Below are 56009 nucleotides of genomic sequence, written 5' to 3'. Positions count from 1 at the left end.
GATGCCTTCACGCGCCCGTCACGCGGCGGGCACGAGGGGACGTCAGTCCTCGGCGGGCGCGTCCGGGGCCGTGCCGGGCGCGTCGTCGCGCGGCGCGGCCTGCTCCGAGGCGTCCGGCAGGCGAGACGCCTCGGCCGCCGACGCCGCCGCGGCCTCGGCCGACTCGGCGACGTCGCGCCGCACGCGGCGCAGCTTCTTGTCCGACACCGGGCGCTGGCCGAGCTGTTCCTCGTCCCACGCGACGTCCGCCGCGGCGTCGGGCTTGGTGCCCTGCGGCCGGCGCTTGCGCTCGGGCGGCACGACGCCGTCGGCGAGCCGGCGGGAGGTGAGCAGGAACCCGGTGTGCCCCACCATGCGGTGCTGCGGGCGCACCGCCAGGCCCTCGAGGTGCCAGCCGCGCACCATGGACTCCCAGGCCACCGGCTCGGCGAACCGGCCGTGCGCGCGCAGGTCCTCGGCGAGCCGGGACAGCTGCGTGGCGGTGGCGACGTAGGCCAGGAAGACGCCGCCGGGCACCAGCGCCGCCGCGACGGCGTCGAGGTTCTCCCACGGCGCGAGCATGTCGAGCACCACGCGGTCGACGCTGCCCGGCTCGGCCACGGTGGGCAGCACGTCGGACAGGTCGCCGATGCTCAGGCGCCAGGCCGGGTGCGGTCCGCCGAAGAACGTCTCGACGTTGCCGCGCGCGATGTCCGCGAAGTCCTCGCGGCGCTCGATGGAGTGCAGCTCGCCCTGGTCGCCGACGGCGCGCAGCAGGGACATCGTCAGCGCGCCCGAGCCCACGCCGGCCTCGACGACGCGGGCGCCGGGGAAGATGTCGGCCATCTGCACGATCTGGCCGGCGTCCTTGGGGTAGACGACGGCGGCGCCGCGGGGCATCGACAGCACGTAGTCGCTCAGCAGCGGCCGCAGCGCCAGGTACTCGATCCCCGCGGTGTTGGTGACGACCCAGCCCTCGGGCCGGCCGACGAGGTCGTCGTGGCGGAAGTAGCCCTTGTGGGTGTGGAAGGTGGCGCCCGGCTTCAGCACGATCGTGTGCATCCGACCGCGCGGGTCGGTGAGCTGGACCTTGTCGCCGACCCGGAAGGGGCCACGGCGGATGTCGGCGCCCGTCGGGCGGTCAGCGGGGGAAGTCACGAGGGGCGAGTCTAGTGGCGCCCGCGGTCCCCGTGGTCGGTGCCGGGTGTCCGGCGCCCGGCCGGCGCCGGCGGTCAGCGCCTGTTGAGCGCGCGGGCGACGTGGGCGACGTCGAGCACGCCGCCCACCCGGCCGTGCTCGAGGACCGGCACCACGCGGGCGCCGGCGGACGTGGCCGCCACGTGCTGCAGCAGGTCGGCTCCGGCGAGGTCCGCCTCGACGGCCGAGCCCGGCGGGAACGGCACGACGACCGCGTCGACCGGCGTCGTGGCCGTCGCCCCCGGCGGGACGGACGAGGCCGCGGCGGGGTCGACCCACCCGAGCGGCGCGCCCTGGGGCGTCACCACGACCACGGCGGCGTCGGGCACGCCGGCGACGGCGCGGGCGGCGTCCGCCACCGACGCGCCCGTCGCCACCACGACGGCGCGGGTGCCCAGCCCGCGCGCGGTGAGCCCGGCCACCGCCTCGCGGCGGCGGCCCGCGACGATCGCCTGGCCCGCGCCCGACCACAGGAACGCGCCGAGCAGCGCCGCCCACAGGACGGTGATCCAGTCCGGGCGCAGCCCGAGGACCAGCGGCAGCACCAGCGCCCACGCGAGGACCCCGAGCGCCACCAGGCGCCCCACCCAGCCGGCGGCGACGGTGCCCTTGGCCCGGGAACCGGTGGCGCCCCAGACCAGGGACTCGAGGATCTGCCCACCGTCGAGCGGCAGCCCCGGCAGCAGGTTGAACAGGCCGACGAAGAAGTTCGAGGCGGCCAGCGCGAACAGGAGCCACGCGCCGACGGAGCGCAGCGGCAGCCCCTCGGTCCACACGGCCCACACCGGCGCCCCGTACAGGCCGTGGAAGACGAGCGCCGCGACGGCGGTCAGCAGCAGGTTGGTGACCGGGCCGACGACGGCGACCAGCGCCCCGTCCAGCGGCCGCCGCGTCGCGCCCGTGTACGCGGTGTGCCCGCCCCACAGCGTCACGGCCAGCTCGGTGACGCGGTGCCCGCGCGCCCTCGCGACGAGGGCGTGCGCCACCTCGTGCAGGAAGACCGAGCCGAACAGCAGCAGCACGAAGACGAGGGCGACGAGCAGGACGCCGCCGCCCTGCGCGGCGGGCGCGAGCCGCCGCACGGTCGGCGCGAACACGAGGGTGAGCACGACGGCGGCCAGCGCCCACGACGGGGTCACCACCACGGGAGCGCCGGCCACGCGCCCCACGACCCAGCCGCGCGAGCGCGGCTCGGCGCGCGGCCGGGTCGGCGGGCGGTCCGGACCTCGGGAGGCGCCGGGTGGGGTCTGCGGCGCGGGCGTCGTCACCCGGCCAATCTATCCGTGCGGCCTGGGGACCACCTGGACGACGGTGTGGGTGGCGGCGCCTAGGGTGGCTGGCATGACGACGACGGCAGCGACCGACCTGCTCCCGGAGGCCCTGGGCGACGGGCCCGTGCCCGCCACGGCCCCGGCCGAGCCGCGTCGCCCGGCGCTGTCGCCGTCGCGCGCCAACGACTTCATGCAGTGCCCGCTGCTGTTCCGCTACCGCGTGGTGGACCGCCTGCCCGAGCCGCCCAGCGCCGCGGCCGCGCGCGGCACGCTCGTGCACGCCGTCCTCGAGCGGCTCTACGACGCGCCGCTGGGCGAGCGCACCCGGGAGGCGGCCCTGGAGCTGCTGCCCGGCGAGTGGGACCGGCTGCTGGAGGCCGAGCCCCGCTACGCGCAGCTCTTCCAGCCCGGCGGCGACGCCGCGGGCACGGCGCCCGACGCGTGGCTCGACGGCGCCGGCCGCCTGCTCGGGACGTACTTCACGCTCGAGGACCCGAACCGGCTGCAGCCGGAGGCGCGCGAGCTGCGCGTCGAGACGCAGCTCGACGGCGGGCCGCTGCTGCGCGGCATTGTGGACCGGCTCGACGTCGCCCCCGACGGGGCGATCCGAGTGGTCGACTACAAGACCGGCAGGGCGCCGCGGCCGGGGTTCGAGGCGAGCGCGCTGTTCCAGATGCGGTTCTACGGGCTGGTGCTGTGGCGCGAGCGGGGCGTGCTGCCCAAGATGCTGCAGCTCGTCTACCTCGGCGACGGCCAGATCCTGCGGGCCGAGCCGCGCGAGCGCGAGCTCGAGGTCGCCGAGCAGAAGGTGCGCGCCGTGTGGTCGGCCATCGAGACCGCCGCCCGCACCGGCGACTTCGCGCCGCGGCAGAGCAAGCTGTGCGGCTGGTGCGCCCACCAGGCCGTGTGCCCCGCCTTCGGCGGCACCCCGCCGCAGCTCGACCCGGAGCTGGTCCGCGAGCGCCTGGGCGTGACCGTCGAGGCGTGACCCGCCGCGGGACTGGGCGCGGGACCGGGCGCGGGACCGGGCGCGGGATCAGGTGAGGTCGAGCACCTCGCCGGCGGCGATCCGCGCGACGGTCGCCACGTCCACCTTCGTCAGCGACACGGCCCGGCTCAGCCCCTCCAGGTGCGGCACGGGCACGACCGCCTCGACCCCGAGCGTGCGCACGCCGGCCGCCATGGCCGAGGCGATCCCCGTGGGCGAGTCCTCGACGGCCACGCACGCGGCCGGGTCGACGCCGAGGCGCGCGGCGGCCGTCAGGTAGGGCTCCGGGTGCGGCTTGCCCTCGGTCACCTGGTCGCCCGTGACCAGCGTGCGGAACGCACCCGCGGGTCCCTGCGCGGCGACCTCCTCGGCGAGCGAGGCGTACGACATCGTCACGAGGGCGCAGGGCACGCCGGCCGCGACGAGCGCGTCGAGCAGCTCGAGGGCCCCGGGCTGCCACGGCACCCGGACCCGCACCTGCGCGATGACGCGCTCGAGCAGCCAGTCCACGATCTGCGGCGGCTCGAGGCCCACGCCGGCGTCCCGCAGGATCTGCGCCGAGGTCAGCAGGGGGTTGCCCACCAGCTGCAGCGCCTGCTCGTGGGACCACGAGCCGCCGTGGGCCTCGACCAGCTCGTGCTCGGCGGCGATCCAGTACGGCTCGGTGTCGACGAGGGTGCCGTCCATGTCCCACAGGACGGCGGCGGGCAGGGCGGAGCGGGGGGAGGTCTCGGGCACGGGACCAGCCTACGGGTCGCGCTCCGGCGGGTGAGCGCCCCCTCTCCTGCCTAGGGTCGGCCCATGACCGACGACCGTGCACCCGCCCTGTGCGTCCTCGCCCCGGACCCGCTGCTCGCCGTCGAGATCGAGGAGGGCCGCGCCGGCGGCGCCCCCGAGATCCACGTGCACCCCGGCGGCCAGGGGCTCTGGCTCGCCCGCATGGCCTACTCCCTGGGTGCCCGCGTGGTGGTCTGCGGGCCCTTCGGCGGCGAGGTGGGCGACATCACCGCGCACCTCGCCCGCTCCGCCGACCTCGAGCTGCGGGCCACCGGTACCGCGGGCGCCGGCGCGCTCGTCCAGGACCGCCGCAGCGGCGAGCCGGAGGAGATCGCCACGATGCCGGCGCTGCCGCTGGACCGGCACGCGCTGGACGACCTGTACGGCACCACCCTGGTCAGCGCGCTCGAGTCGGACGTGTGCGTCCTGACCGGCTCGCGGTCGGACATCGGCGTGCCGGGCGACTTCTACGGCCGCCTCGTGGACGACCTGCGCGCCTCCGAGCGTGCCGTCGTGGCCGACCTGTCCGGGGACGCGGCCCGTGCCGTCGTCGAGGCCGGCTGCACGGTGCTGAAGATCAGCCACGAGGAGATGGCCGAGGGCGGGTTCGCCTCCGGCACGGGGCTCGACGACCTGCGCAAGGCGGCCCGCACGATGGTCGGCGAGGGACCGGCCGCCGTCGTCGTGTCGCGGGCCGACGAGCCCACGCTCGTCGTCACCCACGACGGCGACGTCCTCGTGACCGCCCCGCCGATGACCACCGTGGACCACCGCGGCGCCGGCGACTCGATGACGGCGGGCATCGCCGTCGGCGTGGGGCGGGGCGACCCTCTGCCGCAGGCGGTCGCGCTCGGTGCGGCGGCCGGCGCGCTCAACGTGGCCCGCCACGGGCTCGGCACGGGCCGGCGCGAGCAGATCGAGACGTTCGCGCAGCGGGTGACCATCGAGGAGCTGTCGTGAGCCGGCGCCGGGGACCCGCCCGCGGCGGGGCCCACGGCGCCGACGGCGACCACGGACCGAAGGAGACGACGTGCTGGCACTGGTGACCAACGACGACGGGATCCGCTCCCCCGGGCTGGCGGTGCTGGCGCGGGTCGCCCACCGCGCCGGGTACGACGTCGTGGTCGCGGCCCCGGCCCGGGAGTCCTCCGGCGCGTCCGCGGCGCTGCACGGCGCCGAGGACGACGGCCGCCTGGCGATCGAGCCGGTGGCCGCGCCCGGCCTGCCGGACGGCGTGCGGTCGCTCGCCGTGGCCGCCGACCCGGCGCTCATCGCGTTCGTCGCGGCCTACGGCGCCTTCGGCGCCAAGCCCGACGTGCTGCTGTCCGGCGTCAACCGGGGGCCGAACGTCGGCAACGCCGTGCTGCACTCCGGCACGGTGGGCGCGGCCCTGTCCGCCACCTCCCTGGGCATCCGGTCCATGGCCGTCTCGCTGGACGGCGCGGACCCGACGCACTGGGAGACCGCCGAGGAGGTGGCCGCGCACGCCTTCGCCTGGCTGGACGGCACGTCGCTCGGCCGGCGCACCCTCAACGTCAACGTCCCCGACGTCGCCCCGGCAGACCTGCGCGGGCTGCGCCAGGCGCCCCTGGCGTCCTTCGGCGCGGTCCACGCGCGGCTGGCGAGGTCCGACGAGGCCGGCGGCGTGCTGGTGTCCTACGAGGGCACGGAGCGGGCGACCGAGCCGGAGTCCGACGCCGGCCTCCTCGCGCGTGGCTGGCGACGGCGACCCTCCTGGTTGCGCCCTGGGCGGACGCGTCCCTGGAGGTGCCGCCGCTCGCACGCAATATGGTGGGCGGATGAGCACTCCGGACCACGAGCACCCCGTGCCCGAGCCCGTCGGCCGCCACGCGGCCCGCCACCCCGTGATGATCGCCGCCTTCGAGGGCTGGAACGACGCCGGCGGCGCCGCGACCGCCGCGCTGCAGCACCTGGCCGGGGTCTGGGACGCGCGCAAGGTCCGCGAGCTCGACCCGGAGGAGTACCACGACTTCCAGGTCAACCGGCCCGTCGTGGGCCGCGGGCCGGACGGCGAGCGGACCATCACCTGGCCGACGACGACGGTGTGGGTGGCCGAGCTGCCGCAGCGCACCGTCGTGCTCGTGCACGGCATCGAGCCGTCGATGCGCTGGCGCCGGTACTGCGCCGAGCTGCTCGACGTCGCCGAGGAGTGGAACGTGCGCACGGTCGTCACGCTCGGGGCGCTGCTGGCCGACGTGCCGCACACCCGCCCGATCCCGATGACGGCGACGTCCGACGACGAGGGCTTGCGCGCGGTGCTCGACCTCGAGCCCAACACCTACGAGGGCCCGACCGGCATCGTGGGCGTGCTCCAGCACGCGGCGAACGAGCGCGGGCGCCAGTCGGTGTCGCTGTGGGCGGCAGTGCCGCACTACGTCGCCAACCCGCCGTCGCCCAAGGCCACCCTGGCCATCCTGGCGCGGGTCGAGGAGCTGCTCGCCGAGCCGATCGCCCTCGGCGAGCTCCCGGAGGACGCCGAGGCGTGGCAGCACGGGGTCGACGAGCTGGCGAGCGAGGACGCCGAGATCGCTGAGTACGTCCAGCAGCTGGAGGAGGCGAAGGACACCGCCGAGCTGCCCGAGGCCTCGGGCGAGGCGATCGCGCGGGAGTTCGAGCGGTGGCTGCGCCGCCGCGACACCGGCAAGCCGGACGGCGGGGGCGAGCGCCCCTAGCCCCCCACCGCCGGGGTCAGAGGCGGACGCCCAGCAGCGCGTCGACCGTCGCGGCGACCAGCAGCGGGTCGTCCGACGCCGGGTCGGCCGCCCACGCGTCGACGGCGCCGAGCGCGGCCGGGGCGTCGAGGTCGTGGGCCAGCGCTCCGCGCACGGCGGCCAGGACCCCGCCGGTCGGGCCGGAGCCGGCCGCCGGGGCGGCCGCCGCGGCGCGCCAGCGGGCCAGGCGCTGCTGCGCGCCGGCGAGGTCGGCGTCCGTCCACTCCCACTCGGTGCGGTAGTGGTGCGCCAGCAGCGCCAGCCGGATCGCCGCGGGCTCCACGCCCGCCTCGCGCAGCCGCGAGACCAGCACGAGGTTGCCCAGCGACTTGCTCATCTTGGCGCCCTGGTAGGCGATGAGGCCGGCGTGCACGTGCACCCGCGGCGCGCCCTCGGCCCCGCGGCCGGACAGCAGGCGGTCGTGCGACGTCGACATCTCGTGGTGGGGGAACAGCAGGTCCGCTCCCCCGCCCTGCACGTCGAACGGCAGGCCGAGCCCGTCGCGCGCGATGACCGCGCACTCGATGTGCCAGCCGGGCCGGCCGGTGCCGAGCGAGCCGCCGTCCCACGCCGGCTCGCCCGCCCGCTCGCGGCGCCACAGCAGCGGGTCCAGCGGGTTCTTCTTGCCCTCGCGCTGCGGGTCGCCGCCGCGCTCGGCGAACAGCGCGGTCATCGTCCCCGCGTCGAGGCCCGCGACGCGGCCGAAGTCGGGGTCGGCCGTGAGGTCGGCGTAGACGTCGCCGAGCTCGGGGGCGTCGCCGCCGGCGCCGGGCTCGACGGGCACGCGGTAGGCCGCGCCCGCCTCCAGCAGCGCCTGCACCGCCTCGACGACGGCGGGCACCGACTCGACGGCACCGGTCCAGGTCGCCGGCGGCAGCATGCGCAGGGCGGTCATGTCGTCGCGGAAGAGCTGGGTCTGCTCGGCGGCCAGGTCGCGCCAGTCGACGCCGGTGGCGTCGGCGCGCTCCAGCAGCGGGTCGTCGACGTCGGTGACGTTCGAGACGTAGGTCACCGTCTTGCCGGCGTCGAGCCAGGCGCGCTGCAGCAGGTCGAACGCCAGGTAGGTGTTGGCGTGGCCCAGGTGCGTGGCGTCGTACGGCGTGATGCCGCACGCGTACAGCCGGGCCTGCTCGCCCGGGGCGGCCTCGACCAGCCCGCGGGTGGTGGAGTCGTGCACGACGACGGGGTCCCGCCGTCCGTCCTGCGGGCCGGGGAGCTGGGGGATCTCGGGAGCCTGCCAGGTACGCACGCGCCCACGATACCGGCCGCGGGCGCCGGCCCCGACCGGGCTCAGACGACGATGCCGGAGGTGGCGCTCAGCACGCCGGTGACCAGGAGCACGACGACGACCGCCGCCAGCACGATCCGGTAGACCACGAACGGCTTGTAGGAGTAGGTGGAGACGATCTTCAGGAAGCCGATGATCACCACGTAGCCCACGGCGAACGCCACGATCGTGGCCAGCAGGGTGGCCAGCGGCCCGGGCGAGCCTTCGGCGGGCCCCTCGCCGACCGACTTGGCGAGCTGGTAGAGGCCGGAGCCGAGCACCGCCGGGATGGCCAGCAGGAACGAGTAGTCCGCGGCGGCCTTGCGGGTGAAGCCCATCAGCAGGCCGGCGGTGATCGTGCCGCCCGAGCGCGAGACGCCGGGCACGAGGGCGAGCGACTGGGCCAGGCCGAAGGCGAGGGCCCGGCGCGGGGTCAGCGCGTCGAGCGTGCGGCGGCGGGCGCCGACCCTGTCGGCCCAGCCGAGCAGCAGCGCGAACACCACGAGCATGGTCACGGTGATCCAGAGGTTGCGCAGCCCGGTCTCGATCCAGTCCTGGAACAGCAGGCCCAGCACGACGATCGGGATCGAGCCCAGGGCGATGTACCAGGCCATGCGGGCCTGCTCGTCGTGGGCGCCCATCCGGGCGCGCCAGCCGGTGCCGTCGCGCCCGCGCAGGGCGCGCCACCAGGCGACGAGGATGTCGCGGATCGTGCGGCGGTAGTACAGGACGACCGCCGCCTCGGTGCCGATCTGGGTGATGGCCGTGAAGGCCGCGCCCGGGTCGTCCGACCCGATTAGCTCCCCGACGATGCGCAGGTGCGCGCTCGAGGAGATCGGCAGGAACTCCGTCAGCCCCTGGACCAGACCGAGAAAGATCGCTTCCCACGCACTCACGAGCGCCGACCCTACCCGCCGCGGCGGGGCACGCCGTGCGACGGGCCCGGACGGGCGGGCCCGCCGCGCGCCGCCGCCGGTAGCCTGCGGGGCATGGAACGACGGCGGGTGGGCAGGTCAGGGCTGCGCGTGTCGTGCCTCGGGCTCGGCACGATGACCTGGGGCCGGGACACCGACGAGGTCGACGCCGGCGAGCAGCTGCGCGACTTCCTCGACGCCGGCGGCACGTTCATCGACACGGCGGCGGCGTACGGCGCCGGCGAGGCCGAGCGCGTCATCGGCGCGCTGCTCGAGGGCAAGGTCGCGCGCGACGACGTGGTGCTGTGCACCAAGGGCGGCGGCCGCGGCGACGCCTCCCGCGGCAGCCTGCTGGCGGACCTCGACGCCTCGCTCGCGCGCCTGGGCACCGACCACGTCGACCTCTTCGTCGCCGCGGCCCCCGACCCCGGCACGCCGCTGGAGGAGACGGTCAGCGCGCTGCGGCACGCGGTGGCCTCGGGCCGCGCGCGCTACGTAGGCCTGTCCAACCACCCGGGCTGGGCCACCGCGCGCGCGGCGAGCCTGCTGGAGCCGGACGGCGTCGGCCTCACGGCCGTCGAGGTCGAGTACTCGCTGCTGCAGCGCGGCATCGAGCGCGAGGTGGTGCCCGCCGCCGAGGCGCTCGGCGTCGGCGTGCTGGCCTGGTCGCCGCTGGGGCGCGGCGTGCTGACCGGCAAGTACCGCCGTTCGGTGCCGGCGGACTCCCGCGCGGCCTCGCCGCACCTGGCGGGCTTCGTCGAGCCGTACCTCGACGCACCGTCGTCGGCCGTGGTCGCGGCGGTGGCGACCGCCGCCGAGGGGCTGGGCCGCACCCCGACCGAGGTCGCGCTGGCCTGGCTCCTGGCGCAGGGCGTCGTCGCGTCGGCGATCGTCGGCGCGCGCACCCCGCGCCAGCTGGCGACGTCGCTCGCGGCCGCGGACCTCGAGCTGCCGGCCGAGGTGCACGCGGCGCTCGACGACGTCTCCGCCGTGGACGCCGGGTATCCCGAGCGCTGGTAGCCCGAGCGCCGGTAGCCCGGGCGCTGGTGGAGCGGGGCGGGGCCCGGGGCGGGCCCGCCGCTCAGCGCGACCGGTCGAGCTCCGTCGCGAGGTCCTCGTCGAGCTCGTCGACGTCGTCGGAGTCGTCGTCCGCGTCGTCGTCGCTGTCGTCGTCGTCCGCCTCGTCGTCCTCGTCCTCCTCCTCGAGGACGAAGGGCGTGACCTCCCCGTAGACCTGCGCCAGCGCGTCGTCGTACACCTCGAAGGCGTCGGCGAGGACGTCGTAGGCGTCGTCGACCCGGGGGTCGTCGTCGCTGCGGCGGGTCGACACCGCGGTGAAGTGCGCCTCGAGCGCAGCGACGAGACGGTCCAGCGCGGCACGCGGGTCTGCGGTCATGGTCCGACGCTACCGCCGCCGGGGGCAGAATGGGGACCGGAAACCACGAGGAAGGACGGTGACGATGGCGGCGACCGACCATCAGCGGACCTCGGCGTGGCGCGCCCACGGCCAGTACGAGTACCGCGTCCTGACCATCGACCGCACGACGAGCGTCCCGGACGCCCGCCGCCTGCTGACCGACGAGGCGGAGTACGGCCGCTGGGAGCTGGCACGCACGCGCCTGTACATGGGCGGCACCCGCAAGGTGTGGCTCCGGCGCAAGATCATCAAGGTCGCCTCGACCCTGTGAGCGAGCGCCCCGCGCCCGGTGCCCGCGAGGCGCTCGGCGCCGCGCCGGCCGACGTGTTCCGCAAGGCGCGGCGCGGCGCCCCCGCGGGGTTCTTCGCCTGCGAGGCGGCCGGGCTCGCGTGGCTCGCCGAGCCCCCGGGCGGCCCGCGCGTGGCCCGGGTGCTCGGCGTCGGCGACGACCACCTAGACCTCGAGCGCGTCGCGCCCGCCCCGGCCACCGCCGCCGCGGCGCGGGCGTTCGGCGGCGCCCTCGCGGCGCTGCACGACGCCGGCGCGCCGGCGTTCGGCGCGCTGCCACCGGGGTACACCGCCCGGTTCCCGGGCGCGGCGGGGTTCTTCGGGCCGCTCGGCGACCCGCTGCCCATGCCGGGCGGCGCCTGGCCCACCTGGGCGGAGTTCTACGCCGAGGCCCGGCTGCGGCCGGTCCTGGCCCAGGGCCGCGCCCGCGGCGTGCTCGACGGGGACGACGAGCGGCTCGTGGAGCGCGTGTGCGCCCGCCTGCCGCGGCTGGCCGGCGCGGCGGCCGACGACCCGCCCGTCCGGCTGCACGGCGACCTGTGGTCCGGCAACGTGCTGTGGTCCGCCGACGGCGCGGTGCTCGTCGACCCGGCCGCGCACGGCGGCCACCGCGAGGCGGACCTGGCGATGCTGGCGCTGTTCGGCGCCCCGCACCTGGCGGAGATCCTGGCCGGCTACGCCGCGGCCCACCCGCTCGCGCGCGGCTGGCGCCACCGCGTCCGGCTGCACCAGCTGTACCCGCTGGCCGTGCACGCGGTGCTGTTCGGCGGCGGGTACGTCGCCGAGACGCGGGCGCTGCTGCGCGACCTCGCCGGCTGAGCCTCCCGGCGCTACCCCGCGGCCCCCTGCGGCTCCAGCAGCCCGTGCTCGACGACCGCGAGCGCCAGGGTGCGGTACCCGTGGGCCTCGAACAGCACGGTGACGCGGTCGTCGGCCTCGTAGCCCATGACGGTGCCGGGGCCGAACTCGCGGTGCACCACGCCGGTGCCCACGGCGAACGGCCGGTCCGCGGCGTCGACGTCGTGCTCGGCGGCGGTGCCCTCGCGGCAGGTGTCACACCGCCCGCACGGCTCGTCGAGCTCCTCGCCCAGGTACGCCAGCAGGTACTGCAGCCGGCACTGCGAGGTCTCGGCGTAGCCGCGCATCATCTCCACGCGCGAGTCGTCCATCCGTCGCCGCTCCTCGGCCAGCGCCACCGCGGCGTCGGCGACGGCGGCCGGCCGCGCGTCGGCGCCGGCCAGCGCGCGGGCGTCCTCGACCAGGGAGCGCAGCCTGGCCAGGCGCCGCGGCAGGCCCGACGGCGCCCTGCGCCGGCCACGACCCGCGCCGTCGGCCGCCAGCGCCCGGGCCACCTCGAGCAGGTCCTCGCGGCGCGGCGCGCCGCCGGCGAAGAACCGGCGCAGGCCCAGGTCCTCGGGCCGGTAGAACAGCACCGCGGCGGCGTCCTGCCCGTCGCGGCCCGCCCGGCCGACCTCCTGGTAGTAGCTGTCCGGGGAGTCGGGCACGTCCGCGTGCAGCACGAAGCGCACGTCCGGCTTGTCGATGCCCATGCCGAACGCCGACGTCGCGACGACGACGTCGACCTCGCCGGCGGTGAACCGGTGCTGGGTGTCGTCGCGCTCGGCGCGGCGCATGCCGCCGTGGTAGGCGGCGGCGCGCAGGCCGCGGTCGGCCAGCGCCTCGGCCAGCTCCGTGGTGCGCCGCCGGGTGGCGACGTAGACGATGCCGTTGCCCCCGGGGCCCTCGCCGGCCCCCGCCGCCGCGGCCGCCCGCTCGACCTCGGCGGCGGCGCGGTCCACGACGGCGCGGTCCTTGTCGTCCTCGGTCAGGGCCCGCTCCACCTCGAGCACGAGGTTGGAGCGGCCGAAGCCGCGCACGATGACCTCGGCGGCGCGCAGGTGCAGGCGCCGCACGACGTCGTCGCGCACGGGCGGCGACGCCGTGGCGGTGAGCGCGATGACCCGCGGGCGCGGGTCGAGGGTGTCGATGCGCTCGCCGAGGCGCAGGTACTCGGGCCGGAAGTCGTGCCCCCACACCGAGACGCAGTGCGCCTCGTCGACCGCCACCAGGCTCGGGCGCGCGGCGCGCACGACGTCGAGCACCTCGTCGTTGGCGAGCTGCTCCGGGGCGAGGAAGAGGAACTCCAGCTCGCCGGCCGCGGCCGCCTCGAGCGTCGCCCGCCGCTCGGACTCCGGCACCGCCGAGCTCAGGGCCCGCGCCGAGACGTCCTCGTCGCCCACCTCCAGGAGCGAGCGCACCTGGTCGCGCTGGAGCGCGATGAGCGGCGAGACGACGAGCGTGGGCCCGTCGAGCTCGACGCCGGGCAGCTGGTAGACGGCCGACTTGCCGGCCCCGGTGGGCAGCACGAGCAGCACGTCGTGCCCGTCCAGCAGCGCGCGGATGGCCTCCGCCTGGCCCGGGCGCAGCGACTCGTACCCGAAGACCTCCCGGGCGGTGCGCCGCACGTCGCGCAGGGTGGCGGTGCCGACCGGCACGGGCGCGGGCCCGGTCTGCGGCTCGGGCTCGCCCTGCGGCGCGGGCTCGGGACCGGTCGCGGCGTCGTGCGGCATGGGTGCTCCAGACTGACGGGGAGGGGGCCGCCGTCCATGATGGGACCCCGCTCCCCCACCCACCCGTCGGGGGCGCCTCAGCAGGTGGCGAGCAGCCGGTCGAGCACCCGGGTGCCGAACCGCAGCGCGTCGGTGGGCACGCGCTCGTCGACGCCGTGGAACATCGCGACGAAGTCGAGGTCGGCCGGCAGGCGCAGCGGCGCGAACCCGTACCCGGTGATGCCCAGGCGGGAGAGCGACTTGTTGTCGGTGCCGCCGGAGAGCATGTACGGCAGCACCACCGAGCCCGGGTCCTCCGCGACCACGGCGTCGGCCATCGCGTCCACCAGCGACCCCGAGAACGGCACCTCCAGGGCGGTCGCCTCGTGGATCGGCTCGAACCGCACGTCCGGCCCGGCGAGCTCGCGCAGCGTGGCCAGGCCCTCGGCCTCGTGGCCGGGCAGCAGGCGCACGTCCACGGCGGCGCTGGCGGTGCCCGGGATGACGTTGGCCTTGTACCCCGCGTCGAGCTGGGTGGGGTTGGCGGTGTGGCGCAGGGTCGCGCCGACGAACGGGCGCGCCGGCCCCAGGGCGTCCACGAGCGCGTCGAGAGCGCCGTCGTCCTGCGGGTCGAAGGGCAGGCCGGTGAGGTCGGCCACGCCGCGCAGCAGCGCCTCGACGGTGGGCGTCAGCGTGGTCTGCCAGCGGTGCCGGCCGATCCGCGCCACGGCCTCGGCCAGCGCCGTCACGGCGTTGTCGTGGTTGACCGCCGAGCCGTGGCCGGCCCGGCCGGAGGCGAGCAGGCGCAGCCAGGCCAGCCCCTTCTCCGCCGTCTGCAGCAGGTACGCCCGGCGCCCGCCGACCTCGACGGAGAACCCGCCGACCTCGCTGATCGCCTCGGTGGCGCCCTCGAACAGCTCGGGCCGGTGCTCGACCGCCCACTCGGCGCCGAGCACGCCGCCCGCCTCCTCGTCGGCGAACATCGCCACGATGACGTCGCGGGCAGGCTTGCGGCCCTCGCGCACCATCTGGCGCACGACGGCGAGGATCATCGCGTCCATGTCCTTCATGTCGACGGCGCCGCGGCCCCACAGCAGGCCGTCGCGCTCCTCGCCGGCGAACGGGTCCACGCTCCAGTCGGCCGCCATCGCGGGCACGACGTCGGTGTGCCCGTGCAGCACGAGCGCCGGCCGGGACGGGTCGGCGCCCGCGATGCGGGTCACCACGGAGGTGCGCCCGGGCCGGGACTCGAACACCTCGACGTCGAGGCCCACCTCGGTGAGCAGCTCGGCCACGAGCTCGGCGGCCTTGCGCTCGCCCGGCCCGGAGTCGTCGCCGTAGTTCGAGGTGTCGATCCGCAGCAGGTCGCGGCAGATGCCCACGACCTCGTCCTGGGCGCTCGGGTGCGCGGCCGCGGGCGGGGCCGTCGCAGGGGCGGTCACCGGGGTGGTCGCGGGGGTCGTCGTCTCGTCGGTCATCGGTGTCAGGCCTCCAGTCCGCGGCGGGTGAGCAGCGGGGTGATCTCGGGGTCACGTCCGCGCAGCTCGCGGAACGACGTCATGGGGTCCTGGGAGCCGCCGCGGGCCAGCAGCCGACGGCGGAACTCCTCGCCGTTGGCGCGGGCCAGCCCGCCGCGCTCGCGGTACCACTCGCCGGTGTCGGCGTCGAGCACCTCGGACCAGATGTACGAGTAGTAGCCGGCGGCGTACCCGGAGCCCCAGACGTGGTTGTAGTAGGTGGTCCGGTAGCGCGGCGGCACGGGTGCGTAGGCGACGCCGGCGGCCTCGAGCGCGGCCTGCTCGAACGGCAGCACGTCGTCGACCGACGTCGGGACCTCCTCGGGCGCCAGGCGGTGCCACGCCTGGTCGAGCAGCGCGGCGGCCAGGTACTCGGTGGTGGCGAAGCCCTCGCCCCACTGCCGCGAGGCGAGCATGGTCTCCACCCACTGCTCGGGCATCGGCTCGCCGGTGCGGTGGTGCACCGCGAACCCGCGCAGGACCTGCGGCTCCCACGCCCACATCTCGTTGACCTGCGACGGGTACTCGACGAAGTCGCGGGGCACTGCCGTGCCGGACTGCGTCGGGTAGCGCACGTCGGACAGCAGGCCGTGCAGCGCGTGCCCGAACTCGTGGAAGACCGTCGTGACCTCGTCCCAGGTCAGCAGGGTGGGCTCGCCGGCCGGCGGCTTGACGACGTTGAGGTTGTTGACCACCACGGGCCGCTCGCCCAGCAGGTGGCTCTGGTCGACCAGGGCGTTCATCCACGCCCCGCCCCGCTTGGACTCGCGGGTGTACCAGTCGCCCAGGAACAGCCCGATCCCCTGGCTGGGCTCGCCCGGCTCCGGGGAGTCGAACACCTCGAAGACCCGCACGTCCGGGTGGTAGCCCACCAGGTCGGTGCGCTCGGCCAGCGAGATCCCGAAGAGCCGGCGGGCCGCCTCGAACACCCCGTCGCGCAGCACCCGCTCCAGCTCCAGGTAGGGCCGCAGCGCCGCGTCGTCCAGCGCGAACCGCGCCTGGCGCACCTGCTCGGACAGGTAGGCCCAGTCCGAGGCGCGCAGCTCGGCGCCCTCCCCCTCGGTGGCGCGCAGCAGCGCCTGCAGCTCGCTCGCCTCGGCGCGGGCGTTCGCGACCGCCGCGGGCGCGAGCCGCTCGAGCATCTGCGCCACGGCGTCGGCGGTGCGGGCGGTGGCGTCCTCGGCCACGTACGCGGCGTGGTGCGGGTAGCCGAGCAGCCGGGCGCGCTCGGCGCGCAGCCGGGCGATCTCCAGCACGATCCCGCGGGTGTCGTGCTCGCCGCCGACGCCGCGCTGCTCCGACGCCCGCTGCACGCGCTCGCGCAGGTCACGGCTGCGCAGCGACGCGAGCACGCCCTGGCGGGTGGGCAGCTGCAGCTCCAGCAGCCAGGCGCCCTCGTGCCCGCGCGCGGCGGCCGCGGCGGCGGCCCCCGCCACGGCGTCCTCGGGCAGCCCGGCGAGCTCGGCCCGGTCCGTCACGAGCACCGCGGCGGCGTTGGCGCCGGCGAGCAGCCGGCGGCCGAACTGCGCCTCCAGGGTGGTCAGCCGGGCGTTGAGCGCGCGCAGCCGCTCCTGGTCGGCGGCGCCGAGCTCGACGCCGGCGCGCCGCATCCGGGTCAGGAGGCGCTCGAGGAGGTAGGCCGTGTCGGTGTCCAGGGCGAGGTCGCCCGCCGCCGCGGCGTCCGCGAGCGCCCGGGCGCGGGAGTACAGGCGCGCGTCCATCGCCAGGGCGTCGTCGTGCGCGGCCAGCCGGGGCGCCAGGCGCTCCTGGAGGTCCTCCAGGCCGGGCGTCGCGTCGGCCGAGAGCTGGTTGCCGAACGCGCGCAGGGCGCGGTCCAGCAGCCGGCCGGAGCGCTCCAGCGCCTCGAGGGTGTTGGCGACCGTCGGCGGTGCGGGGTCGGTGGCGATCGCCTCGACCTCGGCCCGCTGCTGCGCCATCCCGGCCAGGATCGCCGGCTCGTAGTGCTCCTCGCGGACCGCCGCGTAGTCGGGCAGCCCGTACGGCAGCGGCGACGGCGTCGCGAAGGGGTTGGCGGGGTCGAGCGTGGCGCTGGCGGCGGCGGGCGCGGACGACGTCATGCGCCCATCCAAGCACCCGCGCCCCGCCGCCCCGCTACCGCACCCGGTGCAGCGTGCCGTCGCGCTCCAGCCGCAGCTCGGCGTCCAGGCCCAGCCGCTCGAGGAACGGCCGGTCGTGGCTGACCACCAGCAGGGCGCCGCGGTAGGCCCCGAGCGCCTCGACGAGCCGGTCGGCGCTCGCGAGGTCGAGGTTGTTTGTCGGCTCGTCCAGCACCAGCAGCTGCGCGGGCGGTTCGGCCAGCAGCAGCCGGGCGAGGGTGACCCGGAACCGCTCGCCGCCCGAGAGCGTGGCGACCGGCCGGTCGACTGCCGCCCCGCGCACCAGGAACCGGGCCAGCCGGCCGCGCAGCTCGCCCGGGGGCACGTCCGGGGCGCCCTCGCGCACCGCGTCGAGCACGGTGGCGGCGTCGTCGAGCACGTCGAGCCGCTGCGGCAGGTAGCCGACCCGGTCGGTGAGCAGCGTGCCGCCGGGGCCGTGCTCCGTGCCGTCGCCGGTCCCCCCGCCGCCCGGGTGCACGAGGCGCTCGAGCAGCGTCGTCTTGCCCGCGCCGTTCGGCCCGGTGAGGGCCACCCGCTCCGGGCCCTGGAGCACCACCTCGCGCCCGTCCGTCCCGCGCAGCACCGCCACGCGCCGCCCGGCGGGCACGCCCGGGTCCGGCAGGTCGACGACGATCGCGTCGTCGTCGCGCACCGCCCGCTCGGCCGCCTCGACGCTCGCGCGGGCGGCGGCCTCCTTGTCCGCCGCCTGCCCGCGGCGCGCGCCCTGCGCCTTCTGCGCGGCGTTGCGCCGGTCGTTGACGACCGCCTTGACGTACTTGCCGTTGGCCGCGTCCTTGCGCCCCTGGCGCTGGGAGTGCGCGATGCGCTCCTCGGCCTCGATGCGCTGGCGCCGCTCGCGGCGCAGCACCTGCTCGGCGTCGCGCAGGGCACGCTCGGCCGCGGCCTGCTGCCCGGCCAGGTGCTCCTCGTACGCCGAGTACGGGCCGCCGAACGTGGTCAGGGCGCCGGCGCGCAGCTCCGCCGTGGCGTCGACGAGCTCGAGCAGCGCCCGGTCGTGGGACACCACCACCAGCGCCCCGCGCCACGAGCGGACCAGCTCGTAGAGGCGCTCGCGCCCGTCGCCGTCGAGGTTGTTGGTGGGCTCGTCCAGCAGGGCGACGTCGGCGCCGCGCAGCCGCACGCCGGTGACGGCGGTGAGCATCGCCTCCCCGCCGGACAGCGTCCCGACACGGCGGTCCAGGTCGGCCGGCAGTCCGCTCGCCGCGAGCGCCGCGACAGCGCGCTCCTCGGCGTCCCACGCGTCGCCGACGGCGTCGAACACCTCGGGGCGCACGTCGCCGGACTCGATGGCGCGCACGGCGTCGACGACGGCGCGCACGCCGAGCAGGTCGGCGACGGTGGCGTCGACGTCGAGCGTCAGGCGCTGGGGCAGGTAGTCGGGCACGCCGGCCACCGCGACGGTGCCGGACGTGGGGCGCAGGCGGCCGGCGACGAGCCGCAGCAGCGTGGACTTGCCGGCGCCGTTGGCGCCGACGAGGCCGGTGCGGCCGCGGCCGAACGCGCCGGACACGCCGGCGACCGGGGTGGCCCCGTCGGGCCAGGCGAAGGTCACGTCGTGCAGCACGACGGCGGGCAGGGTGGAGGTGGGCGTGGACATGCAGGGGCTCCGGACGGTCGGCTGGTGCGCCGGCCCGGCCCAGGGGGGCGGACGGCGCGCGGTCAGGCGGCGGCCGGGGTGCCCGTCATGTCTCTGCCTCGCGATGCTGCTCGGGAGCCGTCCCCTCTCACACGCGGCGGTGCCGCGGGGACACCGCGAGGATGGCACGGCCCTGATCTGCGGCGCAACGGCTTTTGCGGTCCGGGCGACGGCGCGGCGGTCAGCGCGCCGGCGCCTCGGCGGGCCACGGCTCGGCCGGCTCGCGCGGGTCGTCGGGCAGCAGCGAGGCGACCCAGGCGTCGCGCCGCACGCCGCGCTGGTCGGCGGAGCGCCGCAGCGTGCCCTCGAAGCGGTAGCCGACCTTCCAGGCCACGCGGCGCGAGGGCCAGTTGCCCACGTAGCCCAGCCACTGCACGCGCACCAGGCCCAGCCCCTCGGGGTCGAGGCCCAGGTCGGTGACGATCCGCGCGGCCTCGGTGATCAGCCCGCGGCCGCGGGCCTCGGGCGCCGCCCAGAAGCCGATCTCCCCGGTGCGCTCGCCGCCGCCGTCGGACACGGCCAGGCCCACCATGCCCTGCAGCGGGCCGGCCGGGTCGCGCGCCGGGCGCACCGCCCAGGTGAGGTCGGAGCCGGTCTCCCACCCGCGGCGGACGAACCCGGTGACGAACGACTCGGCGTCGGCGCGGGTGTACGGGCTGGGCACGGTGGTCCACCGCTGCACCTCGGGGTCCTGGCAGACCTCGGCCACCCGGTCGACGTCGGCGGCCGTGGGGACCGTCAGGTGCACGTGCTCGTTGACCAGCGGGAACGGTTCCATGTGCGGCAGCCTCTCACGCGCCCGCGGCGGCCCTCACGGCTTGTGCGCGGCGCCCTGGCCGGCCGGACCGGCCGGGCCCGGCTGCCCGTCCCGGCCGTCGCCGTCGTCGCCGAGGACCGGGGCGTCGGGCCCGACGTCGTCGGCGTCGACCGGCGGCTCCCCCCGCCGCAGCGTGCTGTAGACCGTCCAGGCGACGGCGAGCAGCGGCACCGCCACGACGGCGCCCAGGATGCCGGCCACGACGGTGCCGGCCGTGACGCCGAGCGCGATGACGACCGGGTGGAGCGCCACCTGCTTGCCCATGATCAGCGGCTGCAGCAGGTGGCCCTCGATCTGCCCGATGAGCGCGATGCCGATGGTCACGACGAGCGCGGTGACCGGCCCCTCGGCCGCGAGCGCCACCACGGCGGCGATGATCATCGCGGCCGGCGCGCCGACGAGCGGGATGAAGGCGCCGATGAACACGAGCACCGCCAGCGGCGCGGCCAGCGGCACCCCGAGGATGGCCAGGAGCGCGCCGGCGAGGATGCCGTCGGTGATGGCGATGATCACCGTGCCGCGGGCGTAGCCGGAGAAGCTGTACCAGCCGGCGCTGGCGGCGGCGCTCCACCGCCAGCGGTGCGTCTCCGGCAGCTGGTCCAGGAACCACCGCCACATCTGGCCGCCGGACACCAAGAAGAACACGGTGCAGAAGATCGCCAGGGCGACGACGGCGAACCCCTCGGCCACCGAGCCGGCGCTGGCGACGGCCTGGCTGGCGAGGTCGTCGCTGTGGTCGGTGACCCACTCGCGCCCGGTGTCGACCCACTGGTTGATCTGCGCCCAGGACACCGGCAGCGGGCCGTTGCGCAGCCAGCCGACGATCTGCTCGACGCCGTCGTTGAACTCCCCCGCCAGCCGGCTCCACTGACCCGCCACCGACGCCACGACGTAGGTGACGAGCCCGCCGAAGACGACGATCGCGCTGAGGAAGGCGAGCACCACCGCCAGCCGCCGCGGCATCGCGCGGGCGTAGAAGTCGGTGACCGGCTTGAGCACCGACGTGAGCACCAGGGCGAGGAACACCGCGACGAACACGAGCTGCACGCGGGCCGTGGCGAACACGACGAGGGAGACGGCGACGACGAGGGCGACGAACCGCCACGACCACCCGGCGGCGGTGCGCAGCCACGCGGGCACGTTCTCGGTCGTCCCGGCCCGGTCGGCGTCCCGCCGCCCCTGGACCAGGCGGCGGGCGGCCGGGCTCAGCGCCGGCCGGTCGTCGGTCACCACGTCACCTCCTGAGGTCGTCCACGCGTCGTGGGGCCAGCGGCCGCACGCCAGCCGCACGCCTGCTCACGCGCCCGGTGTGCCCCAGTGTGCACCCGGTCACGGTCCCCGGCAGGAGGACCGGGCGGTTTGTTCTCGGCCCCCGGTGACGTGCTATGTTTCTACCCGCACCGAGACGGCGCAGGGCGCCGGAACGGTCCACTCGTCCGGGTGGCGGAATGGCAGACGCGCTAGCTTGAGGTGCTAGTGCCCGTATAGGGCGTGGGGGTTCAAGTCCCCCTCCGGACACATCGGCAAGGCCCCGGTTCCCGCAGGGACCCGGGGCCTTTCGCACGCCATCGGGCTCGCACGTCATCGGGTGCCGCTGCGGCCCGGGTCGCGGCGCCGGCGCCGCGCGGCCCGCCGGTCGGCCGCCGCGGTCCAGGTCGGGCACGGCCAGTCGGGCACCCGAGCGCGGTGCGGCCCGCCGCACCGCACCCGGGAGCCGGCGTCCTGCCACGGCTCGTGGACCTCCATGACCCAGCGGTCGTTGTAGTCGAGCACGTCGTCGACCACGCGCGCCACGGCGCCGCGGACGCTGGCGAGGGCCGCCCGGACCATCCGACGCACCTCCTGCGACGCGGGGACGCACCCGCGCACGATCTCACCGCGTCCGGGTCTTCCGCGAACGGGCGCGGGCCTGCCTACGCTGGGAGCCCAGCCCGAAGGAGGGCCATCATGACCGACACAGCCACCGGTCCCGGCGTCGGCGGCGCCGACGTGGTCGACATCCTCACCAGCGACCACCGGGACATGCTCGAGCTCCTGGGGCAGATCGAGACGGCGCCCGACGCGACGCAGCGCCGGGACCTGGCCGACACCGTGACCGCCGAGATCATGCGGCACGCGGTCGCCGAGGAGATGTTCGTCTACCCCGCGATCGAGGAGCACATGCCCAACGGCACGGAGGAGATCGCGCACGACAAGGAGGAGCACGACGAGATCGTCCAGCTCCTCAAGCGGCTGGAGGGCGTGGACGCCGCGGACGCCACGTTCATGGAGCTCGTGCGCGAGCTGGAGGCGCTGCTGCGCCACCACGCGAACGACGAGGAGACCGACCAGTTCCCGCAGCTGCGGGCGCACATCCCGCCCGACCGGCTCGTCGAGCTGGGCACCAAGGTCGAGGGCGCCAAGAAGCTGGCGCCCACGCGGCCGCACCCCAGCGCCCCGCACTCCGAGCTGTTCCACAAGACGGTGGGGCCGGGCGTCGGCATGGTCGACCGGCTGCGCGACAGGCTGACCGGGCGCTCCACCGGCTGAGGCGCCGCGTGCCGGCCCACGCTCCCCCGCCGGGTGCGCCCGCCGCGCCCGGCGTCAGTACGACGCGCGCCGGCGCAGCTCCTCGCGCTGCAGGCGGGCCACGTGCCGGCTGAGCAGCTCGGTCCGTGCGGCGTCGTGCCCCACGAACCGGCACCCGTAGTGCACGACGTCGTTCATCTGCTGGGTGCGCACGACGACGACGCGCACGGGGACCTCGCGCACGCCCCCGGCCTGCTCCACGTGCGGGACGGCCAGGTCGAGCGTGTCGCCGACCTCGAGCCTCCGCGGGGCGATCAGCCGCAGGCCGTGGGCGCTGAGGTCGAGCAGCGTCACCTTGACCTCGTCGGCCCCCGCCGCGTCGGACCCCGCCTCTTCGGACTTCGCCGTGTCGGACCCCGCCGTCCCGGACCTCTTCGGGGCGGCGGCCTGCACCGTGGCGGCCACGACCTCGTGCACGCCCACCCGCACGGCCTCCCGGTCCTGGAAGGTCGCCACGCGCACGAGCCCGGACAGCACGAGCGCGAGGTCCTCGCGCTCCGTCACGGTGCCGTCGTACACGCACCGGCCGCGCACGTCGTCGAGCACCTCGGCGCGCACCGCGGCGCCGACCGTCCAGGCCCGGCCCAGGCTCGGCAGCTCGACCCGCATGGCGGCGCCGTCGCACCAGTCGACGTGGCCCGAGGCGTAGACGCCGTCCATGTCGAGGTACACCGGTCGCAGCTCGTGCATGCGCCTTCCTTCCCGCTCGTCCGGCGGCGGGGCCGACGCCTCCGCCGCCGGGAGAACCTAGCCCGGCACGGGCCGCGGCGCAGGTCGCGCGGCACGTTTCACCCGCGCTTCACCCGCCGTGCGCCCCGAGCCCCGCGACGACCACGGCGTCCTGCTCGCTCGGCTCGGGCCGCCCGTAGAGGTAGCCCTGCACCTCGACGCACCCCTCGGACCGGACGCGGTCGAGCTGGTCCTGCGTCTCCACGCCCTCGGCGACCGTGGTGACGTCGAGCCGGCGCCCCAGCTCCGCCACGGCCCGCACGACCGCGGCGCTGTCCGCCCGCTCGACCGCCTCGCGCACGAAGCTGCCGTCGATCTTGATCTTGTCGAACGGGAAGGCGCGCAGGTGGGCCAGCGAGGAGTAGCCGGTGCCGAAGTCGTCCAGCGCGACGCGCACGCCGGCCTCCCGCAGGTACGTCAGCTCGGCCACGCTGGCCTCGTCGACCGGCAGCAGGGCCGTCTCGGTCACCTCGAGCTCCAGGCGGTCCGGCGCCAGCCCGGAGGCCGAGAGCGCGCTGAGCACCGCCTCCACCAGCGTGCCGCGCCCGAGCTGCTGCGCGGAGACGTTCACCGCGACGCGCTCCCCGCCGGCCCAGCCGGCGGCGTCCTGGCAGGCGCGGCGCAGCACGAGCCGGCCGAGCGCCTCGATGAGACCGCTCTCCTCGGCGACGGGCACGAACCGCCCGGGCGAGACCCACCCCTGCCGCGGCTCGTGCCAGCGCGCCAGCGCCTCGCGTCCCGTCACGGTGCCGGTCTCGATGTCGACGATGGGCTGGTAGAAGACGAACAGCCCGTCCTCGCCGTCGATCGCCCGGCGCAGCGCCACCTCCAGCCGGACCCGCTCGCGGACCTGCTCCTCCATCCAGTCGGCGAACAGCCGCACCGAGCCCTTGCCGGCGTCCTTGGCCGCGGACTGCGCCATGTCGGCCCGCGCGACGAGCGTCTCGGCGTCCGTGCCGTGCGCCGGGGCCTGCGCGATGCCGACCGACGCGCCGACCCGCGCCTGCCGCTCGGTGCCGAGCCGGTACGGCCGGCCCAGCCGGTCCACGATCGTCTGGGCCAGGGCCGCGGCGCGGTCGGTGTCGCCGTACGGCAGCAGCACCACGAACTCGTCGGCGCCGACCCGCCCGACGGTCGCCTCGGCCCGGTCGGCGGTGTCGCGCAGCCGGGTCGCCGCCTGCCGGATGAGCGCGTCGCCGACGAGGTGCCCGTGCACGTCGTTGACGGTCTTGAAGCCGTCGAGGTCGACGTACAGCAGGCAGACCTCCTGGCCCGGCGCGGCCAGCACGAGGTCCAGCCGCTCCTGGAAGGCGTCGCGGTTGAGCAGCCCCGTCAGGCCGTCCTGGCGCGCGAGGCGGCCCGCGCGGGTGGCGGCCTCGATCTCCGACGAGACGTCGTGCCACAGCAGCACCCCCAGCGGCCCGACGTCCTCGAGGCCGTCGAGGCGCCAGACGAGGGCCTCGAGCGTGCGCTCGCCGAACCGCTGGCGCGACCGCTCCGGAAGGCTTCCCGGGCCGGCCAGCAGGCGGCGCACCTGGTCGGGGTCGCGGCCCAGCAGCATGTCCACGGGGGTGCCCACCAGCGCGTCGAGCGGGACGGGGACGGCGAGCGCGACGTCCGCGAACGCGCGCCGGCACGCCGCGTTGAGGTAGGTGATCTCCAGCGTCGCGGGGTCGACGGTCATCACCGCCGCCGGCATGTGGTCGACCAGGCGCAGGAGCGGCTCGAGCCGCACCCCCTCGCCGGCGCCCGGCCGCCAGTACCGCGACACGCGGTCCGCGAACCCGTGCAGCACCGTCCTGCTCACCGTGGCCCTCCTTCGTCGTGCACCGTCGCGGCTCGTCGCCGTCGGGCGGCTCCGTCCTGCTAGATCGGCCGCCGGAGGGCGTCGGTGAGCAGGACGGCGGGGTCAGGAGCCGCGGCGGCGGGCCTCCCGGCGCCGGCGGCGGGCGGCGGCGGCCTGGTCCTCCGCGGCGTCGAGCTCGTCCTCGACCGCCGCGAGCGCCTGGCGCGCGTCCTCCTGCGCCGACCGCGCCGCGTCCTGGGCGGCGCGGGCGGCGTCCCGCCGCGCCAGGAGCCGCTCGATCTCCTCCTCCAGGCCGGCGAGCTCCCGCGCGCGCTCCCCCGCGGCCTCCTGCGCCTCGCGCAGCCGGCGCTCGGCGTCGTCCCGGCGCGCCTCGAGGCGGTCGACCTGCGCCTCCGCCTCGGCGACCGCACGCTCGGCGGCGGCGCGCTCGTCCTCCTCCGCGGGCTCGGCGGCGCCGGGCGTGCTGGCGGCGGGCTCGGGCACCCCGGCGCGCAGGCTGACGACGTCGGCGGGCTCGCCGCCCTCGTCGACGATCCCGAACCCCACGTGCTGCAGCGCGCGCCCCAGCCGGCCGGCCCGCACGACCGCCCCGGCGTCCTCGTCCATGACGGCGGCGGTGAGCGTCTCGGCCAGGCGGTCGAGCACCGCGTCGGAGACGGGCCGGCCGTCCACCGCGCCCGCCGCGCGCACCGCGTGCACCAGCGCGTCGGTCCGCTCGCGGCGCAGGCGGTCCAGGGCCTTGATCCGGCCCCGGTCGCGGTCCTGGGTCGCGGCGCGCAGCTCGTCGCCGATCGCGGTGAGGGCGGCGACGTCGTCCGGGCGGTCGCGGGCGACCCGGTTGATGACCCACGCCGCCACGGTCGGCTTGGCGAGCCGCTTCACCCGGGCCGCGCCGACGCGGTCGCCCGACGCCGCCACCTGCTTCGCCGCGGCGTCGCGCGCGGCGACGAAGTCCTCGAGCGGCCCGGCGTAGAGCGCGTCGACGAGCGCGTCGACGTCGACCGGCTGCTGCGCGCTCACCGGCCCAGGGTGGCACGGCGCCGCCGGTCTCGCCGGGCGCTGCGGCGTGCGCGCACCTACGCTGTCGGGGTCCTCGTCCCCGGCCTCAGGAGGCAGCCGCCATGCCCCACGGCGCGCCCATCGACCTGGCGCTGGAGGCCGCCCTCAGCGCGCCCGGCGGCCCGCCCACGGGGCGGTACTCCCACGACCTCGCCTCCGGGCGCTGGGACTGGTCCGACGAGGTCTACGCCATGTACGGGTTCGAGCCCGGCGAGGTGGTCCCGACCACGGCGCTGATCCTGGCGCACGAGCACCCGGACGACCCGGTCCGCGTCGACGACCTCGTCGAGCAGGTCCGCCGCACGGGCGGCACGTTCGGCACGGTGCACCGGATCGACGACGCCCGCGGGCGCACCCGGGTGCTCACCACGGTGGGGCTCGGCCGGCGCGACACGACCGGCGAGGTGGTCGAGATGGTGGGGTACGTCGTCGACGTGACGGCGGCGCAGCACCGGGTGGCGCAGGAGGCGGCCACGCGGTCGATCCGCGAGTCCGCGCGCCGGCGCGCCGCGATCGAGCAGGCCAAGGGCATGCTCATGGCGGTGTGCGGCCTGGACGAGGAGAGCGCGTTCGCCCGGCTGCGGCGGGCGTCGAACCTGGCGAACGTGCCGCTGCGCGACGTGGCGGCGTGGCTGGTCGGCTGGTTCGCGCGGCCCGGCCCGCTGGCGGACGCGCTCACCGACGCGGCCGTCGAGCAGTTCCTCGCCGCCCCGGTGCCCCCGGGCGGCGCACGCCGGGACGGCTGAGGACCCCGGCCGAGGACCCCGGGGACCGCACCGGCGTCCGCGCGCGACGAAGGCCCCGGGCCGCGCGGTCCGGGGCCTTCGTCGCACGGGGTCACGCCCCCGACTGCGGAGCGGTGTTGTCGATCCCGCCGAGCTTCGCCAGGAACTCGTGGCACTTCTTCGCGCGCTCCGAGTCCTCGGCCATCACCTGCTCGAAGAACTCGGCGATCTCGTCCTGGCCGGCGTTGCGGGCGTCGCGCACGTACTGCCCGTAGTCGTGCCCCGCCTTGAGCGAGTGGTACTGCACCGAGATGAGGTCGAACGTCACGTCGTCGAACCCGGTCTCACCGGTCGCCATGCTGGTCACCTCCGTCGTCGTGCGGCGCCCGTGCCCACCGGCACGGGCTCGTGCTGCGCCGCGGCGGAGCGGTCCGCCGGGGCGCCGCCTCCACTGTCGCCAGGGCCTGCGCGACTCACAACCGATCCGCCGCGAGTGCGTGGCCGCGGGGCCGGTGTGAGGCTGGCCGGGTCCGTCGACCACGAGGGAGCAGCGAATGCGAGCCATGGTGTACCGGGGGCCCTACCGGGTCCGCGTGGAGGAGAAGGACGTCCCGAGGATCGAGCACTCGAACGACGCGATCGTGCGCGTGGAGCTCGCCTCGATCTGCGGGTCGGACCTGCACCTGTACCACGGGATGATGCCGGACACCCGGGTGGGCCACACGTTCGGTCACGAGTTCATCGGCGTGGTGCACGAGGTGGGCTCGTCGGTGCAGAACCTGCAGGTCGGCGACCGGGTGATGGTGCCGTTCAACGTGTACTGCGGCTCCTGCTACTACTGCGCCCGCGGGCTGTACGCCAACTGCCACAACGTCAACGCCAACGCCACGGCGGTCGGCGGCATCTACGGCTACTCCCACACCACGGGCGGGTACGACGGCGGCCAGGCCGAGTACGTGCGCGTGCCGTTCGCCGACGTCGGGCCGAGCAAGATCCCTGAGTGGATGGACCCCGAGGACGCCGTGCTCCTCACCGACGCCGTCGCGACCGGCTACTTCGGCGCGCAGCTCGGCGACATCGTCGAGGGCGACACCGTCGTGGTCTTCGGCGCCGGCCCGGTCGGGCTCGTCGCCGCGAAGTCGGCCTGGCTGATGGGCGCCGGGCGGGTCATCGTCATCGACCACCTGGAGTACCGGCTGGAGAAGGCGCGCGACTTCGCGCACGCCGAGACCTACAACTTCGGCGAGCACGGCGACATCGTCCTGCTGCTCAAGCAGATCACCGACTACCTCGGCGCCGACGTCGCGATCGACTGCGTGGGCGCCGAGGCCGACGGCAACCTCACCCAGCACCTGACCGCCGCGCGGTTCAAGCTGCAGGGCGGCTCGCCGATCGCGCTGAACTGGGCGATCGACGGCGTGCGCAAGGGCGGCACCGTCTCGGTGATGGGCGCCTACGGGCCGATGTTCTCCGCCGTGAAGTTCGGCGACGCGATGAACAAGGGCCTGACGCTGCGGATGAACCAGTGCCACGTCAAGCGGCAGTGGCCGCGGCTGTTCGAGCACGTCCAGGCCGGCCACCTCAAGCCCAGCGAGCTCGTGACCCACCGCATCCCGCTCGAGCACATCGCCGAGGGCTACCACATGTTCTCCGCCAAGCTCGACGGCATCATCAAGCCCGTCGTCGTGCCGAGCGCCGCGTGAGAGGAGCCGAGATGACCGAGCAGACCCCCGACGCCCCGGGCACGCCGGACGCCGTGACCCCCGAGAAGCCGCCCGTCTACACCGCCGCGAAGCCGAACCTGACGCCGTCGGCCGACGAGCTGCGCGCCCGGATCCCCGGCTGGGGCGCCGACCTCGACCGCAAGGACCGCCCGGCGGTGCCGCGCGAGCAGTCCCTGCCCACCGGCGCGCACTGGGACTTCCCCGAGCGCCAGCCCGAGACGTGGCCGCGGGAGCGGTCGGTCGAGCACCGGTTCCTCACCCCGGTCTTCGGCACGGCGCAGCCCCTGCAGGGCCTGGCCGGCGCGCTGCGCCGGCTGGCCTACGAGCGGTGGAGCGAGGGGCGGGCCGCGCACTGGCTCACCCTTCTCGCGGCCGACCGCGTCGACGTCCTCGAGCACACGGTGCGCTCCTTCGCCACGCCCCGCCCGGACAACCCGCTCACCGAGACGGGCATCGCCAGCGAGCTGCACCACCACCCGGTGTCCGCGCGCCACGGCCGGGTCGACACCGTCCACCAGGCGGTGGACCCCGTCGTCAACGGCGCCCCGTGGGTGCTCGGCGGGCTCGCCGCCGTGCTGGCGGTGCGCGCGCTCGTGCGCGCCGCGCGCCGCTGAGGGGCGCGGTTGCTGCTGGACCGGGTGGCCGCCACGTCCGAGGCGGTGGCCGCCACCCGCTCGCGCCTGGCCAAGCGCGCCGCGATCGCCGAGCTGCTGCGCGCGACCGTGGCCCAGGGCGGCGCCGCCCGGGCGCCCGCCGACGACGGGCCCGGCTCCACGGCCGACGACGTCGAGATCGTGGTCGCCTACCTCGGCGGCGAGCTGCGCCAGCGGCGCACCGGCCTGGGGTACGCCGCGCTGCGCGACCTGCCCCCGCCTGCAGCGGCGCCGACGCTGACGGTGGCGGGCGTCGACGCGGCGTTCGAGAAGATGGCGGCGCTCGCGGGGCCCGGGTCGGCGGCCGCGCGGGCGCAGGCGGCGGCCGACCTGTTCGGCGCGGCCACCGCACGCGAGCAGCGCCTCCTGACCGGCCTCGTCGCCGGCGACCTGCGCCAGGGCGCGCTCGACTCCGTGGTGCTGGACGCCGTCGCCGAGGCGGCGGGGGTGGACGCCGAGGCGGTGCGCCGCGCCGTCATGCTGCGCGGCGCCACCGGCCCCGTGGCCCGGGCCGTGCTCACCGCCGTCGGTGCGGGCCGCGACCCGGCCGCCGCGCTGGCGGGCTTCCGGCTCGAGGTGGGCCGGCCGGTGCGGCCCATGCTCGCCCAGTCCGCCCCGGACGTCCCGGCAGCGCTCGAGAGGCTGGGGGTGCCAGGCCACGGCGCGCCGGACGGCGCGTCCGACGCGGGCCCCGCGCGGCCGGCCGGGGCGTGCCTGGACGTCAAGCTCGACGGGATCCGGATCCAGGTGCACCGGCGCGACGACGACGTGCGGGTGTTCACCCGGTCGCTGGACGACATCACCGACCGCGTGCCCGAGATCGTCGCCGCCGTGCGGGCGCTGCCCGTCCGCGCGGCGGTGCTCGACGGCGAGGCGCTGGCCCTGGACGAGGACGGCACGCCGCGCCCGTTCCAGGAGACCGCCGCGCGCTCGGCGACCCGCACGGCGAACGGCGCGGCGGGCGGGACGACGGGCGGCACCGCGGCGGGGACGGCAGCCGCCGCGGAGGCCGCCTCCGCGGACCCGCCGTCGCCCTCGGCCGAGGCCGAGCTGGCCGCCCGGCTCGAGCTGGTGCCGTTCTTCTTCGACGTGCTGCACGCGGACGGTGCGGACCTGCTCGACGCGCCGCTGCGGGAACGGCTGGAGGCGCTCGAGCGCGTCGCGCCGGGACGCACGGTGCGGCGCCTGGTGACCGCGGACGCGGCCGAGGCGCAGGCGTTCTTCGACGGCGCTGTCGCGGAGGGCCAGGAGGGCGTGGTGGTCAAGGACCTGGGTGCGCCCTACGCCGCGGGCCGCCGCGGCGCCGGCTGGGTCAAGGTGAAGCCCCGGCACACCCTCGACCTCGTGGTGCTGGCCGTCGAGTGGGGCTCGGGCCGGCGCCAGGGCTGGCTGTCCAACATCCACCTGGGCGCGCGGGACCCCGAGGGCGGGTTCGTGATGCTCGGCAAGACGTTCAAGGGGATGACCGACGAGATGCTCGAGTGGCAGACGCGCCGGTTCCTCGAGCTGGAGACCCACCGCGAGGGCCACGTGGTGCACGTGCGTCGCGAGCAGGTGGTGGAGATCGCGTTCGACGGGCTGCAGCGCTCGCCGCGCTACCCCGGCGGGCTCGCGCTGCGGTTCGCCCGCGTGCTGCGCTACCGCGACGACAAGGCCGCGACGGAGGCCGACACTATCGACACCGTGCGGGCCCTGGCCAAGGCCGGCTGAGGCCCCTCACCGGGCGGGGCGCACGCCGACCGGCCCCGGTGCGCCGCGGCCCTCCAGCGCGGCCGTGATCGCGCGGGCCGCCGCGGCGGGGTCGTCCACCCCGAGCGACACGGCGGCCACCCGGCGCTCGCGCCCCCGTACGTCGCGCACGGCCACGGGCGCCACCAGCTCCAGGTCCAGGTTGGTGTCCCCGCCGAGCCCGCCGAGCACGAGGCGTCCGCGGTCGGCGGCCGGCGCGCCGCGCCGCCGCGGGGTGGCGGCCGCGACCGCGGCGAGCGGCACCCGCGCCACCACCGCCGCGCCGGCGCGCAGCACGAGCTCGTCGTCGCGCAGCAGGTGCGGGTGGACCCGGAGCGCCGCCCACCACAGGTACACCCACACCAGCCCGCACACGGAGGCCCCGAGGGCCGCCCACTGCGTCCAGGCCCAGCCGCCCAGGCGCTCCCACGGGACGGCGAGGTGGACGGCGGCCGCCTCGACTGCCGCGGCGACCGCGAGCGCCGCGCACGTCGCGCCGCTGCCGGCCGCGTACGGCACGACGACGTCGCCCGCTCCCTCCCGGTGCACCCGCCCCCGCACGAGCGCGGCCGGCGCGCCCGCCTGGCGCAGCCCGAGGCGGACGAGGCGCGCGGCACGTGTCCCGTGGGGCGCGCGGCTCACGGCGTCCTCCGCGCGAGGACCGTCCGCAGGACCGCGCGCTGCGCCGGGTCCGGCAGGAGCGCCTCCAGCCACGCGGGCGCGTCGGCGTCCGGGGCGACGCCGCCCGCCGGCGTGACGGCGCCGGCGAGCGCCTCGAGCCCGACCGCACCGAGCACCTGGTCGAGCAGGGCGGCTGCGGCGTCCACCTCGGCGGCCGCCGTCCGAGGGTCGCGTCCCGCCAGCGCCTCCATCCGAGCCGCGAGGTCGCTCAGCCGCGCGGCGTCCTCGGGGACCCGGGCGAGGCGGACGAGCGTGTCCGCCAGCAGCCGCTGGGCGCCCTCGTCCAGCACACCCCGGTGCGCCAGCATCTCCACGGCCCGCCGCTCCGCGGCCAGCCAGCCGGCCCCGCCCGCACCGACGGCGGCGGCCACGTCGCCGAGCCCCTCCGTCACCTCCGGGACCACGGCCGACGGGCTGCGGCCCGCCCGCACCTGCGCGAGCACGCCGCGCAGCACCCGCTCCTGGCGGTCGAGCCGCTCCCGCTCCGCGGCCGCCTGCTCCAGGGCCGCTTCCAGCTCGCGCTCCAGCCCGCGGCCGCCCGCCGCGTCCGCGTCGAGCGCCTCGCGCGCCTGCCGCAGGCTGAGGCCGGCGCCCAGCAGCCAGCGCACCCGGAGCAGCCGCGCGACGTCCGCGGCCGTGTACTCGCGGTACCCGTTCGGCCGGCGGGCGGGCTCGGCCAGGACGCCGGCGCGGTGGTAGTGACGCACCGCCCGCGGGGTCGTGCCGGCGATCTTCGCCAGGTCTCCGATGCGCATGCGGTCAGCATCGACCATGACGCCGCGACAAGGTCAACGCCCGCGGCGCCGTCCGAGCGCCCCACGGCAGCGAGCGGCCCCCACGGCTGTGGAGGTCCGTGGGGGCCGCTCGATCCGCTGTCTCATTCGGATCCCGCCGACGCTCTCGCGCCGGAAGTCTGGCACCAGGGTACTCGACCGGGGTCCGGCCCGGGTCCCCCTGCGGTCCGACGGCGTCCCGGCGTCGTACGACCCGAGGGCTAGCGCGAGACCGTCCCGGAGCCGGATCCGCCCGCGCCGCGCCCTCCCTAGCGTCGTCCCCCATGACCAGCGCCGACGTCGCCCGCACCGCTGCCCTCACTGCCCCGCGCCCGGCGCGCCGAGCCCTGGGCCCGGCGCTCGCCGTCGCGCTGGCGCTCGCCGTCCTGGCCCTGGCCGCCCTCCCGGCCCGGGTCGGCCTGTACCGGGCGGTGGCGGGCGGCGCCGAGGGCTCACCGCTCGGCGGCGTCGTCGGCCCGGCCGCGGAGCAGGGTCTGCTCGTCCTCGTCGCCACGGCCGGCGTGCTCGCGCTGGTCACGTGGCGCCGGGCGCGCGAACGGTTCTGGACGCTCGCCGCCGGCGGCGTCGGCGCGATCCTCGCGTACGGGTCGAGCGAGGCGGTCAAGGTCCTCGTCGGCGAACCGCGCCCGTGCCACGTGATCGACGTCGCCACCGTGCTGGCCTGCCCGCCGGCCGGCGACTGGTCCTGGCCGAGCAACCATGCCGTGATCGCCGGCGCGCTCGCCGCCGCGTGCGTGCTCGCCGTGCCTCGCGCCGCGGCGCTCGCGGTCCCCGTCGCCCTCGTGGTGGCGGCCTGCCGCGTCGCCGCCGGCGTCCACTACGTGCACGACGTCGCGGCCGGGCTCGCGCTCGGCGTCCTGGCGGTGGTCGCCGTCGTCGGCGCGACGTGGGGCGTGCGGCGCCGGGTGCGCTGAGGGCGCGTCAGCGCACCCGGCGCACCAGCGCGAAGCCGTCCCAGCCCTTGCCGCCGACGGTCTGCAGCACCGTGGCCTCGAGCCGGTCGTCGGCGGCGACGTCGGCCAGCACCCGCCGCGATCCGAGGACGCGCGGGTCGTCGCTCCCGGCGTCGGCCACCGCGCCGGCGCGCACCACGTTATCCACGACGATCAGCGACCCGGGCCGCGTGAGCTCGAGCGCCAGGCGCAGGTACTGCGGGTTGCTCGGCTTGTCGGCGTCGACGAAGACGAGGTCGAACGCCTCGACGCCGTCGTCCACCAGGCGCTGCGCCGACGCGGCCGCCGGGCCCACGACGACGTCCACCCGGTCGGCCACGCCGGCCCGCTCGAGGTTCTCGCGCGCCACGGCCGCGTTGGCCTCCTCCAGCTCGAGCGTGGTGACGCGCCCGTCGGGCCCCACGGCGCGGGCGAACCAGATGGTGCTGTAGCCGGCGAGCGTGCCGAGCTCGAGCACGCGGCGGGCGCCGGCGGCCTGCGCCAGCAGCGCGAGGAACCGCCCCTGTGCGGGCGAGACCGCCGCGTGCGGCATCGTCGTGCGCGCCGACGACTCCCGCGCGGCGGCGAGCGCCTCGTCCTGCGGCACCAGCAGGTCCTCGAGGTAGGTGTCGACGTCGTCCCAGGTGTGCTCCATGCCGCGACCCTACGGCCGGGAGCCCGTCCCTCCCGGCTCCGCACCGCCGCGCGGCGCGGGAGGCGTTCTCCGGTGCTTGGCACACTTTTCTGACGGGTCGTCACGCCGCGACCGGACCTGTCGGCGCCGCCGTGTACGGTTCGCCGGGCCGGACGTTCCGGTCGTTCGGGAGAAGCATCACGAAAGGGGCGGTCCGCCATGATGGGAGGGCACCACGCGGCGTCGGGCGCCGCGGCCTGGGTCGCGGTGACCGCCTCGACGCCGATCGCGCTCGGCTGGTACCCGGTGTCCGACGTGGGCGTGATGACCGGCGCGCTCGTGTGCGCGGGCGCCGCCCTGCTGCCCGACGCGGACCACCACTCCGGCACCATCGCCCACTCGCTGCCGCCCATCTCCGAGGGCGTCACCCGCGTGGTCGCCGCCGTGAGCGGCGGGCACCGGGCCGGCACGCACTCCCTGCTGGGCGTCGTGGTGTTCGCGGCGATCGCGTGGGTGGCCGGCCTGGTCTCGGTCCCCACGGAGCGCTTCGGCGAGCTGCTCGTGGGGCCGGGCATCATGGCCGTGCTGCTCGTCGCCTTCGCGCTGCGCGCGCTGCGGCTCACCCGCAAGGGCACGGTCTGGCCGTGGCTGTCGTCCGTCGGCCTCGCCGTCCTCGTCGCCGCCTTCGCGCCCGAGGAGTGGTACTGGATGCCGTTCTGCGTGGGCCTCGGCTGCCTCGTGCACCTCCTCGGCGACCTGCTGACCACCCGCGGCGTGCCCCTGCTGTGGCCGGTGCGCATCCGCTCGCCGCGCTGGGTGCGCCGGCGCGCCCTGGTGCTGGACGACCTGTGGACCCCGCGGGGCAACGTCTCGGTGCCGCTGCTCGGCGACGCCGGGTCCTGGCGCGAGTGGGTGGTGATGACGCCCGTGAGCCTGTACGCCGTCGTGGGCGTCGGCTGGGCCGCGCTGCAGCAGATGGGCTTCGACGTCACGGGCGCGTGGCAGCGCCTCGCCGGCTGGTGACGCCCGCCTGAGCCGCCGGTTGCCGGACGCCCCCGGCGGGCGCACCGTGCTGTCATGGCACCGGTGGACGCCCCCGGCTCCGCCTCCCGCCCCAGCGCCGGCGCGGGATGGCGGTGGGCGCTGGCCGCCGCCGTGCTCGCCGGCGTCGCCGTCTCCGGGGCGCTGGCCGCCTACGCCGACGCCCATCCGGGCGACGGCGCCGCGCTGTACACCCTGTGGTTCGGCACGATGGTCGAGGCCAAGGCGTGGCTCGCCACCGGCGCCGTCGCGCTCCTGGCGGTCCAGCTGGTCACCGCGCTGGCGATGTACGGCCGCCTGCCCGGCGTGCGCGGCGCCCCGCCCTGGGTGGCGTGGACGCACCGCTGGAGCGGCGTGGCGGCGTTCGGGCTGACGCTGCCGGTGGCGTTCGCGTGCGTCTGGTCGCTGGGCCTCGAGGACTCCCCCACCCGGGTGCTCGTGCACAGCGCCGCCGGCTGCCTGCTCTTCGGCGCCTTCACCGTGAAGATGCTCGCGCTGCGCGTGCGGTCGCTGCCCGGGTGGGTGCTGCCCCTGCTGGGCGGGACGGTGCTCGCGCTGCTGGCGCTCGCCTGGACGACGTCGGCGCTGTGGTGGTTCGCCCGGGGGACGCCATGACTCGGGAGACACCATGAGCGACGACTCCCCCACCCGCCGGCAGGCGCTCGTCTACCTCGCCACCGCCGTGGTCGCCGGGGTCGGCGGGTACGGCTGGTTCGCGGCCGCGGGCCCGCGGCCGGACGACGACGGCCGGTACCGCGAGGACCCCGGCGACGACCCCGGCGACGACCAGGACAACGGCGACGAGCCCGACGACGACCAGGACAACGGCGACGAGCCCGACGGCGACGAGCCCGACGACCGCTCCGGCCGGGACCGGGGCCGGGACCGGGGGCGTCACTGAGATGCGCACGTGGTGGCAGCGCCTGCCGACCCTGGCGCTCGTCGCGCTGGCCGCGGCGACCGTCGGGGCGATGATCGCCGGGCTGCGATAGAAGGCTGCGGTAGAAGGCTGCGGTAGCGGCTGCGGCGGGTGGGCGCCGCCGGGAAAATCCGTGGACGGCCCGCCGGCGCGCTGCCAGGATCGTGCCCACGGTCCCCGACGGGGGACCGGCCAGCACCGCGGCCACGGGCCGCACCACGGAGGGAGGCAGCCATGCACGACGACGCCGCACGCGCACGCCTCCCCCGCCCCCGTCGCTGACGCGCGGCCCGGGAGGCGCGGATCGCCCCGCCCCACCTCCCGCAGGAGCACCCCGTGTCCTTCGTTCTCACCCTTCCCGACGACGACGACCTCGGTCCCGGCCGCCGGTGGTCCACCTGGACCTCCGTCGCCAAGGGCCAGCGCGGCCCCGAGCCGCGGCCCGCCTGGGTCGTCACCTCCGACGCCGCGCTCGACACCGAGCTCGGCATCCTCAAGACCGGCAAGGAGGCCGACGTCCACCTCGTCGAGCGCGCGGTGCCGGGCGACCCCGCGCGCCACAGCGTCCTGGCCGCCAAGCGGTACCGCGGCCGCGAGAACCGTCAGTTCGACCGCGACGCCGAGTACACCGAGGGTCGCAAGGTCCGGCGCACGCGCGACCGGCGCGCGATGGAGGACCGCAAGTCCGCCTGGGGCCGCGCGATGCGCGCCACCCAGTGGGCCGACGCGGAGTTCACCGCGCTGGGCCAGTTCTGGGAGGCCGGGGCCCCGGTCCCCTACCCGGTGCAGGTGGACGGCACCGAGATCCTCATGGAGTTCGTCGGCCACCAGGGCGCCGACGGCGCCTACGTCGCCGCGCCGCGCCTGGCCCGCACCCGGCCCGGGCCGGACCTGCTCGCCGGGTGGTTCGCGCAGCTGCGCGACGCGATGGGCGTGCTCGCCCGTCTCGGCTGGGCGCACGGCGACCTGTCGCCGTACAACGTGCTGGCCGACGGCGAGCGCCTGGTGCTCATCGACCTGCCGCAGGTGGTGGACCTCGTCGCGGTGCCCCGCGGCGCCGAGCTGCTGCACCGCGACTGCCGCACGATGTGCGCCTGGTTCGCCGCACGCGGGCTCGCCGTCGACGCCGACGAGCTCTTCGCGGAGGTGTTCGCGCAGGTCTGGTAGCCGCGGCGCCCGCACCGGCACGCGCGGGCGGGCGCCCCGCACCGCGCCGCGGCCCGGGAGGATCGTGTGGCATCGATCACCCCCGGGCCGCGGGAACCGCGGCGCGGCGCGGGCCGTTCGACCCTCGGGCCCCCGTGGACGCGCCGCGACCGGCTCTCAGGGGCACAGTTGTCCCAGACCCGCCGCGCGTCGGCGCCCGTACTGCAGATGGAGCTTGAGTGTCCGGTAATGCCACGACCCGGTTCGGCAACGTGTCCCTGCTGGCGGTCGCCAGCCGGCTGCCGAGCCGCGTCACCTCGTCGGACGAGATCCAGGACCGGCTCGGCTCCGCGCTGCGCCGCCTGCGCATCGCCGGCAACCCGCTCAAACGTGTCGCGGGCGTGCTGGAGCGCCGCAGCTGGGCCGAGGGCGAGGACGCCGACAGCGCCACCGTGGCCGCCGGCGAGGAGGCGCTGCGCAAGGCCGGGGTCGCCCCCGACGAGGTCGACCTGCTGATCAACACCTCCGTGACGCGCAAGCACCTCGAGCCGTCGGTCGCCGTGCGGCTGCACCACGGCCTCGGCCTGCCGAGCTCGGCGATCAACTTCGACGTCGCCAACGCCTGCCTCGGCTTCGTCAACGGCATGAGCCTGGCCGCCGGGATGATCGAGTCGGGGCAGATCCGGCACGCGATCGTGGTCAACGGCGAGGACGCCGACGACGTCCAGCGCACCACCATCCGCCGGCTGCTGAGCGAGGGCGTCGGCAAGGACGACTTCATGCAGGAGTTCGCCACGCTGACGCTCGGCTCCGGCTCGGCCGCGGCGGTGCTGGGCCGCTCCGACGAGCACCCCGACGGCCACCGCGTGCTCGGCGGCGTGACGCGCGCCGCCACCCAGTTCCACGACCTGTGTGTGGGCAGCGTCGACGGCATGTTCACCGACGCCAAGGCGCTGCTCAAGGGCGGCCTCGACCTCGTGGTCACCGCGTGGCGCGAGGCCTCCCGCGAGTGGGACTGGTCGTCGATGGACCGCTACATCACGCACCAGGTGTCGCGCGTGCACACCGAGGCGATCGTCCGGGCGCTGCACCTGGACCGCGACCGCGTGCCGACGACGTTCCCGACGCTCGGCAACGTCGGGCCGGCGTCGATCCCCATCACGCTGGACCGCGAGCAGGCGAGCCTGCGCGGCGGCGACCGCGTGCTGCTCATGGGCGTCGGGTCCGGGATCAACACCGCGATGCTGGAGCTCGCGTGGTGAGCGGGCTGCCCGCCCGCACCCCGCCCCCCGGACTGCCGCAGCTCGACCCGGCCTGGAGCCGTCTCGTCGAGGTCGACGGCGTGGGCGCCGACGCCGGTGAGCGGCGTACCTGGCACTGCCTGGACACCGGGCCGGTCCTCACCGAGCGCGGCGTGGCCCCGGTGGGCACCGTGCTGGCGGTGCACGGCAACCCGACGTGGTCCTACCTGTGGCGACGGCTCGTCGCCGGCTCGCTGGAGCGGGCCGCCCGCGGCGGCCCGGCCTGGCGCGTGGTCGCGGTGGACCAGCTTGAGATGGGCTGGTCCCAGCGCACCGGGACGCGCCGCGACCTGGCGCAGCGGGTCGCCGACCTCGGGGCGTTCACCGCGGCGCTCGGGCTCGCCGGCCCCGTCGTGACCCTCGGGCACGACTGGGGCGGCGTCGTGTCGCTGGGCTGGGCGGTGGACCACCGCGCCGACCTCGCCGGCGTCGCGCTGCTCAACACCGCCGTGCACCACCCGGACGGCACACCGATCCCCGCCGTCCTCCGGCTGGCCACCGCGGGGCCGGTGCTGGAGCTCGGGACGGTCACGACCACCGCGTTCCTCGACACCACCCTGGCGCTGGCCCGGCCCGCGCTGCCGGCGGACGTCGCCGACGCCTACCGCGCGCCGTACCGCAGCGCGGACCGGCGCGACGGCATCGGCGGCTTCGTCGCCGACATCCCGGCGGAGGCGAGCCACCCGAGCGCGCCCGAGCTCGATCGCGTCGCCACCGGGGTGGCCGCTCTGGACGTCCCGGCGCTGATGCTGTGGGGCCCGCGCGACCCGGTGTTCGCCGACCGCTACCTCGACGACCTGGCCGACCGGCTCCCCCACGCCCGGGTCCACCGCTTCGAGCACGCCGGGCACCTGGTGGCCGAGGACGCGCCGTACGCCCCGGCGGTGCTCGACTGGCTCGGCGAGGAGGTCGGGACGGCGGCGGACGACGCCGCGCCCGCCAGCGGCCCCGCCGCGCCGCCGCGCGAGCCGGAGCCGGAGTTCGAGCCGCTGTGGGCGCGCCTGGACGCCCGCGCCGACGACGACGCCCCGGCGGTCATCGGCATGACCGCCGACCGTCCGCTCGTGGTGAGCTGGCGGCTGCTGGCCCGCCGCGTGCGCGAGATCGCCGCCGGCCTGCACGCCGTCGGCGTGCGCCGCGGCGACCGCGTCGCGCTGCTGGTGCAGCCAGGCCCCACGCTCACCGCGCTCGTCTACGCCTGCCTGCGCCTCGGCGCCGTCGTGGTCGTGGCCGACGCCGGCCTCGGCGTGCGGGGGCTGTCCCGCGCCGAGCGCGGCGCCCAGCCCGACTACGTCGTCGGCGAGACCCGGGGCCTGGCCGCCGCCCGCGCGCTCGGCTGGCCGGGCGTGCGCATCGCCGCCGAGCCGCTGCCCGCGACCGCACGGGCCGCGCTCGGCGTCGCGCACCGGCTGACCGACGTCGCCGAGCTCGGCCGCTCGGGCGTCCTGCCGCCCGAGCCGGGCCCGCACGACGAGGCCGCGGTGCTGTTCACGTCCGGCTCGACCGGGCCGGCCAAGGGCGTCCTCTACACGCACGCCCAGCTGTCCGCCGTGCGCGACGCGCTGGCAGCGCACTTCGACGTCACGCCCGAGACCGGGCTCGTGACCGGCTTCGCGCCGTTCGCGCTGCTGGGCCCGGCGCTGGGGACGCGGTCGGCCACGCCCCGCATGGACGTCTCGGCTCCGCGCACGCTGACGGCCCGCGCCGTCGCCGAGGCCGCCGCGGCGTCGGACGCCCGCATCGCGTTCCTGTCCCCCGCGGCGATCCTCAACGTCGTGGCCACCGCCGACGCGCTCACCGACCCTGACCGGGCGGCCCTCGCGAAGATCCGCACGTTCCTGTCGACCGGCGCGCCGGTGAGCGAGCGCCTGCTGGCCTCCACCGCCGCGCTGATGCCGCACGCCACGGCGCACACGCCCTACGGGATGACCGAGTGCCTGCTGGTCACCGACGTCACCCTGGAGGGGATCCGGGCCGCCGCCGCGGCGCCCGACGCCGGGGTGTGCGTCGGCGTCCCCGTGCCCGGCGTGCAGGTGCGCATCAGCGCCCTGGACTCCGACGGCGCCGCGACCGGCGAGCCGGGGACCGAGGCCGGCGTGCTGGGCGAGGTCGTCGTCGGCGCACCGCACCTCAAGCAGCGCTACGACCGGCTCTGGCTCACCGACCGCGCCGCCGAGCGCGAGACGGGCCCGGGCCGCTGGCACCGCACCGGGGACGTGGGCCACCTCGACGCCGCCGGGCGGCTGTGGATCGAGGGGCGGCTCGCGCACGTGCTGACCACCCCGGACGGGCCGCTCGCGCCGGTCGGCCCCGAGCAGCACGTCGAGCGGGTGGCGGCGGTGCGCCGCGCCGCCGTCGTCGGCGTCGGGCCCGCGGGCGTGCAGCAGGCCGTCGCGGTCGTCGAGCTCCGCGCCGCGCCGCGCCGGGCGGGCCTGGCGGACGCCGAGCTGGCCGCCGCCGTGCGCGCCGCCGCCCCCGTGCCGCTGGCCGCCGTGCTGGTGGTGCCGGCGATGCCCACGGACGTCCGGCACAACTCGAAGATCGACCGCACCCGGCTCGCCGCGTGGGCCGAGCGGGTGCTGACCGGAGGACGGGTGGGGCGGCCATGACGGTGCTGGTCACCGGGGCGTCCGGGTTCCTCGGCCGCGCCGTGGTGCGCGCGCTGCAGGAGCGCGGCGAACAGGTGCGCACGTTCCAGCGCCGCCCGTCGGGCGTGCCCGGCGCCGACGACGTGCTCGGCTCCGTCACCGACGCGGCCGCGAGCGCTCGCGCGGTCGACGGCGTGGACGGCGTCGTGCACCTGGCCGCGCGCGTGTCGCTCGCCGGCGACCCCGCCGAGTTCGAGCGGGTCAACGTGGGCGGCACGGCCACGCTGCTGGACGCCGCCGAGCGCGCCGGGGTGGCCCGGTTCGTGCAGGTGTCCTCCCCCTCCGTGGCGCACGCCGGCGACTCCCTCGTCGGGGTCGGCGCGAGGCCGGCGGACCCGGCCCGCGCCCGCGGCGAGTACGCCCGCACCAAGGCCGCCGCCGAGCTGCTGGCCCTCGGGCGCGACGGCACCATGCCCGTGGTGGCCGTGCGGCCGCACCTGGTGTGGGGCCCCGGGGACACCCAGCTCGTCGAGCGGGTCCTCGACCGTGCCCGCCGCGGCCGGCTGCCGCTGCTGGGGCACGGCGCCGCGCTCATCGACAGCACCTACGTCGACAACGCCGCCGACGGCATCGCGGCGGCGTACGAGCGCGCGCCCCAGGTGCACGGGCGCGCCTACGTGCTGACCAACGGCGAGCCGCGCACGGTCGCCGACCTGCTGGCCGGCATCTGCCGCGCCGCCGGCGTGCGGCCGCCGGCGTGGCGGGTGCCGGCCGGGCTGGCCCGCGCCGCGGGGGGCGCCGTCGAGGCGGTGTGGCGGGTGCGGCCCGGGCAGGACGAGCCGCCGATGACGCGGTTCCTCGCCGAGCAGCTGTCCACCGCGCACTGGTTCGACCAGCGCGCCACCCGCGCCGAGCTCGGGTGGACGCCGCGGGTCTCGGTCGACGAGGGCCTGGCGCGGCTGGCGGCGCACTACGGCGGGGCGTGAGCTGCGCGCGTGATCCTGTGCGGATGAAGAGGCCCCCGGTCGACCGGTGGTGGTACACCGTGCGGGACGGCGCCGCCCCGGCGAGCGTCGCGGCGGTCTGCCGCGCCACCCTCCTGGCGCAGCGTCCGCGGCTCGACACGATCTACGTCGATGTCCTGTCGGACGAGCCGTGGCCGGACGACGTGCGGTGGGCGGTCGACGAGCTCTCCGCCCTGGCGGCGCAGCAGCGGCGCGGGGACCCTACCGGGGCCGTGCTCGACCCACGGGTCGACCGTCACGTCGATCTTGCTGCCGCCGTGGCACCCTTCACGATCTGCGCGTACGGCGTCGATCACGACGACGAAGAGGGCTCCGTCTGGTCGGTCGACGACACCGGCACGTCGTGCGCGTTCGCGTTGCGGCTGGCGGAGCTGGCCGCGGTCCACCGCCGGCTGGATGCCCTGGACGTCCCGCGAGGCGACCTCGTGCTGTTCGAGGTGCGCCGCCGGGTGCGCTGGCGGCGTGACGACACGGTGCGGCTGGAGCCGCGCGCCTAGGTCACCGGAAGTCCCGCGAGCGGGTGTGCACGGGCAGCCGCAACGGCGCCAGGTGCTCGGCGACGAGGTTGACCGCGCCGTCGGCCTTCTCCACCCGCCCGCGCACCACCATGGCGGGCGCCCCGCGCGCCACGGGCCGGAACCGCTGCCACAGGCCGGGTGAGCACACGACGTTGAGCAGGCCGGTCTCGTCCTCCAGCGACAGGAACGTCGTGCCGCCGGCAGTGCCCGGCCGCTGGCGGTGGGTCACCACGCCGCCGACGGCGACCCGCCGGCCGGCGTCGGCGCCGGCGGCCTCGACGACGGTGACCACGCCCGCCGTGCGCAGCCCGTCGCGCACCAGCTCCAGCGGCGACAGCCCGGGGGTGACGCCGGTGGCCCAGGCGTCGGCGACCGCCGTCTCCACCCGGGTCATGCCCGGCAGCGTCGGCGCCGCGACGCCGACGCTCACCCCCTCGAGCGTGTCCGGGCCCTCCTGGCCGAGCGCGCCGGCCGCCCACAGCGCCTCGCGCCGCGTCACGCCCAGGCTGTCGGTGGCGCCCGCGGTGGCCAGCGCCTCGAGCTGGGCGGTGGACAGGTCCACGCGCCGCACGAGGTCGCGCAGGTCCTGGAACAGGCCACCGGCGTCGCGCTCGGCCACGATGCGCTCGGCGAGGTCCGTGCCGATGCCGCGCACCTGACCCAGCCCCTGACGCACCGCCAGGCGCAGGTCGGGGTCGGGGCCGTACGACGCCTCGGGCGAGCGCGGCAGCGGGATCGTCTCCGGCGGTAGCTCGGCGTCGTCGGGCAGGCGCTCGACGCAGGCCAGGGCGCGGGAGGCGTTGAGGTCGGGGCGCAGCACGGTGACGCCGTGCCGCCGCGCGTCGGCGGCCAGCGACTGCGGCGAGTAGAAGCCCATCGGCTGGGCCGCGAGCAGCCCGGCGTAGAACGCGGCCGGGTGGTGCACCTTGAGCCAGGAGCTGGCGTACACCAGGAACGCGAACGAGAAGGCGTGCGACTCCGGGAAGCCGAAGTCGGCGAACGCCTTGAGCTTGTCGTACACCTCCTCGCGCACGTCCGGCGGCACCCCGCGGTCCGCCATCCCGGACATGAGCCGCCCGCGCAGCGCCTCCATCTTCTCGACCGACCGCTTGGAGCCCATCGCCCGGCGCAGCCGGTCGGACTCGGCGGGCGTGAACCCGGCGACGTCGATGGCCATCTGCATGAGCTGCTCCTGGAACAGCGGCACGCCGAGGGTGCGCTCCAGCGACGGCTTGAGCAGCGGGTGCGCGTACCGGACCGGCTCGCGGCCCTGGCGCCGCTCGATGTACGGGTGCACCGACCCGCCCTGGATCGGGCCGGGCCGGATGAGCGCCACCTCCACGACGATGTCGTAGAACGTCCGCGGCTGCAGGCGCGGCAGCGTGGCCATCTGGGCGCGGGACTCCACCTGGAACACGCCCACGGTGTCCGCGGCGCACAGCAGGTCGTACACCGCCGGGTCCTCGCTCGGCAGGGAGTGCAGCGCCAGGCGTGCACCGGTGCGCTCGGCGACCGCCTCGAAGGCGTACCGGATCGCGGTGAGCATGCCCAGGCCCAGCAGGTCGAACTTCACCAGCCCGGCGTCGGCGCAGTCGTCCTTGTCCCACTGCAGCACCGTGCGGCCCTCCATGCGGGCCCACTCCACGGGGCACACCTCGATGACCGGCCGGTCGCACATGACCATGCCGCCGGAGTGGATGCCCAGGTGCCGCGGCAGGCGCAGCATGCGCTCGGCCAGGTCCAGCACCGGCTCCGGGATCTCGCCGACCTCCTGCGCCGACGGCGGCACCTGCGCGGGCACGACGTCGTGGGAGTCGTGCGCGCGCAGCGGCTCGCCGCCTGCCGCGGCGGCGGCGCCGGCCGCTCGGTCGGCCCGGCGCTCGGCGTCGTCCTGCGCGAGCGGGTCGGTCACGCGCGGGCCCCACAGCGCGGCCACCTGGGCGTCCTTGCGCCGGGTCTTCGGCACGACGGCGGCCGGTGCGGTGGTGGGCCCGGCGGCCGGCGCCGCGGGCGCCCCCGCCACGGCGCGCGCGGCGCGGACCTTCCGGTCCGCGGCGGGCGAGGCGGGGTCCGGCCCGCGCAACGACCCCCACTGCTCGATCGACTTGGACCAGGCGTCCTGCTGCCCGACGTCGTATCCGAGCGCCCGGGCGGCGTCGCGCACCGCGGAGCGGGGCCGGTAGGAGATGACGTTGGCGACCTGCGCGGCGTGCGTGCGGCCGAACCTCGCGTAGACGTGCTGGATGACCTCCTCGCGCCGCACGGACTCGATGTCGATGTCGATGTCCGGCGGCCCGTCGCGCTCGGGGGCGAGGAACCGCTCGAACAGCAGCCCGTGCGTCACCGCGTCGACGGCGGTGATGCCCAGGGCGTAGCAGACGGCGGAGTTGGCGGCGCTGCCGCGCCCCTGGCACAGGATCCCCTGGGTGCGGCAGAACTCCACGAGGTCGTAGACCACCAGGAAGTAGCCCGGGAACCCGAGCTTCTCGATGACCCGCAGCTCGTGGTCGATCTGCGCCCAGGCGCCCGGCACCCGCTCGGCACCCCGCGGCCCGTACCGCTCGGTGGCGCCGCGGCGCACGAGCTCGCGCAGCCAGGAGGCCTCGTCGTGGCCCGGCGGCACCGGGTACGGCGGCAGCTGCGGTGCCACGAGCTGCAGGTCGAACGTGCACTCGGCGGCGAGGGCCGCCGCCGCGTCGACCGCGCGCGGGTGCCGGTGGTGCAGCCGCGCCATCTCGGCGGCCGAGCGCAGATGCGCCACCGGGCCGCCCGGCAGCCAGCCGTCCATCGCGTCGAGCGAGCTGGTGGCCCGCACGGCCGCCAGGGCGCCGGCCAGGTCGGCGTCGCGCGGCCGCGCGTAGTGCGCGCCCGTGGTGGCCACCAGCGGCAGGCGCGCCTCGTCGGCGAGCAGCGCGAGGGCGGCGTGCAGGTCCGCCTCGCGCGGGTCGCCGGTGGCGGTGACCTCCACGGCCACCGCGTCGCGCCCGAACACCCCGACCAGCCGGTCGAGCTCGCGCCGGGCGGCGTCCAGCCCCTGGGTGACGAGCGCGCGGCGCACGGCGCCCTTGCGGCAGCCGGTGAGCACCAGCCACTCGCCGTCCGCCTCCTGCCCCAGGCGCTCGAGGTGGTAGACGGCCCGGCCCTTCTCCCCCGCCTCGAGGTGCCCGGTGGCGATCGCCCGGGACAGGTGGCGGTAGCCCTGCGCGCCGCGGGCCAGCACCAGCAGGTGCTCGGCGCGCGGGTCGGGCACGCCCGTCGGGAGGTCGAGCACGGGGCGCCCGGCCGCGCCGTCCGCGCCGGTCCCGGTCCCGGCGGCGGGCGCGGGCAGGCGCAGCTCGGCGCCGAACACCGTCGGCAGGTCCACCAGCCGCGCCGCCTCGGCGAACCGGACGACGCCGTACAGCCCGTCGTGGTCGGTCAGGGCGAGCGCCTCCAGGCCCAGGCGGGCGGCCTCGGCGGCGAGCTCCTCGGGGTGGCAGGCGCCGTCGAGGAAGCTGAACGCCGAGTGCGCGTGCAGCTCCGCGTACCGCGGGGTTCCGGTCGGGCCCGTGCTAGTCATAGACGGCCTCCGCCCGCCAGGCGCCGCCGGCCGCGGCCAGCAGCAGCCCCTGCCCGTCCTCGAGCACCACCTGCAGGTAGACGCGCCGCCTGCCGTCGGGTGCCCACCAGCGCTCGGCGACGGGCCACGGGCCGGCCCAGGCGACCACGCGCTCGGGCCCGTCCGCCCCGTCCCGCACGACGGCGGCCGGCTCCCCGCTGGTGCCCAGCCGCGCGCCGACGACGACGTCGCGGTCCGCCGCGTCGAGCACGCGCACCGGCGCCGGCTCGGGCAGCAGCGTGGGCGGCGCCGGGCTCGGCAGGGCGCCCGGCCAGGGCAGCGCGGCGTCCCGGGCCGGGGCGACGTCCTCGCCGAACGGCACCAGGTGCACCCGGTCGCGCGGGTCGCGCCCGCCCTGCACGCGCACGGTGAGCACGGCGTCGCCGCCGAGCAGGCCCTGCACCCGCCCCAGCGCGCGGCGGGCGCGGACGTCCTGCCCCGCGCCGGCGCCCCACAGCGCGGGCTGGTGCGTGCCGGCCGGCACCACCTCCTGCGCCGCGAGCGCCAGGTGCACGATCGGGGCGACGGCGGGCGCCGCGTCGTCGGCCCCGCGCGCCGCCCGTCGGGCACCGAGGGCAGCGCCGGTGAGCCAGCCCTCGAGCTGCCAGCGCACCCGGTCGGTGATCCGCGCGGCGCTCAGCCCGCCGGTGGCGGCGTCGTCGGTGCGCCACACCCGCTCGAGGGTGGCGCCGTCGTCGGTGGGACCGTCGAGCCCGCCGGTGCGGGCGGTGATGCGCAGCCGCCCGCAGGCCAGGCCGCGCCGGGCGAGCATCTCGTGCAGCTCCTCGGCCAGCCGGCGCGCGGCGAAGGTGGCGACGTCGACGCGCAGCGCCGGCGGGTCGAGGTCCGCGGCGACGGCGAGGTCGGCCTCGATGCGCCGGCGGGCCGGCGGGCGCTCGTCCTCGCCGCGCGCGAGGCGGTGCGCCCAGGCGCCGAGGTCGCCGAACCGCGCCTGCACGACGGGGGTCGGCAGCGCGGCCAGGTCGCCGAGGGTGCGCACCCCCAGGCGCCACCACAGGTCCACGGCCTCGCGCACCGCGGCGACGCCGCCCGGGTCGGTGACCGCGTGCACCAGCTCGGCGGCCGGCCGGGGCGCCAGGAACGCGCGCGAGCCGCCGGGCGGCACGACGGCGTCGGCCCGCGCCGCCAGGATCGCGGCGAGGATCCCGTCGGCCACACCCACCGCGCACTCGTAGCCGGTGCGCTCGGCGACGGCCTCGACCAGCGCCCGCGCCAGCGCGTGCTCCGACCCGTGGTAGCGGGCCGCGCCGTCGGCCGGCAGGAGCAGCAGGCCGGGGCGGGCCACCTCGATCCCCGCCACGACGGTCTCGGCCGCGAGCGCCACGGGCTCGAACTCCCGGGCGTCGCGGCCGTCGTCGGCGGGCAGCAGCGCCAGCTCGGGGCAGCGCTCCTGCGCCTGGCGCCGGCGCATGCCGCGGCGCACCCCGGCCGCGCGGGCGACGGCGGAGACGGCCACGACGCTGTGCCCGGCGGTCTGCCCGCCCCGGGAGCGCGCGCCGAGCACCGCGGCCGGCACGTGCGCGTCCACGCCCGCGGCCGCCATGGCGGCGACGACCGGCCAGTCCGGGACCCACAGGACGGCGGTCCGGGTAGTGGCCACTCAGGCCACCACCCGCAGCGGGGTCGGCGCCGCCGGAGGCGTCGGGACGGCCGGCACCGACGGGCCGGGCGCACCGGCAGCGGCCGGCAGCGGCGCCTGTGCCGGGGGCCGGGCGGGGGACGCCGGCATCCCTGCGGGCAGCCCGGGGACGACGACGGTGGCGCGCAGCGGCACCTCGACGTCGATCTCCACGGGCCGGGCCGCCGCGCCCCGCCCGGTGCGCAGCACGCGCAGCGTGCGCCGGCGCAGCCACCCGGAGCCGCGGTCGGCCCCCGACCACGCGCCGCCGCGCGCGTCGAGGCGCACGTGGGCGCCGGGCCAGGCGCCGGTCGCCACGAGCACCGCGCCCCGTTCGCGGGCGCGCGCCGCCAGCCGCCGGCGGTCGCCGTCGAGCAGCGGCGCCTGCGGCCCGACGACGACGAGGTCCATGCCGTCCAGCAGCGCCGCGACGGCGGCCGGGGCGTCCGGGCCCGGGGCGGGCACGAGGGCCACGCGCTCGAGCTCGATCCCGGCGTCGGCGGCGGCGAGCATCCCGACCGCCGGCGCCCCCACGAACGCCACCCACGCCCCCGCGCGGGACGCCGCGGCGAGCAGGGCGAGCAGCAGCGCCGTCGAGCCGAGCACCGCGACCGTGCCCCCGGCGGGCAGCACGCCGCCGGGCAGCAGCTGGGCCAGGTCGGGGTGCACCGGCCACGGACCGCCGTCCGCGGCCCGCGTCTCGGCCGCGCCGGACGCCCGCCGGAGCACGGGAGGCTGCAGCTCCCGACGCTCGGGCCGCGGTCCCAGGGGCTCCGACCGGGGGCGCTGGGGCTCCGGGAGATCGGGCTGCGGAAGCCGGCGCGGCTCCCGCAGCCCGGTGCCCGGCCCACCGAGCCCGACGGCGCCACCCGCCGTCGAGGCCACGCCCGTGCGCTGCTCCGCCGCCCGGAGCGCCGCGAGCGCGCGGTCGAGCCGGTCCCGCCCCGCCGGCCGGTCGTGACGCCCGTCCGCGTGCGGGCCTGCCTCGGGGCCCGGCTCGGTGCCCACCTCGGAGCCCGCCTCGGAGCCCACGGGGACGGTGACGGTCATCCGGCTCCTCCCCTGCGTGACGGAACTGTGCGACAGACTTGCGCGCCGAACCTGTGCGACGCTGCGGCCGGCACCACGCAGGTGCGGGGCGACCGACACGTTCGAACGCCTGTTCGAACGTGTGTTCTAGTGAACGCCGCCGCCTCGGGGCTGTCAACTGCACCTTCGGCCGCCGCGGGCGCCCCGGCGGGCCCGCGCGGCGGCCCGCTCCCGGGCCTCCGCGGGGCTCCCGACGGGTCGCGGAGAGGCCCGGCCGAGCGGAATTTTCACCCGCTGCGAGCGCAGCGCCGCGGGCGCCAGGTCCGTCGCCCCGGGCAGCGGACGGGGTGGCAGCGGCGACCCGGCTCGGGCACGATGAAGGCCATGAGCCTGGACCGCCCCTACCCCCCGGACCCGTACTCGCTCCTGCCCGAGGTGCCGACCTTCACGCTCACGAGCCCGGACCTCGACGACGGCAAGCGGCTGCCGGTCGCGTTCACCGTCGACGGCGAGGGCGTCTCCCCCGCGCTCGAGTGGACCGGCTTCCCGGAGGACACCCGGTCCTTCGTGGTGAGCTGCTACGACCCGGACGCCCCCACCCCGTCGGGCTTCTGGCACTGGAACCTCGTCGACGTCCCTGCCACCACCACGTCGCTGGCGCGCGGCGCCGGGGCCGCGGACGGCGCGGCCCTGCCCGCCGGCGCCTACCAGGTGCGCAACGACGCCGGCACGCGGGGGTTCACCCCGGCCGCCCCGCCGCCCGGCGACCACGAGCACCGGTACTTCTTCGCCGTGCACGCGCTCGACGTGCCGGAGCTCGGCGTCGGGCCGGACGCCTCGAACGCCGGCGTGGCGTTCAACGTCGTGTTCCACACGCTCGCGCGCGCCGTCCTCGTCGGCACCTACCAGCGATGACCGACGCCACGCCCGCGGCCCTGCCCACGCTCGGCGACCTGTCCTGGGAGCCCGCGCTCGAGCGCCCCGACCTGCTGGCGCCCGCCGTGCTCGCCGCCCTGCGCGCGTGGGCAGCCACGGACCCGCGCGTCGCGGCGCAGGTGGCCGTCACCGAGATCGACCCGGAGCACGCCGACACCGCGACGCTCAACGAGGTCCACGCGCTGCCGCCGGAGGCCTCGGCCAACTGCGTGGTCGTCGCCGGGCGCCGCGGCGAGGACGAGCGCGTCGCGGCGTGCGTGGTGCGGGCGACGACGTTCGCGGACGTCAACAACCGGGTGCGCCGGCTGCTCGACGTCCGCAAGGCGTCGTTCCTGCCCATGGACCGGGCCACGAGCGAGTCGGGCATGGAGTACGGCGGCATCACGCCCGTGGGCCTGCCGGCGGCCTGGCGCGTGCTCGTGGACGCCCGGGTGACCGAGCCCGGGTCGCTCGCCCTCATGGGCTCGGGCGTGCGCCGGTCCAAGCTGCTGATGCCCGGCGAGCTGCTGGCCGGCATGCCGGACGTCGAGGTGGTCGAGGACCTGGGCGTCGAGCGCTGAGGCCCGAGCCGCCCATCGCCACCTCACGTTCCGGGTCCCTGGCGGTCCGAGACAGACCCCTCTGTCTCGGACCGCCAGGGACCCGGAACGGCAAGGGTCTGCGACAGCAGAGCCCGGAGCAGCCGGGGAAGCCGGATCAGGCGCGCGGCGGGAACCGGTCGAGGGTGTCGGACCATCCCGCCCGGATGCCCAGCGCGAGCCATCGCTCGACGTCCGCGCCGGGCACGGCGTCCGTGAAGCCCACGTGCACGGTCAGCACCGTGACGGGCCGGGCGCCGTCGTGCGCGTCCTCGAACGTCACCGCCACCTGCGGCACGGCGTCGAGCCCCGCCACCCCCTCCTGGGGGTCGAGCTCGGGCCAGCCGCCCACGGCGCCCCAGGCGAAGTCGAGCCGCTCGCGCGGCTCGACGTGCCGGTAGACCCCGCCCGTCACGAGCTCGCGCCCGCTGCCCTCGCCCTCGACGAGGTGCACGCGCCAGACGCCGCCCACCCGCAGGTCGATGGTCGCGTCGAGGCCGCGGTCGACGCCGCGCGCCTCGCCGGCGACCCACCCCAGGCGGTCCGGGTCGGTCCAGGCGGCCCAGACCTCGTCGCGCGGGGCGGCGACGGTGCGGCGCAGCGTGAAGCCGCGCGCCGGTGTCGAGCCGGACGAGCCGGACAGGTCGGTGGGCGCGGTGGCGCCGCTCTGGTCGGTCATCGTTCCTCCTGCCGCCTGCCTCCACCGTCCCCGGGACGACGTCGCGCCGCCACCGGGAGCCGGTGGCGGCGCGAACGAGGCGGGTGCCCGCGAGCGGGGCGAGGCGTCAGATCTCGGCGCGGCCCTTGCGCCAGTAGCCCATGAACGCGACGGCCTTGCGGTCCACGCCGCACTCGCCGACCAGGTAGCGGCGCAGCGTCTTGATGACGCCGGCCTCGCCCGCCAGCCAGGCGTACAGCACGGCGTCCTGGACCAGGGCGTGCCCCGTCTGGTCGACCGGCACCTCCCAGAGGATCTCCGCGTCGACGTCCACGTCCTGCAGCTCGCCGTCGAGGTCGATGCCGGTGGACGACAGCGCCGGCGCGGTGAGGGTGCCCACCGGCACCTCGGCCGGCGCCTGCGTGGGGCGCACGCCCATGGCGAGCAGGCGGTCGGCCGCCTCCCGCACGGCCGGGACCAGCAGCTCGCCGTGCTCGCGCCCGTCGCGGCCCAGCCAGTGCACCCGCACGCCCTCGGGCGCCACCAGGGTCCAGCGGTCCTCGGGGTGCGGGACCTCGAGGAACACCTCGCCGAAGGCGTCGTCGGGCAGCGACTCGCAGATCGCGGCGATGGCCGGCACGGCGGTCTCGTCGCCGGCCAGCAGCAGGGCGTGCGCGCACTCCGGCGGCGCGAACTCCTTGCCGCCGTGCGCCCCGTCGTACTCGGCGTTGGGGCCCATGATGACCAGCGGCGAGCCCGGCTTGGCGCCGTTGGCCCAGCGCGAGGCGGGGCCGGTGTCGCCGTGCAGCACCAGGTCGACGTCGACCTCGCGCAGGTCCGGGCGGACGGCGCGGACCGTGTAGGTGCGCAGCGGGTTGCGCCGCTCCTCGGGCAGCTCGCGCCACTTCGTGAACCAGTCCGGGTTCTGCCGGTCGAGGTACTCCCAGCCGCCGCACGGCGCCGGCAGGAGGAGCTTGATGCGCTGGTCGCGGCCGTTGTCGGCGAACCGGTCGAGGTCGGGACCGGTGAAGGTGATCCGCACGAACGACGGGCACAGGCGCGTGACGCGCTTGACCTCGACGTCGAACATCCGCCACGGCTGCACGGCGGGGGCGGTCTGCTCGAGCAGGGCGGGGCGCTCGTCGAGGTCGGTCACGGTGGTAAGCCTAACCTCAGTTAGGTGACGGTCAACGTGACCCAGGCCACTCGTCCGCCGCTCACGCGCGCGTCGCCCAGAACGCCACCGCCGACGCGGCCGCCACGTTGAGGGAGTCCACGCCGCCGGCCATCGGGATCTTCACCACGGTGTCGGCGGTCTCGATCGCCGCGGCCGACATCCCGTGCCCCTCGGTGCCGAGCACGAGCGCCAACCGCTCCGGCGGGTCGGCGGCCAGCTCGTCGAGCGACACCGCGTCGTCGGACAGGGCGAGCGCGGCGACGACGAACCCGTCCTCCTGCAGCTCGCGCAGGCCGCCGGGCCAGGACGCGAAGCGGGTCCAGGGCACCTGGAACACCGTGCCCATGGAGACGCGCACGCTGCGCCGGTACAGCGGGTCGGCGCACCGCGGCGAGACCAGCACGGCGTCCACGCCGAGCGCGGCGGCGCTGCGGAAGGCGGCCCCGACGTTCGTGTGGTCGACCACGTCCTCGAGCACGGCGATGCGACGCGCGCCGGCCCCGCCGCGGGCGCCGGTCACCAGCTGATGCACGCTCGGCAGTACCGGGCGGTGCATCGCCGCGAGCGCCCCGCGGTGCAGGTGGAAGCCCGTGATGGCCCGCAGCACGTCCTCGTCGGCGAGGAACACCGGGGTGCCGGCGGGCACGGCGTCGCCCTCCAGCACGTCGGACATCCCGTCGAGCCACTTGTCCGACATCAGGAAGGACCGCGCCCGGTGCCCCGCCTCCAGCGCCCGCCGGATGACCGTGGACGACTCCGCCATGTAGAGCCCCTCGGCGGGCTCGCGCACGGTGCGCAGCCGCACGTCCGTGAGGTCGGTGTAGTCGGTCAGGCGCGGGTCGGCGGGGTCGGTGATGCGGACGACGGCGGGCTGGGTCACCCGGGCATTCTCCCAGCCCGGGGCGGCCTCCCGGTGCGCGGGAGGCCGCCGCGGGGGCGGGCCGGGCCCGCCGTCGTCGACGGCTCAGGCCGCGAGCCGCGCCTCCAGCACCCGCTCCCCCGGGGCGTCGAGCGACACGGCGGCGGACGCCCCCGGGACCGACCCGCCGCGCGCGGTGACCCGGTAGTCGCCGAGGAACCCGCCGAACCGCACGCGCCCGGCGGCGTCGGTGCGCAGCGTCGTCGGCGCCAGCCACCACTCACCCTTGACGAGCGAGCGCAGCCGGTCGTACGCGGGCTTGGGCGAGCCGTCGGCGCGCAGCAGGCCGCCGGGGGCGTTCAGCCACATCCCGCGGTCCGACAGACCCCAGTAGGTCGCCGCCTCGACGCTCGGGTGGCTCAGCAGCGTCCGGTAGTGCCGCTCCACCTCGTCGGCCTGGCGCTCCTCGCCCTCGGGCGTTGACGGCCAGGACTCGACCTGCCAGTCGTTGAGGTCGACGATCTCGGGCGGCATGAGGTCGCCGGACAGCAGCGTCGTCTCGGTGAGGTGGATCGGGATGTTGTACCGGCTGAACCGCTCGAGGATCCGCAGCGTCTTCTCCTCGCCCCAGTAGCCCTGGTGCATGTGCGACTGCAGCCCCAGCCGGTCGATGCGGACGCCCGCCTCGAGCACCGCCTCGATCAGGCACTCGTAGGCGGTGGACATGTCGAAGTCGTTGAGCAGCAGCGTCGCGGCCGGGTTGACCGCGCGCGCCTCCTCGAACGCCATCCGGATCATCTCCACGCGGCCCTTGAGCCGGGCCAGCGGCGTGATCGCGTTCTCCTCGGCGTCGAACACCGGCATGATGACGACCTCGTTGATGGCGTCCCAGGTGTCGACGACGCCGGCGAACGCGGCGACGTCGCGGCGGATGCGCTCGCGCTGCAGCCGCTCGACCTCCTCGAGCGGCCTGCCGAGCAGCCACCTCGGCTGGACGGTGTGCCACACGAGCGGGTGGCCCTTGACCACCACGCCGCGGTCGCGGAACCACCGGGCGGCGGTCAGCAGCTCGGCGGTGCGCGGCGCGCCCTCGGCCGGCTCGAAGCGGCCCCAGTAGAAGGGCAGCGTGGTCATGTTGAACACGTCGAGCCAGCGCTCGGCGAGGCGCGCGTCGAGCTCGGGGTCGGGCGCGGCGCCGCCGGACTCCCCGCCGCCCTCGGCCGCGTAGCCGTTGGCGTGGTCGACGAGGTCGAAGCCGATGCAGCCGAACCAGAACCGGTGGTCGGTCTGCTCGACGACGACGTCGGCGTCGGCGAGCGGGGCGCCGTCCGGCCCGACGACGGTGAGGACCGCGTCGGCGCGGCGGTGCGCCAGGGAGGGGTCGGGCGTGCGGCCCGGGGCGGGCGGGGTGAAGAGGGACGGCGACGACGGTGTCATGGCGGCAGCGTGCCACATCCGCCGAATCGATTCGAGCAGGCGGGCCTCAGACCTCGACCGCGTCGGCCTCCGTCTCCCCCGCGACCGGCGCCGCGAACTGCGAGCGGTACAGGCGGGCGTAGGCGCCGTCGGCCGCGAGCAGGCTCTCGTGGTCGCCGGTCTCGACGATCCGGCCGTGCTCCATCACGACGATGACGTCCGCGTCGCGGATGGTGGACAGGCGGTGGGCGATGACGAAGCTCGTGCGCCCGCTGCGCAGGGCGTTCATCGCCTGCTGGACGAGCACCTCCGTGCGGGTGTCCACGGAGCTGGTCGCCTCGTCGAGCACGAGGATCTGCGGGTCGGCCAGGAAGGCCCGGGCGATGGTGAGCAGCTGCTTCTCGCCCGCCGACAGGCTCGAGCCCTCGTCGTCGAGCACCGTCGCGTAGCCGTCGGGCAGCGTGCGCACGAACGGGTCGACGTGCGTGGCGCGGGTGGCGGCGAGGAACTCCTCGCCGGTGACGTCCCGGCGGGCGCCGTAGCGCAGGTTCTCCTCGATGGTGCCGCGGAACAGCCAGGTGTCCTGCAGCACCATGCCGATGCCCGAGCGCAGGTCGTCCCGGGTCATCGCCCGCACGTCGACGCCGTCGAGAGTGATGCGCCCGCCGTCCACCTCGTAGAACCGCATGAGCAGGTTCACCAGCGTCGTCTTGCCCGCGCCGGTGGGCCCGACGATGGCGACGGTCTGCCCCGGCTCGGCCACGAGCGACAGGTGCTCGATCAGCGGCGTGCCCGGCGAGTAGGAGAACGACACGTCCTCGAACGCGACCCGGCCGCGCACCGGCTGCGGCCGGGTCGGCGCGGCGGGGTCCGGCTCCTGCTCCGGCGCGTCGAGCAGCTCGTGCACCCGCTCGATCGACGCGACGCCGGACTGCAGGAGGTTCATCATCGAGGCGATCTGCGTCAGCGGCTGCGTGAACTGCCGCGAGTACTGGATGAACGCCTGCACGTCGCCGAGGCTCAGCTGGCCGGAGGCCACCCGCAGGCCGCCCACGACCGCGACGACGACGTAGTTGAGGTTGGCGATGAACCCCATGGCCGGCTGGATGGTGCCGGAGATGAACTGCGCGCGGCGGGAGGACTCGTAGAGCGCCTCGTTCTCCTGGCCGAACCGCTCGACCGCCTCCTGCTGGCGGCCGTAGACCTTCACCAGGGCGTGGCCGGTGAACATCTCCTCGACGTGGGCGTTGAGCCGCCCCGTGGCGGCCCACTGGGCCACGAACTGCGGCTGGCTGCGCTTCGCGATCTGCGTGGTCACCAGCACGGACAGCGGCACCGTGACGAGCGCGACGAGCGCCAGCACCCACGAGATGGAGAACATCATCGCGAGCACGCCGACCACCGTCAGCAGCGACGTGACCAGCTGGGCGAGGGTCTGGGTGGTGGTCTGGGCGACGTTGTCGATGTCGTTGGTGACCCGCGAGAGGATCTCGCCGCGCTGCTGGGAGTCGACGTACGACAGCGGGATGCGGTGCAGCTTGGCCTCGACCTCGTCGCGCAGGCGGCGCACGGTGTTCTGCACGGCGATCGTCATGATCCGCGCCTGCAGCCAGCCGAAGAGGAACGCCCCGGCGTAGATCGCGAGCGCCGTGAGCAGGATCGGGCCGAGCCGCCCGAAGTCCACGCCCTGGCCGACCACGACGTGGTCCATCGCGGCGAGCATGTCGGCCATGCGGTCCTGACCCTGCGCGCGCAGGCCCGCCACGACCTCGTCGGTCGGCGTGCCGGGCGGCACCGTCCGTCCCAGCATGGCGCCGACGGCGCCCTCGAAGATGACGTTCGTGGCGGCCCCGAGGACGCGCGGGCCGACGACGGTGAGCGCCACCGAGACGACGCCGCACAGCGTCAGCAGCACCACGCGCGTGCGCTCCGGGCGCATGGACCGGGCGAACCGCAGCAGCGAGCCGCGGAAGTCCATCGCCTTCGCCACCGGCGCGCCCATGCCCATCGGGCCGCCGCCGGGCCCGCGCCGCGGCGGGCCGGGGCGGGCCGCGGCCGCC

General features: G+C 76.9%; 50 protein-coding genes, 1 tRNA gene and 1 pseudogene. 24 read left to right on the top strand and 28 right to left on the bottom strand.

Features of this window, described 5'->3' with window-relative positions; translation table 11 throughout:
- Nucleotides 1-42: 42 nt before the first annotated feature.
- Nucleotides 43-1137, bottom strand: a complete 1095-nt coding sequence (locus GSF02_RS08340) for a tRNA (adenine-N1)-methyltransferase (protein WP_159794652.1) — start codon at nt 1135-1137, stop codon at nt 43-45.
- Nucleotides 1138-1211: 74 nt separating this feature from the next.
- Nucleotides 1212-2444: a site-2 protease family protein gene (locus GSF02_RS08335; RefSeq protein WP_159794650.1), complete on the bottom strand. Its 1233-nt coding sequence runs from the start codon at nt 2442-2444 to the stop codon at nt 1212-1214.
- A gap of 73 nt (nt 2445-2517) precedes the next feature.
- Here GSF02_RS08335 and GSF02_RS08330 point away from each other — a divergent pair, with 73 nt between their 5' ends.
- Nucleotides 2518-3435 (top strand): RecB family exonuclease, encoded by a 918-nt coding sequence (locus tag GSF02_RS08330; protein WP_159794648.1) that lies wholly within the window; start codon nt 2518-2520, stop codon nt 3433-3435.
- Between the two features lie 48 nt (nt 3436-3483).
- Here the strand turns inward: GSF02_RS08330 and GSF02_RS08325 are convergent, their stop codons facing one another.
- Nucleotides 3484-4173, bottom strand: a complete 690-nt coding sequence (locus GSF02_RS08325) for an HAD family hydrolase (RefSeq protein WP_268892859.1) — start codon at nt 4171-4173, stop codon at nt 3484-3486.
- A 63-nt stretch (nt 4174-4236) separates the two neighbouring features.
- On the opposite strand from GSF02_RS08325, the gene GSF02_RS08320 reads away from it, so the two are divergent.
- The 3 genes and pseudogenes from GSF02_RS08320 (at nt 4237) to GSF02_RS08310 (ending at nt 6905) form a co-directional block, all read left to right on the top strand.
- A complete protein-coding gene (locus GSF02_RS08320) occupies nt 4237-5172 on the top strand; it encodes a PfkB family carbohydrate kinase (protein WP_159794646.1) in 936 nt (311 codons plus the stop codon).
- Between the two features lie 70 nt (nt 5173-5242).
- Nucleotides 5243-5743 (top strand): annotated as a pseudogene (surE, locus tag GSF02_RS18845) (5'/3'-nucleotidase SurE); the annotation flags it as partial.
- A 268-nt stretch (nt 5744-6011) separates the two neighbouring features.
- Complete coding sequence (locus tag GSF02_RS08310; protein ID WP_159794644.1) at nt 6012-6905, top strand: PAC2 family protein; 894 nt, start codon at nt 6012-6014, stop codon at nt 6903-6905.
- Nucleotides 6906-6921: 16 nt separating this feature from the next.
- Here GSF02_RS08310 and mshC read toward each other — a convergent pair whose 3' ends face one another.
- On the bottom strand, nt 6922-8193 hold the full coding sequence (mshC, locus tag GSF02_RS08305) for a cysteine--1-D-myo-inosityl 2-amino-2-deoxy-alpha-D-glucopyranoside ligase (RefSeq protein WP_159794642.1): 1272 nt from the start codon (nt 8191-8193) through the stop codon (nt 6922-6924).
- Nucleotides 8194-8234: 41 nt separating this feature from the next.
- Nucleotides 8235-9107 (bottom strand): undecaprenyl-diphosphate phosphatase, encoded by an 873-nt coding sequence (locus tag GSF02_RS08300; RefSeq protein ID WP_159794640.1) that lies wholly within the window; start codon nt 9105-9107, stop codon nt 8235-8237.
- A 93-nt stretch (nt 9108-9200) separates the two neighbouring features.
- On the opposite strand from GSF02_RS08300, the gene GSF02_RS08295 reads away from it, so the two are divergent.
- The gene (locus GSF02_RS08295; RefSeq protein ID WP_159794638.1) at nt 9201-10145 is read left to right on the top strand and encodes an aldo/keto reductase; all 945 of its coding nucleotides are present in this window, start codon (nt 9201-9203) and stop codon (nt 10143-10145) included.
- Nucleotides 10146-10206: 61 nt separating this feature from the next.
- On the opposite strand, the gene GSF02_RS08290 is transcribed toward GSF02_RS08295, so the two are convergent.
- On the bottom strand, nt 10207-10521 hold the full coding sequence (locus GSF02_RS08290; RefSeq protein ID WP_159794636.1) for a primosomal protein: 315 nt from the start codon (nt 10519-10521) through the stop codon (nt 10207-10209).
- A 64-nt stretch (nt 10522-10585) separates the two neighbouring features.
- Between GSF02_RS08290 and GSF02_RS08285 the strand changes: the two genes are divergently transcribed.
- Together GSF02_RS08285 and GSF02_RS08280 are read left to right on the top strand one after the other, a co-directional pair.
- On the top strand, nt 10586-10813 hold the full coding sequence (locus tag GSF02_RS08285; RefSeq protein ID WP_159794635.1) for a DUF5703 family protein: 228 nt from the start codon (nt 10586-10588) through the stop codon (nt 10811-10813).
- The gene (locus GSF02_RS08280) at nt 10810-11649 is read left to right on the top strand and encodes a fructosamine kinase family protein (RefSeq protein ID WP_235915450.1); all 840 of its coding nucleotides are present in this window, start codon (nt 10810-10812) and stop codon (nt 11647-11649) included. The genes GSF02_RS08285 and GSF02_RS08280 overlap by 4 nt, the downstream gene beginning before the upstream one ends.
- 11 nt (nt 11650-11660) lie before the next feature.
- On the opposite strand, the gene GSF02_RS08275 is transcribed toward GSF02_RS08280, so the two are convergent.
- From GSF02_RS08275 to GSF02_RS08250, 6 genes are all read right to left on the bottom strand, one after another.
- Nucleotides 11661-13400, bottom strand: a complete 1740-nt coding sequence (locus GSF02_RS08275; RefSeq protein ID WP_159794633.1) for a RecQ family ATP-dependent DNA helicase — start codon at nt 13398-13400, stop codon at nt 11661-11663.
- 77 nt (nt 13401-13477) lie between these two features.
- Complete coding sequence (locus GSF02_RS08270; protein WP_159794632.1) at nt 13478-14857, bottom strand: M20/M25/M40 family metallo-hydrolase; 1380 nt, start codon at nt 14855-14857, stop codon at nt 13478-13480.
- 5 nt (nt 14858-14862) lie between these two features.
- Complete coding sequence (locus GSF02_RS08265; protein ID WP_159794630.1) at nt 14863-16974, bottom strand: M3 family metallopeptidase; 2112 nt, start codon at nt 16972-16974, stop codon at nt 14863-14865.
- Nucleotides 16975-17008: 34 nt separating this feature from the next.
- Nucleotides 17009-18631 carry an ABC-F family ATP-binding cassette domain-containing protein gene (locus GSF02_RS08260; RefSeq protein WP_159794628.1) on the bottom strand — a complete coding sequence of 541 codons (1623 nt, stop codon included), beginning with the start codon at nt 18629-18631 and terminating at the stop codon, nt 17009-17011.
- 220 nt (nt 18632-18851) lie between these two features.
- Nucleotides 18852-19448 carry a GNAT family N-acetyltransferase gene (locus GSF02_RS08255; RefSeq protein ID WP_159794626.1) on the bottom strand — a complete coding sequence of 199 codons (597 nt, stop codon included), beginning with the start codon at nt 19446-19448 and terminating at the stop codon, nt 18852-18854.
- Between the two features lie 33 nt (nt 19449-19481).
- Nucleotides 19482-20720: an AI-2E family transporter gene (locus GSF02_RS08250; RefSeq protein ID WP_159794624.1), complete on the bottom strand. Its 1239-nt coding sequence runs from the start codon at nt 20718-20720 to the stop codon at nt 19482-19484.
- 201 nt (nt 20721-20921) lie between these two features.
- On the opposite strand from GSF02_RS08250, the gene GSF02_RS08245 reads away from it, so the two are divergent.
- A tRNA-Leu gene (locus GSF02_RS08245) sits at nt 20922-21005 on the top strand.
- Between the two features lie 63 nt (nt 21006-21068).
- On the opposite strand, the gene GSF02_RS08240 is transcribed toward GSF02_RS08245, so the two are convergent.
- Nucleotides 21069-21317, bottom strand: a complete 249-nt coding sequence (locus GSF02_RS08240) for a hypothetical protein (RefSeq protein ID WP_159794622.1) — start codon at nt 21315-21317, stop codon at nt 21069-21071.
- 117 nt (nt 21318-21434) lie between these two features.
- Here GSF02_RS08240 and GSF02_RS08235 point away from each other — a divergent pair, with 117 nt between their 5' ends.
- Nucleotides 21435-22016: a hemerythrin domain-containing protein gene (locus GSF02_RS08235; protein WP_159794620.1), complete on the top strand. Its 582-nt coding sequence runs from the start codon at nt 21435-21437 to the stop codon at nt 22014-22016.
- Between the two features lie 54 nt (nt 22017-22070).
- On the opposite strand, the gene GSF02_RS08230 is transcribed toward GSF02_RS08235, so the two are convergent.
- The 3 genes from GSF02_RS08230 to GSF02_RS08220 all read right to left on the bottom strand — a co-directional run bounded on the left by GSF02_RS08230 (nt 22071) and on the right by GSF02_RS08220 (nt 25611).
- Nucleotides 22071-22745, bottom strand: coding sequence for a PilZ domain-containing protein (locus GSF02_RS08230; protein ID WP_159794618.1), 675 nt, complete (start codon nt 22743-22745; stop codon nt 22071-22073).
- Between the two features lie 109 nt (nt 22746-22854).
- Nucleotides 22855-24591, bottom strand: coding sequence for a putative bifunctional diguanylate cyclase/phosphodiesterase (locus GSF02_RS08225; RefSeq protein ID WP_159794616.1), 1737 nt, complete (start codon nt 24589-24591; stop codon nt 22855-22857).
- A 102-nt stretch (nt 24592-24693) separates the two neighbouring features.
- On the bottom strand, nt 24694-25611 hold the full coding sequence (locus GSF02_RS08220) for a coiled-coil domain-containing protein (RefSeq protein ID WP_159794614.1): 918 nt from the start codon (nt 25609-25611) through the stop codon (nt 24694-24696).
- 101 nt (nt 25612-25712) lie between these two features.
- Between GSF02_RS08220 and GSF02_RS08215 the strand changes: the two genes are divergently transcribed.
- The gene (locus GSF02_RS08215; RefSeq protein WP_159794612.1) at nt 25713-26396 is read left to right on the top strand and encodes a PAS and ANTAR domain-containing protein; all 684 of its coding nucleotides are present in this window, start codon (nt 25713-25715) and stop codon (nt 26394-26396) included.
- A 91-nt stretch (nt 26397-26487) separates the two neighbouring features.
- Here GSF02_RS08215 and GSF02_RS08210 read toward each other — a convergent pair whose 3' ends face one another.
- The gene (locus GSF02_RS08210) at nt 26488-26733 is read right to left on the bottom strand and encodes an acyl carrier protein (RefSeq protein ID WP_159794610.1); all 246 of its coding nucleotides are present in this window, start codon (nt 26731-26733) and stop codon (nt 26488-26490) included.
- A 196-nt stretch (nt 26734-26929) separates the two neighbouring features.
- On the opposite strand from GSF02_RS08210, the gene GSF02_RS08205 reads away from it, so the two are divergent.
- The 3 genes from GSF02_RS08205 to GSF02_RS08195 are packed head-to-tail and all read left to right on the top strand — an operon-like array spanning nt 26930 to nt 30462.
- Nucleotides 26930-28078 (top strand): zinc-dependent alcohol dehydrogenase, encoded by a 1149-nt coding sequence (locus tag GSF02_RS08205; RefSeq protein ID WP_159794609.1) that lies wholly within the window; start codon nt 26930-26932, stop codon nt 28076-28078.
- An 11-nt stretch (nt 28079-28089) separates the two neighbouring features.
- On the top strand, nt 28090-28713 hold the full coding sequence (locus GSF02_RS08200; RefSeq protein ID WP_235915449.1) for a hypothetical protein: 624 nt from the start codon (nt 28090-28092) through the stop codon (nt 28711-28713).
- A gap of 9 nt (nt 28714-28722) precedes the next feature.
- Nucleotides 28723-30462: an ATP-dependent DNA ligase gene (locus tag GSF02_RS08195; protein WP_159794607.1), complete on the top strand. Its 1740-nt coding sequence runs from the start codon at nt 28723-28725 to the stop codon at nt 30460-30462.
- A 6-nt stretch (nt 30463-30468) separates the two neighbouring features.
- Here the strand turns inward: GSF02_RS08195 and GSF02_RS08190 are convergent, their stop codons facing one another.
- Both GSF02_RS08190 and GSF02_RS08185 read right to left on the bottom strand, forming a co-directional pair.
- Nucleotides 30469-31122 carry a hypothetical protein gene (locus GSF02_RS08190; protein WP_159794605.1) on the bottom strand — a complete coding sequence of 218 codons (654 nt, stop codon included), beginning with the start codon at nt 31120-31122 and terminating at the stop codon, nt 30469-30471.
- On the bottom strand, nt 31119-31916 hold the full coding sequence (locus GSF02_RS08185; protein WP_159794603.1) for a MerR family transcriptional regulator: 798 nt from the start codon (nt 31914-31916) through the stop codon (nt 31119-31121). The genes GSF02_RS08190 and GSF02_RS08185 overlap by 4 nt, the downstream gene beginning before the upstream one ends.
- A gap of 302 nt (nt 31917-32218) precedes the next feature.
- Between GSF02_RS08185 and GSF02_RS08180 the strand changes: the two genes are divergently transcribed.
- On the top strand, nt 32219-32869 hold the full coding sequence (locus tag GSF02_RS08180; protein ID WP_159794601.1) for a phosphatase PAP2 family protein: 651 nt from the start codon (nt 32219-32221) through the stop codon (nt 32867-32869).
- A 7-nt stretch (nt 32870-32876) separates the two neighbouring features.
- Here GSF02_RS08180 and GSF02_RS08175 read toward each other — a convergent pair whose 3' ends face one another.
- The gene (locus GSF02_RS08175; RefSeq protein WP_159794599.1) at nt 32877-33542 is read right to left on the bottom strand and encodes an O-methyltransferase; all 666 of its coding nucleotides are present in this window, start codon (nt 33540-33542) and stop codon (nt 32877-32879) included.
- A gap of 198 nt (nt 33543-33740) precedes the next feature.
- Here GSF02_RS08175 and GSF02_RS08170 point away from each other — a divergent pair, with 198 nt between their 5' ends.
- The 8 genes from GSF02_RS08170 (at nt 33741) to GSF02_RS08135 (ending at nt 42038) form a co-directional block, all read left to right on the top strand.
- Nucleotides 33741-34544, top strand: coding sequence for a metal-dependent hydrolase (locus tag GSF02_RS08170; protein ID WP_159794597.1), 804 nt, complete (start codon nt 33741-33743; stop codon nt 34542-34544).
- Between the two features lie 54 nt (nt 34545-34598).
- The gene (locus GSF02_RS08165) at nt 34599-35177 is read left to right on the top strand and encodes a DUF6529 family protein (protein ID WP_159794595.1); all 579 of its coding nucleotides are present in this window, start codon (nt 34599-34601) and stop codon (nt 35175-35177) included.
- Between the two features lie 13 nt (nt 35178-35190).
- Nucleotides 35191-35463 (top strand): hypothetical protein, encoded by a 273-nt coding sequence (locus GSF02_RS08160; protein WP_159794593.1) that lies wholly within the window; start codon nt 35191-35193, stop codon nt 35461-35463.
- Between the two features lie 354 nt (nt 35464-35817).
- Nucleotides 35818-36648, top strand: coding sequence for a serine protein kinase RIO (locus GSF02_RS08155; RefSeq protein WP_159794591.1), 831 nt, complete (start codon nt 35818-35820; stop codon nt 36646-36648).
- Nucleotides 36649-36866: 218 nt separating this feature from the next.
- Nucleotides 36867-37889, top strand: a complete 1023-nt coding sequence (locus GSF02_RS08150; RefSeq protein WP_159794589.1) for a 3-oxoacyl-ACP synthase III — start codon at nt 36867-36869, stop codon at nt 37887-37889.
- Nucleotides 37886-40537 carry an alpha/beta fold hydrolase gene (locus GSF02_RS08145; protein ID WP_159794587.1) on the top strand — a complete coding sequence of 884 codons (2652 nt, stop codon included), beginning with the start codon at nt 37886-37888 and terminating at the stop codon, nt 40535-40537. The genes GSF02_RS08150 and GSF02_RS08145 overlap by 4 nt, the downstream gene beginning before the upstream one ends.
- Nucleotides 40534-41502, top strand: a complete 969-nt coding sequence (locus GSF02_RS08140; protein WP_159794585.1) for an NAD-dependent epimerase/dehydratase family protein — start codon at nt 40534-40536, stop codon at nt 41500-41502. The genes GSF02_RS08145 and GSF02_RS08140 overlap by 4 nt, the downstream gene beginning before the upstream one ends.
- A gap of 23 nt (nt 41503-41525) precedes the next feature.
- Nucleotides 41526-42038 (top strand): hypothetical protein, encoded by a 513-nt coding sequence (locus GSF02_RS08135; RefSeq protein WP_159794583.1) that lies wholly within the window; start codon nt 41526-41528, stop codon nt 42036-42038.
- 1 nt (nt 42039) lies between these two features.
- Here GSF02_RS08135 and GSF02_RS08130 read toward each other — a convergent pair whose 3' ends face one another.
- From GSF02_RS08130 to GSF02_RS18580, 3 genes are read right to left on the bottom strand one after another with little or no spacing between them, the layout of a single operon-like run.
- Nucleotides 42040-45618 (bottom strand): PHP domain-containing protein, encoded by a 3579-nt coding sequence (locus GSF02_RS08130; protein WP_159794581.1) that lies wholly within the window; start codon nt 45616-45618, stop codon nt 42040-42042.
- Nucleotides 45611-47221 carry a Y-family DNA polymerase gene (locus GSF02_RS08125; protein WP_159794715.1) on the bottom strand — a complete coding sequence of 537 codons (1611 nt, stop codon included), beginning with the start codon at nt 47219-47221 and terminating at the stop codon, nt 45611-45613. The genes GSF02_RS08130 and GSF02_RS08125 overlap by 8 nt, the downstream gene beginning before the upstream one ends.
- A gap of 57 nt (nt 47222-47278) precedes the next feature.
- Entirely contained in the window at nt 47279-48346 is a 1068-nt protein-coding gene (locus GSF02_RS18580; protein ID WP_201308847.1) for a hypothetical protein, read from the bottom strand.
- A gap of 363 nt (nt 48347-48709) precedes the next feature.
- On the opposite strand from GSF02_RS18580, the gene GSF02_RS08115 reads away from it, so the two are divergent.
- Both GSF02_RS08115 and GSF02_RS08110 read left to right on the top strand, forming a co-directional pair.
- Complete coding sequence (locus tag GSF02_RS08115; protein ID WP_159794579.1) at nt 48710-49240, top strand: YbhB/YbcL family Raf kinase inhibitor-like protein; 531 nt, start codon at nt 48710-48712, stop codon at nt 49238-49240.
- Complete coding sequence (locus GSF02_RS08110) at nt 49237-49821, top strand: YbaK/EbsC family protein (protein WP_159794577.1); 585 nt, start codon at nt 49237-49239, stop codon at nt 49819-49821. The genes GSF02_RS08115 and GSF02_RS08110 overlap by 4 nt, the downstream gene beginning before the upstream one ends.
- Nucleotides 49822-49957: 136 nt before the next feature.
- On the opposite strand, the gene GSF02_RS08105 is transcribed toward GSF02_RS08110, so the two are convergent.
- The 5 genes from GSF02_RS08105 to GSF02_RS08085 all read right to left on the bottom strand — a co-directional run.
- The gene (locus GSF02_RS08105) at nt 49958-50518 is read right to left on the bottom strand and encodes an SRPBCC family protein (RefSeq protein ID WP_159794575.1); all 561 of its coding nucleotides are present in this window, start codon (nt 50516-50518) and stop codon (nt 49958-49960) included.
- A 106-nt stretch (nt 50519-50624) separates the two neighbouring features.
- Nucleotides 50625-51653: a siderophore-interacting protein gene (locus GSF02_RS08100; protein WP_408003876.1), complete on the bottom strand. Its 1029-nt coding sequence runs from the start codon at nt 51651-51653 to the stop codon at nt 50625-50627.
- A gap of 61 nt (nt 51654-51714) precedes the next feature.
- Nucleotides 51715-52554: a TrmH family RNA methyltransferase gene (locus GSF02_RS08095; protein WP_159794573.1), complete on the bottom strand. Its 840-nt coding sequence runs from the start codon at nt 52552-52554 to the stop codon at nt 51715-51717.
- Between the two features lie 84 nt (nt 52555-52638).
- Complete coding sequence (locus tag GSF02_RS08090; protein ID WP_159794571.1) at nt 52639-53970, bottom strand: endo-1,4-beta-xylanase; 1332 nt, start codon at nt 53968-53970, stop codon at nt 52639-52641.
- A 46-nt stretch (nt 53971-54016) separates the two neighbouring features.
- On the bottom strand, nt 54017-56009 hold a 1993-nt coding region (locus GSF02_RS08085; protein WP_328799009.1), incomplete at its 5' end, for an ABC transporter ATP-binding protein.

Source organism: Puerhibacterium puerhi (assembly GCF_009846865.1).
Taxonomy (GTDB): domain Bacteria; phylum Actinomycetota; class Actinomycetes; order Actinomycetales; family Cellulomonadaceae; genus Puerhibacterium; species Puerhibacterium puerhi.
This window is presented reverse-complemented; position numbering and strand designations above follow the sequence as displayed.

Coding starts and splice junctions, on each gene's coding strand:
- GSF02_RS18580 (WP_201308847.1), bottom strand. CDS start 48,346: ATGACCGTCACCGTCCCCGTGGGCTCCGAGGCGGGCTCCGAGGTGGGC.
- GSF02_RS08125 (WP_159794715.1), bottom strand. CDS start 47,221: ATGGCGGCCGCGGGCGTGGACGCGCACGTGCCGGCCGCGGTGCTCGGC.
- GSF02_RS08240 (WP_159794622.1), bottom strand. CDS start 21,317: ATGGTCCGGGCGGCCCTCGCCAGCGTCCGCGGCGCCGTGGCGCGCGTG.
- GSF02_RS08235 (WP_159794620.1), top strand. CDS start 21,435: ATGACCGACACAGCCACCGGTCCCGGCGTCGGCGGCGCCGACGTGGTC.
- GSF02_RS08275 (WP_159794633.1), bottom strand. CDS start 13,400: ATGCCGCACGACGCCGCGACCGGTCCCGAGCCCGCGCCGCAGGGCGAG.
- GSF02_RS08105 (WP_159794575.1), bottom strand. CDS start 50,518: ATGACCGACCAGAGCGGCGCCACCGCGCCCACCGACCTGTCCGGCTCG.
- GSF02_RS08170 (WP_159794597.1), top strand. CDS start 33,741: ATGATGGGAGGGCACCACGCGGCGTCGGGCGCCGCGGCCTGGGTCGCG.
- GSF02_RS08180 (WP_159794601.1), top strand. CDS start 32,219: ATGACCAGCGCCGACGTCGCCCGCACCGCTGCCCTCACTGCCCCGCGC.
- GSF02_RS08205 (WP_159794609.1), top strand. CDS start 26,930: ATGCGAGCCATGGTGTACCGGGGGCCCTACCGGGTCCGCGTGGAGGAG.
- GSF02_RS08135 (WP_159794583.1), top strand. CDS start 41,526: ATGAAGAGGCCCCCGGTCGACCGGTGGTGGTACACCGTGCGGGACGGC.
- GSF02_RS08290 (WP_159794636.1), bottom strand. CDS start 10,521: ATGACCGCAGACCCGCGTGCCGCGCTGGACCGTCTCGTCGCTGCGCTC.
- GSF02_RS08200 (WP_235915449.1), top strand. CDS start 28,090: ATGACCGAGCAGACCCCCGACGCCCCGGGCACGCCGGACGCCGTGACC.
- GSF02_RS08140 (WP_159794585.1), top strand. CDS start 40,534: ATGACGGTGCTGGTCACCGGGGCGTCCGGGTTCCTCGGCCGCGCCGTG.
- GSF02_RS08115 (WP_159794579.1), top strand. CDS start 48,710: ATGAGCCTGGACCGCCCCTACCCCCCGGACCCGTACTCGCTCCTGCCC.
- GSF02_RS08230 (WP_159794618.1), bottom strand. CDS start 22,745: ATGCACGAGCTGCGACCGGTGTACCTCGACATGGACGGCGTCTACGCC.
- GSF02_RS08260 (WP_159794628.1), bottom strand. CDS start 18,631: ATGTCCACGCCCACCTCCACCCTGCCCGCCGTCGTGCTGCACGACGTG.
- GSF02_RS08185 (WP_159794603.1), bottom strand. CDS start 31,916: ATGCGCATCGGAGACCTGGCGAAGATCGCCGGCACGACCCCGCGGGCG.
- GSF02_RS08175 (WP_159794599.1), bottom strand. CDS start 33,542: ATGGAGCACACCTGGGACGACGTCGACACCTACCTCGAGGACCTGCTG.
- GSF02_RS08165 (WP_159794595.1), top strand. CDS start 34,599: ATGGCACCGGTGGACGCCCCCGGCTCCGCCTCCCGCCCCAGCGCCGGC.
- GSF02_RS08215 (WP_159794612.1), top strand. CDS start 25,713: ATGCCCCACGGCGCGCCCATCGACCTGGCGCTGGAGGCCGCCCTCAGC.
- GSF02_RS08130 (WP_159794581.1), bottom strand. CDS start 45,618: ATGACTAGCACGGGCCCGACCGGAACCCCGCGGTACGCGGAGCTGCAC.
- GSF02_RS08320 (WP_159794646.1), top strand. CDS start 4,237: ATGACCGACGACCGTGCACCCGCCCTGTGCGTCCTCGCCCCGGACCCG.
- GSF02_RS08330 (WP_159794648.1), top strand. CDS start 2,518: ATGACGACGACGGCAGCGACCGACCTGCTCCCGGAGGCCCTGGGCGAC.
- GSF02_RS08160 (WP_159794593.1), top strand. CDS start 35,191: ATGAGCGACGACTCCCCCACCCGCCGGCAGGCGCTCGTCTACCTCGCC.
- GSF02_RS08110 (WP_159794577.1), top strand. CDS start 49,237: ATGACCGACGCCACGCCCGCGGCCCTGCCCACGCTCGGCGACCTGTCC.
- GSF02_RS08210 (WP_159794610.1), bottom strand. CDS start 26,733: ATGGCGACCGGTGAGACCGGGTTCGACGACGTGACGTTCGACCTCATC.
- GSF02_RS08270 (WP_159794632.1), bottom strand. CDS start 14,857: ATGACCGACGAGACGACGACCCCCGCGACCACCCCGGTGACCGCCCCT.
- GSF02_RS08310 (WP_159794644.1), top strand. CDS start 6,012: ATGAGCACTCCGGACCACGAGCACCCCGTGCCCGAGCCCGTCGGCCGC.
- GSF02_RS08255 (WP_159794626.1), bottom strand. CDS start 19,448: ATGGAACCGTTCCCGCTGGTCAACGAGCACGTGCACCTGACGGTCCCC.
- GSF02_RS08090 (WP_159794571.1), bottom strand. CDS start 53,970: ATGACACCGTCGTCGCCGTCCCTCTTCACCCCGCCCGCCCCGGGCCGC.
- GSF02_RS08285 (WP_159794635.1), top strand. CDS start 10,586: ATGGCGGCGACCGACCATCAGCGGACCTCGGCGTGGCGCGCCCACGGC.
- GSF02_RS08295 (WP_159794638.1), top strand. CDS start 9,201: ATGGAACGACGGCGGGTGGGCAGGTCAGGGCTGCGCGTGTCGTGCCTC.
- GSF02_RS08265 (WP_159794630.1), bottom strand. CDS start 16,974: ATGACGTCGTCCGCGCCCGCCGCCGCCAGCGCCACGCTCGACCCCGCC.